The organism is Methylophilus sp. YYY-1 (assembly GCF_029132825.1).
In the GTDB taxonomy this organism is placed as follows: Bacteria; Pseudomonadota; Gammaproteobacteria; order Burkholderiales; family Methylophilaceae; genus Methylophilus; species Methylophilus glucosoxydans.
Map to the genome: position 1 here is coordinate 976391 of NZ_WOVG01000001.1, position 57671 is coordinate 1034061.

The 57671-nt window shown below is 50.9% G+C and carries 57 protein-coding genes and 2 tRNA genes (2 of these 59 running past the window's edge); 28 read left to right on the forward strand and 31 right to left on the reverse strand.

Features of this window, described 5'->3' with window-relative positions; all coding sequences use genetic code 11:
* The 9 genes from GOC95_RS04635 to GOC95_RS04675 all read right to left on the reverse strand — a co-directional run.
* Positions 1 to 744, reverse strand: partial view of an urease accessory protein UreD gene (locus GOC95_RS04635; protein WP_275356079.1) — the 5' portion only. It extends 123 nt beyond the left edge of the window; 744 of the gene's 867 nt are visible here — the first part of the coding sequence; its start codon is at positions 742 to 744; its stop codon lies off the left edge, out of view.
* 130 nt (positions 745 to 874) lie between these two features.
* The gene (urtE, locus tag GOC95_RS04640) at positions 875 to 1564 is read right to left on the reverse strand and encodes an urea ABC transporter ATP-binding subunit UrtE (protein WP_275356081.1); all 690 of its coding nucleotides are present in this window, start codon (positions 1562 to 1564) and stop codon (positions 875 to 877) included.
* Between the two features lie 28 nt (positions 1565 to 1592).
* Positions 1593 to 2336 carry an urea ABC transporter ATP-binding protein UrtD gene (urtD, locus tag GOC95_RS04645; protein ID WP_194748367.1) on the reverse strand — a complete coding sequence of 248 codons (744 nt, stop codon included), beginning with the start codon at positions 2334 to 2336 and terminating at the stop codon, positions 1593 to 1595.
* The gene (urtC, locus tag GOC95_RS04650) at positions 2333 to 3622 is read right to left on the reverse strand and encodes an urea ABC transporter permease subunit UrtC (RefSeq protein WP_194748368.1); all 1290 of its coding nucleotides are present in this window, start codon (positions 3620 to 3622) and stop codon (positions 2333 to 2335) included. Before urtC ends, urtD begins: the two co-directional genes overlap by 4 nt.
* A gap of 112 nt (positions 3623 to 3734) precedes the next feature.
* Positions 3735 to 4652 (reverse strand): urea ABC transporter permease subunit UrtB, encoded by a 918-nt coding sequence (gene urtB / locus GOC95_RS04655; RefSeq protein ID WP_194748369.1) that lies wholly within the window; start codon positions 4650 to 4652, stop codon positions 3735 to 3737.
* 130 nt (positions 4653 to 4782) lie between these two features.
* A complete protein-coding gene (gene urtA, locus GOC95_RS04660) occupies positions 4783 to 6021 on the reverse strand; it encodes an urea ABC transporter substrate-binding protein (protein WP_194748370.1) in 1239 nt (412 codons plus the stop codon).
* A 61-nt stretch (positions 6022 to 6082) separates the two neighbouring features.
* A complete protein-coding gene (locus GOC95_RS04665; RefSeq protein ID WP_275356083.1) occupies positions 6083 to 6421 on the reverse strand; it encodes a zinc ribbon domain-containing protein in 339 nt (112 codons plus the stop codon).
* Between the two features lie 54 nt (positions 6422 to 6475).
* The gene (fmdA, locus tag GOC95_RS04670; protein ID WP_194748372.1) at positions 6476 to 7699 is read right to left on the reverse strand and encodes a formamidase; all 1224 of its coding nucleotides are present in this window, start codon (positions 7697 to 7699) and stop codon (positions 6476 to 6478) included.
* Between the two features lie 41 nt (positions 7700 to 7740).
* Positions 7741 to 8925 (reverse strand): porin, encoded by a 1185-nt coding sequence (locus tag GOC95_RS04675; protein ID WP_194748373.1) that lies wholly within the window; start codon positions 8923 to 8925, stop codon positions 7741 to 7743.
* 158 nt (positions 8926 to 9083) lie between these two features.
* On the opposite strand from GOC95_RS04675, the gene GOC95_RS04680 reads away from it, so the two are divergent.
* From GOC95_RS04680 to rpoH, 3 genes are all read left to right on the forward strand, one after another.
* Positions 9084 to 9710 carry a hypothetical protein gene (locus GOC95_RS04680; RefSeq protein WP_275356085.1) on the forward strand — a complete coding sequence of 209 codons (627 nt, stop codon included), beginning with the start codon at positions 9084 to 9086 and terminating at the stop codon, positions 9708 to 9710.
* Between the two features lie 356 nt (positions 9711 to 10066).
* A complete protein-coding gene (locus GOC95_RS04685) occupies positions 10067 to 10516 on the forward strand; it encodes a hypothetical protein (RefSeq protein ID WP_194748375.1) in 450 nt (149 codons plus the stop codon).
* Between the two features lie 525 nt (positions 10517 to 11041).
* The gene (rpoH, locus tag GOC95_RS04690; RefSeq protein WP_275356087.1) at positions 11042 to 11917 is read left to right on the forward strand and encodes an RNA polymerase sigma factor RpoH; all 876 of its coding nucleotides are present in this window, start codon (positions 11042 to 11044) and stop codon (positions 11915 to 11917) included.
* Positions 11918 to 12004: 87 nt separating this feature from the next.
* Here rpoH and GOC95_RS04695 read toward each other — a convergent pair whose 3' ends face one another.
* A complete protein-coding gene (locus GOC95_RS04695) occupies positions 12005 to 13960 on the reverse strand; it encodes a dynamin family protein (RefSeq protein ID WP_194748376.1) in 1956 nt (651 codons plus the stop codon).
* A gap of 230 nt (positions 13961 to 14190) precedes the next feature.
* Between GOC95_RS04695 and GOC95_RS04700 the strand changes: the two genes are divergently transcribed.
* The 7 genes from GOC95_RS04700 (at position 14191) to GOC95_RS04730 (ending at position 21151) form a co-directional block, all read left to right on the forward strand.
* Positions 14191 to 14586: a DUF971 domain-containing protein gene (locus GOC95_RS04700; RefSeq protein WP_194748377.1), complete on the forward strand. Its 396-nt coding sequence runs from the start codon at positions 14191 to 14193 to the stop codon at positions 14584 to 14586.
* Positions 14570 to 15337: a bifunctional demethylmenaquinone methyltransferase/2-methoxy-6-polyprenyl-1,4-benzoquinol methylase UbiE gene (gene ubiE / locus GOC95_RS04705; RefSeq protein ID WP_194748378.1), complete on the forward strand. Its 768-nt coding sequence runs from the start codon at positions 14570 to 14572 to the stop codon at positions 15335 to 15337. The genes GOC95_RS04700 and ubiE overlap by 17 nt, the downstream gene beginning before the upstream one ends.
* Positions 15338 to 15341: 4 nt before the next feature.
* A complete protein-coding gene (locus tag GOC95_RS04710; protein WP_194748379.1) occupies positions 15342 to 15938 on the forward strand; it encodes a hypothetical protein in 597 nt (198 codons plus the stop codon).
* The gene (gene ubiB / locus GOC95_RS04715; protein WP_194748380.1) at positions 15938 to 17485 is read left to right on the forward strand and encodes a ubiquinone biosynthesis regulatory protein kinase UbiB; all 1548 of its coding nucleotides are present in this window, start codon (positions 15938 to 15940) and stop codon (positions 17483 to 17485) included. Before GOC95_RS04710 ends, ubiB begins: the two co-directional genes overlap by 1 nt.
* 11 nt (positions 17486 to 17496) lie before the next feature.
* Positions 17497 to 17940: a DUF2147 domain-containing protein gene (locus GOC95_RS04720; protein ID WP_275356091.1), complete on the forward strand. Its 444-nt coding sequence runs from the start codon at positions 17497 to 17499 to the stop codon at positions 17938 to 17940.
* 137 nt (positions 17941 to 18077) lie between these two features.
* Positions 18078 to 19544: a sodium:solute symporter family protein gene (locus GOC95_RS04725; protein ID WP_194748382.1), complete on the forward strand. Its 1467-nt coding sequence runs from the start codon at positions 18078 to 18080 to the stop codon at positions 19542 to 19544.
* 155 nt (positions 19545 to 19699) lie between these two features.
* Complete coding sequence (locus tag GOC95_RS04730) at positions 19700 to 21151, forward strand: sensor domain-containing diguanylate cyclase (protein ID WP_194748383.1); 1452 nt, start codon at positions 19700 to 19702, stop codon at positions 21149 to 21151.
* A gap of 10 nt (positions 21152 to 21161) precedes the next feature.
* Here GOC95_RS04730 and mutM read toward each other — a convergent pair whose 3' ends face one another.
* Genes mutM through GOC95_RS04755 form a run of 5 tightly spaced genes read right to left on the reverse strand, consistent with a single transcriptional unit; the run spans position 21162 to position 26080 of the window.
* The gene (mutM, locus tag GOC95_RS04735) at positions 21162 to 22016 is read right to left on the reverse strand and encodes a bifunctional DNA-formamidopyrimidine glycosylase/DNA-(apurinic or apyrimidinic site) lyase (RefSeq protein ID WP_275356094.1); all 855 of its coding nucleotides are present in this window, start codon (positions 22014 to 22016) and stop codon (positions 21162 to 21164) included.
* Between the two features lies 1 nt (position 22017).
* Entirely contained in the window at positions 22018 to 22914 is an 897-nt protein-coding gene (locus GOC95_RS04740) for a DUF4340 domain-containing protein (RefSeq protein WP_194748385.1), read from the reverse strand.
* A gap of 33 nt (positions 22915 to 22947) precedes the next feature.
* Positions 22948 to 24342 carry a GldG family protein gene (locus tag GOC95_RS04745; protein WP_194748386.1) on the reverse strand — a complete coding sequence of 465 codons (1395 nt, stop codon included), beginning with the start codon at positions 24340 to 24342 and terminating at the stop codon, positions 22948 to 22950.
* Between the two features lie 30 nt (positions 24343 to 24372).
* On the reverse strand, positions 24373 to 25116 hold the full coding sequence (locus GOC95_RS04750) for an ABC transporter permease subunit (RefSeq protein WP_194748387.1): 744 nt from the start codon (positions 25114 to 25116) through the stop codon (positions 24373 to 24375).
* Between the two features lie 22 nt (positions 25117 to 25138).
* Entirely contained in the window at positions 25139 to 26080 is a 942-nt protein-coding gene (locus tag GOC95_RS04755; RefSeq protein ID WP_275356099.1) for an ATP-binding cassette domain-containing protein, read from the reverse strand.
* 284 nt (positions 26081 to 26364) lie between these two features.
* Between GOC95_RS04755 and GOC95_RS04760 the strand changes: the two genes are divergently transcribed.
* The 8 genes from GOC95_RS04760 to pth all read left to right on the forward strand — a co-directional run bounded on the left by GOC95_RS04760 (position 26365) and on the right by pth (position 33738).
* On the forward strand, positions 26365 to 28071 hold the full coding sequence (locus GOC95_RS04760) for a tetratricopeptide repeat protein (protein ID WP_275356100.1): 1707 nt from the start codon (positions 26365 to 26367) through the stop codon (positions 28069 to 28071).
* A gap of 7 nt (positions 28072 to 28078) precedes the next feature.
* Positions 28079 to 28705: a lipoprotein insertase outer membrane protein LolB gene (gene lolB, locus GOC95_RS04765; RefSeq protein ID WP_275356101.1), complete on the forward strand. Its 627-nt coding sequence runs from the start codon at positions 28079 to 28081 to the stop codon at positions 28703 to 28705.
* A 116-nt stretch (positions 28706 to 28821) separates the two neighbouring features.
* A complete protein-coding gene (locus GOC95_RS04770; protein ID WP_275356102.1) occupies positions 28822 to 30255 on the forward strand; it encodes a carbonic anhydrase family protein in 1434 nt (477 codons plus the stop codon).
* Positions 30256 to 30293: 38 nt separating this feature from the next.
* Positions 30294 to 31196 carry a 4-(cytidine 5'-diphospho)-2-C-methyl-D-erythritol kinase gene (gene ispE, locus GOC95_RS04775; protein WP_275356103.1) on the forward strand — a complete coding sequence of 301 codons (903 nt, stop codon included), beginning with the start codon at positions 30294 to 30296 and terminating at the stop codon, positions 31194 to 31196.
* 12 nt (positions 31197 to 31208) lie between these two features.
* Positions 31209 to 31285 (forward strand) — tRNA-Gln (locus GOC95_RS04780).
* 124 nt (positions 31286 to 31409) lie between these two features.
* Complete coding sequence (locus GOC95_RS04785) at positions 31410 to 32345, forward strand: ribose-phosphate pyrophosphokinase (RefSeq protein WP_194748486.1); 936 nt, start codon at positions 31410 to 31412, stop codon at positions 32343 to 32345.
* Between the two features lie 112 nt (positions 32346 to 32457).
* Positions 32458 to 33066: a 50S ribosomal protein L25/general stress protein Ctc gene (locus GOC95_RS04790; protein ID WP_194748393.1), complete on the forward strand. Its 609-nt coding sequence runs from the start codon at positions 32458 to 32460 to the stop codon at positions 33064 to 33066.
* A gap of 99 nt (positions 33067 to 33165) precedes the next feature.
* Positions 33166 to 33738: an aminoacyl-tRNA hydrolase gene (gene pth / locus GOC95_RS04795; protein ID WP_275356104.1), complete on the forward strand. Its 573-nt coding sequence runs from the start codon at positions 33166 to 33168 to the stop codon at positions 33736 to 33738.
* 13 nt (positions 33739 to 33751) lie between these two features.
* On the opposite strand, the gene GOC95_RS04800 is transcribed toward pth, so the two are convergent.
* Entirely contained in the window at positions 33752 to 36526 is a 2775-nt protein-coding gene (locus GOC95_RS04800; protein WP_275356105.1) for an EAL domain-containing protein, read from the reverse strand.
* 217 nt (positions 36527 to 36743) lie between these two features.
* Here GOC95_RS04800 and ychF point away from each other — a divergent pair, with 217 nt between their 5' ends.
* The gene (gene ychF, locus GOC95_RS04805) at positions 36744 to 37829 is read left to right on the forward strand and encodes a redox-regulated ATPase YchF (RefSeq protein ID WP_194748399.1); all 1086 of its coding nucleotides are present in this window, start codon (positions 36744 to 36746) and stop codon (positions 37827 to 37829) included.
* A gap of 54 nt (positions 37830 to 37883) precedes the next feature.
* On the opposite strand, the gene GOC95_RS04810 is transcribed toward ychF, so the two are convergent.
* Positions 37884 to 38534, reverse strand: a complete 651-nt coding sequence (locus tag GOC95_RS04810; protein ID WP_228518773.1) for an HD domain-containing phosphohydrolase — start codon at positions 38532 to 38534, stop codon at positions 37884 to 37886.
* A 124-nt stretch (positions 38535 to 38658) separates the two neighbouring features.
* Here GOC95_RS04810 and GOC95_RS04815 point away from each other — a divergent pair.
* Both GOC95_RS04815 and GOC95_RS04820 read left to right on the forward strand, forming a co-directional pair.
* Positions 38659 to 38735, forward strand: a tRNA-Met gene (locus GOC95_RS04815).
* Between the two features lie 150 nt (positions 38736 to 38885).
* The gene (locus tag GOC95_RS04820) at positions 38886 to 39320 is read left to right on the forward strand and encodes a heme-binding protein (RefSeq protein WP_275356106.1); all 435 of its coding nucleotides are present in this window, start codon (positions 38886 to 38888) and stop codon (positions 39318 to 39320) included.
* Positions 39321 to 39758: 438 nt separating this feature from the next.
* Here the strand turns inward: GOC95_RS04820 and GOC95_RS04825 are convergent, their stop codons facing one another.
* From GOC95_RS04825 to GOC95_RS04835, 3 genes are all read right to left on the reverse strand, one after another.
* The gene (locus tag GOC95_RS04825; protein ID WP_275356107.1) at positions 39759 to 40682 is read right to left on the reverse strand and encodes a hypothetical protein; all 924 of its coding nucleotides are present in this window, start codon (positions 40680 to 40682) and stop codon (positions 39759 to 39761) included.
* Positions 40672 to 42630: a reverse transcriptase domain-containing protein gene (locus tag GOC95_RS04830; protein WP_275356108.1), complete on the reverse strand. Its 1959-nt coding sequence runs from the start codon at positions 42628 to 42630 to the stop codon at positions 40672 to 40674. Before GOC95_RS04830 ends, GOC95_RS04825 begins: the two co-directional genes overlap by 11 nt.
* 233 nt (positions 42631 to 42863) lie before the next feature.
* Positions 42864 to 43760 (reverse strand): LysR family transcriptional regulator, encoded by an 897-nt coding sequence (locus GOC95_RS04835; protein ID WP_275356109.1) that lies wholly within the window; start codon positions 43758 to 43760, stop codon positions 42864 to 42866.
* Between the two features lie 91 nt (positions 43761 to 43851).
* On the opposite strand from GOC95_RS04835, the gene GOC95_RS04840 reads away from it, so the two are divergent.
* Positions 43852 to 44865 (forward strand): MBL fold metallo-hydrolase, encoded by a 1014-nt coding sequence (locus GOC95_RS04840; RefSeq protein WP_275356110.1) that lies wholly within the window; start codon positions 43852 to 43854, stop codon positions 44863 to 44865.
* A gap of 60 nt (positions 44866 to 44925) precedes the next feature.
* Here GOC95_RS04840 and GOC95_RS04845 read toward each other — a convergent pair whose 3' ends face one another.
* The 6 genes from GOC95_RS04845 to pqqA (GOC95_RS04870) all read right to left on the reverse strand — a co-directional run bounded on the left by GOC95_RS04845 (position 44926) and on the right by pqqA (GOC95_RS04870) (position 47565).
* On the reverse strand, positions 44926 to 45102 hold the full coding sequence (locus GOC95_RS04845; protein ID WP_343223965.1) for an SDR family oxidoreductase: 177 nt from the start codon (positions 45100 to 45102) through the stop codon (positions 44926 to 44928).
* Complete coding sequence (locus tag GOC95_RS04850; protein WP_275356111.1) at positions 45099 to 46109, reverse strand: MalM family protein; 1011 nt, start codon at positions 46107 to 46109, stop codon at positions 45099 to 45101. Before GOC95_RS04850 ends, GOC95_RS04845 begins: the two co-directional genes overlap by 4 nt.
* A gap of 314 nt (positions 46110 to 46423) precedes the next feature.
* On the reverse strand, positions 46424 to 46495 hold the full coding sequence (pqqA, locus tag GOC95_RS04855) for a pyrroloquinoline quinone precursor peptide PqqA (RefSeq protein ID WP_081624291.1): 72 nt from the start codon (positions 46493 to 46495) through the stop codon (positions 46424 to 46426).
* Positions 46496 to 46627: 132 nt separating this feature from the next.
* On the reverse strand, positions 46628 to 46981 hold the full coding sequence (locus GOC95_RS04860; protein ID WP_275356112.1) for a MarR family transcriptional regulator: 354 nt from the start codon (positions 46979 to 46981) through the stop codon (positions 46628 to 46630).
* Positions 46978 to 47337 carry a DUF6516 family protein gene (locus GOC95_RS04865; RefSeq protein ID WP_275356113.1) on the reverse strand — a complete coding sequence of 120 codons (360 nt, stop codon included), beginning with the start codon at positions 47335 to 47337 and terminating at the stop codon, positions 46978 to 46980. Before GOC95_RS04865 ends, GOC95_RS04860 begins: the two co-directional genes overlap by 4 nt.
* Positions 47338 to 47493: 156 nt before the next feature.
* Positions 47494 to 47565, reverse strand: coding sequence for a pyrroloquinoline quinone precursor peptide PqqA (gene pqqA / locus GOC95_RS04870; protein WP_081624291.1), 72 nt, complete (start codon positions 47563 to 47565; stop codon positions 47494 to 47496).
* Positions 47566 to 47816: 251 nt separating this feature from the next.
* On the opposite strand from pqqA (GOC95_RS04870), the gene GOC95_RS04875 reads away from it, so the two are divergent.
* Positions 47817 to 49952, forward strand: coding sequence for a TonB-dependent siderophore receptor (locus GOC95_RS04875; protein WP_275356114.1), 2136 nt, complete (start codon positions 47817 to 47819; stop codon positions 49950 to 49952).
* Positions 49953 to 50018: 66 nt separating this feature from the next.
* Here GOC95_RS04875 and pqqA (GOC95_RS04880) read toward each other — a convergent pair whose 3' ends face one another.
* Entirely contained in the window at positions 50019 to 50090 is a 72-nt protein-coding gene (gene pqqA / locus GOC95_RS04880) for a pyrroloquinoline quinone precursor peptide PqqA (protein WP_081624291.1), read from the reverse strand.
* A 121-nt stretch (positions 50091 to 50211) separates the two neighbouring features.
* A complete protein-coding gene (locus GOC95_RS04885) occupies positions 50212 to 51006 on the reverse strand; it encodes an alpha/beta fold hydrolase (RefSeq protein ID WP_275356115.1) in 795 nt (264 codons plus the stop codon).
* Positions 51007 to 51167: 161 nt separating this feature from the next.
* On the opposite strand from GOC95_RS04885, the gene GOC95_RS04890 reads away from it, so the two are divergent.
* Entirely contained in the window at positions 51168 to 51476 is a 309-nt protein-coding gene (locus GOC95_RS04890; RefSeq protein ID WP_194748498.1) for a BON domain-containing protein, read from the forward strand.
* A gap of 159 nt (positions 51477 to 51635) precedes the next feature.
* Here GOC95_RS04890 and GOC95_RS04895 read toward each other — a convergent pair whose 3' ends face one another.
* Complete coding sequence (locus tag GOC95_RS04895) at positions 51636 to 51938, reverse strand: hypothetical protein (protein WP_275356116.1); 303 nt, start codon at positions 51936 to 51938, stop codon at positions 51636 to 51638.
* Positions 51939 to 52054: 116 nt separating this feature from the next.
* A complete protein-coding gene (locus tag GOC95_RS04900; protein ID WP_194749081.1) occupies positions 52055 to 52639 on the reverse strand; it encodes a cytochrome c in 585 nt (194 codons plus the stop codon).
* Positions 52640 to 53097: 458 nt separating this feature from the next.
* Between GOC95_RS04900 and GOC95_RS04905 the strand changes: the two genes are divergently transcribed.
* From GOC95_RS04905 to GOC95_RS04915, 3 genes are all read left to right on the forward strand, one after another.
* Positions 53098 to 54375 (forward strand): cyclopropane-fatty-acyl-phospholipid synthase family protein, encoded by a 1278-nt coding sequence (locus tag GOC95_RS04905; RefSeq protein ID WP_275356117.1) that lies wholly within the window; start codon positions 53098 to 53100, stop codon positions 54373 to 54375.
* Positions 54376 to 54449: 74 nt separating this feature from the next.
* A complete protein-coding gene (locus GOC95_RS04910) occupies positions 54450 to 55862 on the forward strand; it encodes a sorbosone dehydrogenase family protein (RefSeq protein ID WP_275356118.1) in 1413 nt (470 codons plus the stop codon).
* A gap of 93 nt (positions 55863 to 55955) precedes the next feature.
* Entirely contained in the window at positions 55956 to 56657 is a 702-nt protein-coding gene (locus GOC95_RS04915; RefSeq protein ID WP_275356119.1) for a response regulator transcription factor, read from the forward strand.
* Here GOC95_RS04915 and GOC95_RS04920 read toward each other — a convergent pair.
* Complete coding sequence (locus GOC95_RS04920; protein ID WP_275356120.1) at positions 56644 to 57249, reverse strand: Yip1 family protein; 606 nt, start codon at positions 57247 to 57249, stop codon at positions 56644 to 56646. The two genes, GOC95_RS04915 and GOC95_RS04920, sit on opposite strands and share 14 nt — an antisense overlap.
* A 282-nt stretch (positions 57250 to 57531) precedes the next feature.
* Between GOC95_RS04920 and GOC95_RS04925 the strand changes: the two genes are divergently transcribed.
* On the forward strand, positions 57532 to 57671 hold the start of the coding sequence (locus GOC95_RS04925) for a PA2169 family four-helix-bundle protein (protein ID WP_194748504.1). Its footprint extends 328 nt past the window's final position; the window shows 140 of its 468 coding nt (coding positions 1–140); it begins with the start codon at positions 57532 to 57534; its stop codon lies beyond the right edge, outside the window.

The window sequence follows — 57671 nt, forward strand, 5'->3', positions numbered from 1 at the left end:
TAACACCTCTGGCAAAGCGGTCACGCCAGTGTTGGCATCAGGCAAAGTAATCTCGCGACAAGCTTGCAGCACCTCTGCGGGCACGGCCCCGGCACACACCAGAAAAGTACCGAACACCACCGACCCAGCCAGGCCAACAGGGCTGCTTTTTAAGAAGTCGTTAGCGTGCATGCAGGCGCGTTCATTCCAGATCAAGCGGCCAGCGCGACGGATGCGCTGATTGAGCTGATAGGCGCCGGTCTGCCAGCGTTCCTGCTGCGCCTGACGGCCCAAACAGACGATGTCCCACGCCGCAAGGGTGGCATCGCCCGCCAGATCAATCTCGGCATGAAAACCAACTTCAGCGGCATCAAACAGGATATTTTCTTGCGGCAGCCACTCGAGGCCACTGCCGGACGCCAGCTGAAAATGCAGCGTTTGTGTAGCCATCGTGCCATTGGCCTTATACCACTTGCCAGCGCCGGGGGTGGTCAGCAAGGCGTTTGCGCCCTCCCCCACGTGCACTTGCAAATGCAGCGCATCGCCCCCAGCGACCCCGCCAGGCGGATGCACAATGACTGCATGACAGACAGCTTCGCCTTCAGGATGCAGGCTTTTTTGCACCACCAACGGGCCTTTATATAAGCGGTGTGCCAGGTAAGAACGTGCTTCACGCTTGGCAAAGCCAAGCTCTAATCGAGCTTGCCAGTGTTTTGTTGCGATCGTTTGCGCTAGCGATGGTGGCGTATGCTTTAAATCATCCATAACGGCATCATGCCACAGACAAATCAGGAATATTACTTTTTAATGCTTGCAACAGAGGACACAGCGCACAGAGGAACTGCAAATTCGTTTTGCTCTGTGGACGCCGTGTCCTCTGTGGCTAAAAAAGCACTTATACAGACAAATAACTTTTTACCTTAGCTGCATCCACGTTGTCGCGCGTATCCTCATGGATAAAACGGCCTTTATCAATGACGATAATGCGGTCTGCCACTTCCATGGTGAAGCTCAACACCTGCTCGGAGACGATGATGGTGATTTCACGCATTTTGCGGATTTCGTTGAGGACCTTGGCGATGTCCTTGATGATGGACGGTTGAATCCCTTCGGTCGGCTCATCCAGCAGTAATACTTTTGGATTGGTCACCAGCGCGCGGGCAATCGCCAATTGCTGTTGCTGACCACCAGACAGGTTACCGCCCTTGCGTTTACGCATTTCATGCAACACCGGGAACAGCGCAAAAATATCATCCGGGATCTCGCCTGAAGCTGACTTCTCGAGACCAGTTTCGATGTTTTCCTGCACGGTCATATTAGGAAAAATCCAGCGGCCTTGTGGCACATAGGCCAGACCCTTCATGACGCGTTCATGGGTGGCCGAGCCTTGCAGATCGATCCCATCGACGGTGGCTTTACTGGCTTTGCTTGGCAAAATGCCCATCAGCGATTTGAACAGCGTGGTTTTGCCCATGCCGTTGCGGCCCATGATGGCCAGTGTTTCGTTTTTGTTGGCTTTGAAATTCAGGCCATGAATGACCTGACTTTGGCCATAACTCACCTGCAAATTTTCAATTTCAAACATGCTGTGCTCCTTGAATGGCCTAATCCAATTAATGTCCTAAATACACTTCGATGACTTTTTCGTCTGCCTGGACTTTCTCCATCGGCCCTTCGGCGAGGATTTTGCCCTGATGCAGCACAGTCACCTTGTGCGCAATTTTCTTCACAAACTCCATATCGTGCTCGATCACAATCACCGAGCGGTTCTGGCAGATGCGGTTGAGCAAATCGGCGGTCTGGTCGCGCTCCTTGGCGCTCATGCCTGCCACAGGTTCATCCAGCATCAACAGCTCAGGCTCTTGCATGAGCAACATGCCGATTTCCAGCCATTGTTTCTGTCCGTGACTGAGCAAGGCAGATTCCATCTCAAGAAACTCGGTCAACATGATGTCTGCCGCCACTTTGCGCACGCGGTCTTCCACCTCTTGTGTCCGTTTGAAGGTCAGGCTGCCAAACACGCCGCGGCCTTTGGGGTAAGACACTTCCAGGTTTTGGTAAACCGTCAGGTTTTCATAAATGGATGGGTTCTGAAACTTGCGGCCGACGCCGGAGCGTACAATTTCGTGCTCGGACAGCTTGGTTAACTCAGTGTTTTTAAACTTGATTGAACCGGCTGTGGATTTGGTTTTACCGCAAATCAGGTCGAGCACCGTGGTCTTGCCGGCGCCGTTAGGCCCCACCAGCACACGCAGTTCGTTTTTGTCGATATACATGGTGAGACTATCCACCGCTTTAAAGCCATCGAAGGAGACGGTCAGGTCTTCTACTGCCAAGACGAAGTCGGTATTACTCATGCTTCTGCTCCTCTCATTTTATTGCTTTCGATCGCGGACGGCTGATCAGTGCTGGCCGCCGCTTTCTTACGTGATGTTTTCTTGACGCCCGCTTCGGTAGAGGTTACGGCGCCCGTGGTTGAAGATTCGGTAAGTACTGCTTGTGCTTCTACCTCAGAAGTACTTACCTCAGGCTTTTTTGCGTCAGCCTTGTCTTTGAACCAGCCATATTTGGTCGCCAGGTTGTCCCAGATACCAGCCAGGCCATTCGGGAAGAACATCACCACAGAGATAAACAGGCCACCCATGAGGAACAACCACAACTCTGGATAGGTTTCTGAAAACACGGTTTTACCGTAGTTAACCAGCAAGGTGCCATATACGGCGCCAATCAGCGAGGCACGCCCACCCACGGCACAGAAAATCACCATTTCAATCGAAGGCACAATGCCGACAAAGGACGGTGACATAAAGCCCACTTGCAAGGTAAACATTGCACCACCAACGGCAGACATCATCGCCGCCAGGCAGAAGATAAAGATTTTAAAGTTGGAAACGTCGTAACCAGAGAAACGCACCCGCTCTTCTTTGTCGCGCATGGCTAGCAACAACATACCGAACTTGCTGCTCATGATGTATTTGGACAGGAAGATCGCCCCGAACAGCAACAAACCATTCACGTAGTACAGGATATATTTCGCAGAATCGGTGCGAATATCCCAGCCTAACATGGTACGCAGGTCTGTCATGCCGTTCACACCACCGGTATAGCCTTGCTGACCAACAATCAGAATACTCAGGATCAGCGCAATCGCTTGCGTGATGATGGAGAAATACACCCCACCCACACGACGCTTGAACATGGCATAACCGATGATGTAGGCAAAGATGGCTGGCACGGTGAGTACGGCAATCAGCGTGAAGGGTAGGCTTTTGAACGGCTCCCAGAACCATGGCAAGGCCGTGAGCTGGTTCCAGTCCATAAAGTCAGGAATGCCTGGCGTAGACTGGATTTTAGTGGTTTCTGGATCGGACGCTTCCAGCTTGAGGAACATCGCCATCGCATAGCCCCCCAGACCGAAGAAGATGCCCTGGCCCAGACTCAAAATACCGCCATGCCCCCATAACATCACCAGGCCGACGGCGACAAAGGCGTAGGTCAGGTATTTACCAATCAGGTTGAGGCGGAAAATATCTACCCCCAGTGGCAACACGACGAAGATCAGGGCGGCCAGCGCAGCCAGGCCGATCACGCCTTCCTTACCACCCAGTACAGGACTGGCTTTCATTTTTTCCCATAATGTCATCAAAAATCTCCTCTATTGATGCGTTGATTCTAGTGCGACAGATATAAAGTACTAATACGTCTATTTACTTATGGCAACGCGTGAGAAGCATGCTCACACGTTGCCGTATCTGTTATTTACGCAGTTTGGAGGCAAACAAACCTTCAGGTTTCATCATCAAGATCGTGACGATGGCGAGCAGCGTGGACACTTTGCCCATGGAGCTGGTCATAAAGAACTGCAGGATAGATTGCGCCTGGGCAATGCCGAAGGCTGAGGCAATCGTCCCCACAATGCTGGCTGCACCGCCAAACACCACCACCATAAAGCTGTCTACGATGTAGAGCGTACCCGTGGTTGGGCCGGTAGAAGCAATCGTGGTAAACGCAGCGCCCGCGATCCCGGCAATGCCGCAACCCAAGGCAAAGGTCACACGGTCGACTTTTGCAGTGTTAATGCCCACTGCACCCGCCATGGTACGGTTCTGCACGGTGGCACGCACACGTAGGCCCCAGCGTGATTTATACATAAACATATAGACACCGAGGGTCACCAGCGCAGCCAGGGCCATCACAAAAACACCGTTGATCGGGATATCAATGTCTGGCGTCGGCTTGAAAGAGCCCAACATCCACTCAGGCAACTCGGCACTCACCTCTTTGGCGCCAAAGGTAGAGCGGAAGATCTGCTGCATGACCAGGCTTAGCCCCCAGGTCGCCAGCAAGGTATCCAGTGGCCTCTTGTACAGGTGCCGGATCATGCCGTATTCAACAACATAGCCGACCGCGAATGCCAGCCCGAACGCAATGAGGATGGCAAACAAAAAATAGTAATTGGTGAAGCCGTAAGTGGCAGCCACCTTGGATAGCATGACCGTGGTATAGGCACCGATGGTCATAAACTCACCATGCGCCATGTTAATCACACCCATCTGCCCGAAAATAATCGCGAGACCCAGTGCCATGAGTAGCAACACTGTAAACATGCTCAGGCCGGAAAAGCCTTGCATCACCACAATATTGCCTATATCTGCCATCGAATAACCAAACATATCGGTCTCCTTAAAATGCAACTTCTCAAAATTGCTGACTGCTTGAAATTTTTTACAACTTGAATGCTGTTTGCGCCAAACGGTAGCCGGATTGACCGGCTACCGCTTAAGCATTTACGACAGGACTAGCTTATTGATAGCCTTTTGGAAATGGATCAGGTTTGATGTAATCAGAGGTGTATACCACTTTGGCCTGGCCATCTTTACCCCACTGACCAATACGCAGCTTGGTGGTCAGGTGGTGGTTGGCTTCCACAGTGACAGGGCCTTCTGGTGCATCTTTGAAGGTGTAGCCTGGCAATGCTGCTTGCACTTTGTCTACATCGAAGCTACCTGCACGCTCAACGGCTGCCTTGTACAACCATGGACCCAGGTAAGCAGCTTGTGTCACGTCGCCGATCACAGACTTCTCACCCCAGCGTTTTTTGAATGCTTCTACAAATTTCTTGTTAGCCTCATTGTCTTGAGACTGGAAGTATTTCATCGCAGAGTAGAAACCAGCCAGGTTTTCACCACCGATACCCAACACTTCGTCTTCGGTCACGGAGATGGTCAACATGGTTTGTTTGCTGGAGTTCAAACCGGCAGCGTTCAATTGTTTGAACCATGCCACGTTACTACCGCCCACCACCGCTGCGTAGATCACGTCAGGTTTCTTCAGTTTGATTTTGTTGATCACAGAACCGAACTGGGTGTCACCCAAGGCGATGTATTCTTCACCCACCACAGTGCCATGCAAGTGTTGCTCGATGTGTTTACGGGCAATCTTCATGGAAGTACGTGGCCAGATGTAGTCAGAACCAATCAGGTAGAAAGTCTTGGCTTTTTTCTCTTTAGCGATCCAGTCCAACCCTGCCAGAATTTGTTGTGTCGCTTCTTGACCGGTGTAGAACACGTTTTTGGATTGCTCCAGACCTTCGTAGAAGGTTGGGTAGAACAACAAGCCATTGTCTTTTTCAAACACTGGCAAAGCCGCTTTACGTGAAGCAGACGTCCAGCAGCCCATCACAGCAGCCACTTTGTCTTTTTCCAGCAGTTTCTTCGCTTTTTCTGCGAAAGTTGGCCAGTCAGACGCACCGTCTTCCTGGATAATTTCAATCTTGCGGCCCAGAATACCGCCCATGGCGTTGATCTGTTCGATCGCCAGCTTTTCAGCCTGGATAGAACCGGTTTCACTAATCGCCATCGTGCCGGTGGCAGAGTGCAGAATACCTACTTTTACTGTGGAGTCAGTCACTGCCAAGCCAGTCGTATTCACTTTTGCAGTCGGATAATCCGCTGCAAATGCATGACCGCTGATAAGGCCTGCGGCCATCATGGCACCGACCAATGCGCCCTTCATAAAACCGCGTCTGTTTGAGGTACTCATTACTTCTTCTCCTTTATGGATAAATCAATAAAATCAATAATTAAGGGATTGATGTCGCTGATTAATGCCCGACCATCCACGGCCGTGCCGTTTTCTTGGTCTGCATTTGCAAGCCCGGTTTACCTGTATCCTGGTTGACCGGCGGCTTGGTTTTACACGTGTGTGATCCGGTACAGCCACAGCTGGAACGTCTGGCTGTACGCGGCTCGTTGGCAGATTTCTCGTTACGTTCATGCGCAGACCGTTGCATTTTGTCCATGATGGCCAGTTTGGGCACAGATAAAATCCGTGGACTCTCTGCCCCGCAACAATCGCAGTAGGCAGGCAAACTCGACTCACTCATTTTGCGTAGCGCAGTAAATACGCCACAACTGTCACATTCATATTCGTAAAGAGGCATCTTGGTTTCCTATCAAGTCTGATCAAATAAACTGCACGCGATCAACACTCATTGTTATGTGCAAGTGGACACATCTATGCCTGGCGGCACCATGATCTTCGGTCCATCCGCGTTAGGTCGGATATCAAACTCAAAGATCTCGGTCGGGACCCACAAGGTGGCACAAGCGTTAGGGATATCGACGATGCCACTGATATGCCCCTCTACCGGCGCAGTCCCCAGGATGGATACCGCTTGTTCGCCGCTGTAACCAAATTTTTTCAGGTACTCAATCGCGTTGAGGCAAGCCTGGCGGTAGGCAATATGCACATCCAGGTAATGTTGCTTGCCTGCTTCGTCAACCGAAATGCCTTCAAAAATCATGTAATCACGGTAAGTCGGTGTGATCGGGCTGGGCTGGAACACAGGGTTTTTAATCCCGTATTTCTTCACACCATCCTTGATCAGGCCAACCTTGATATCGAGGTAACCGGCCATTTCAATCGCACCGCAGAAAGTGATTTCACCGTCGCCTTGTGAGAAGTGCAGGTCACCCATGGAGAGACCGCCATCCTTCACATAGACCGGGAAGTACACCCTTGAGCCTTTGGTCAGGTTCTTGATATCGCAGTTACCGCCGTGATCACGTGGTGGCACGGTACGCGCGCCTTCAGCCGCTGCTTTTTTGGCAGCATCACCACTCAAACGGCCCATGACGGCAGATTGTGAAGTCGGAGGGCAAGCCAGTGGCGGGACACGATCCGGATCCGTTGCAATCAGGTCGCCTTCACGCTTGTTCCAGGTTTCGAGCAGTTCTTTGGATGGCAGGCAACCAATCAGACCCGGGTGCATAATGCCGGCATAACGCACCTTAGGCACATGACGGGAAGTGGTATACACGCCGTGGAAATCCCAGATGGTTTTGCTCGCTTCAGGGAAGTGGTCGGTCAGAAAGCCCCCACCATTTTCCTTGGCAAACAAACCGTTAAAGCCCCATTGATATTCATCAAAAGTACCCACATCCAGAATATCCACCACCATCAAGTCACCCGGCTCAGCACCTTCCACGCCAATCGGGCCACTCAGGTAGTGCACCTGTGTCAGATCAACGTCACGCACATCATTGGCGCTATCGTTATTACCGATCTGACCACCGGTCCAGTCCATACACTCAACACGGAACTCATCCCCTGGCTTGACCATGGCAATCATCGGCAGGTCGGGGTGCCAGCGGTTATGAATCTGACCATCCTGCTCCCATGGTTTTTTATCCAAATCCAACTTCACTATTGTTTTCATTACGCTCATCTCCTTTGTGGAAAAGGGTTATAAGGTGTTGATTAGAACTGCATCTGCAGGGCGACTCGGACGAAATCTTTATTAGAAGCCGTCGCGGTATCTTCTTTGCCGTAGGTGGCTGTCAAAGTCGCGTTGTAAGGTGCAATCACGTAATTGGTGCCCACTTCAAAGCGTTTGCTTGCGCCACCGCCGGTGGTATTGGTAAAAGCTGTCGTTGTCGAGTTGTAGCTTGTCACACCATCGGCGTTAAATTTCTGGTAACGAATGATAGGCATGAATTTGCCCCAGCCTACTTGTTCCTGGAACAGGTAGCCTAAGCCAGCGGAGTATGCATGACCTTGCTCACCTTTAAACACACCATCGGTGCCGTAGTAGTAATAAGCAGCTTCAGCAGAAAAGGTACCAGGACCCACATCTTTTTTCTCTAACAGGAAGTCCACGCTGTAAGCTTTGTAATCACCCACCACATTGGTAGGGCTGACAACACCATCTTTTTTGTAACGTCCAGCAACCCCGATGGCAAGAATGTCTTTAGCACCAAAGTAGTTGCCTGTACCGTAGTAGCCTGGTTCTGCATCCCAGAAATCGTATTGCACACGACCGGCATACATCAGGTTATCTTTATGTGTTGAAGATTGTGACTGCGCGCCAACCCCACTAAAACGGAAAATCTGGTTACCTTCAAAGGCACCGAATGAAACATTAAGATGATCCTCAAGAAAGCTGGTAACCATAGCCACACCGTCATCACGACCAATCACACCACCGTTCCAGCCATAACGTGAAGCAATGTTGGCCCAGTAGCCACCACCCATGGAGTAGTAAGGACCTGCCATGTTGGCACGGTCACTCGGAGACAGGAAACGACCTGCCCAGATGGCCACTTCAGGGGTTAACTGAAATTGCACGTTGGCATCAATCACTTCAACATTAGAGCCTGCAGAGCCGCCACCTGATTTTTCAGTGTTCAGCATGCCTTTGATATACTTGTTAAAAGAACCAGAGATATAAATACGAGCACTATCCAGAGCGAAGTCGTTTGAACGATCGCTGCCTTGATTCACAGCGTCCTCTTTTGAGTTATAGCTGCTGATAAAGCCAAACCCAAGGCCAATATATTTATCTTCGCCAAAGTTGATTGTTGCACCCGCATTTGCCAGTTGTGCACCCAGGCCACAAGCCATTGCTACCGCAGTATGCAAGGCACATTTTTTCAAGTTCATCATCTAAGTTCCCTTTCTCGTTAAATTCAAATCACAGTTGATCAAAACTTGCGCTCAGCTTAACGAGAGGGGGTTGTAGGACAAATACGTCAATTTGCGTAGTGGCGAGGGCGTGAAAAGCCCGCTAGACTGCGCATAACAAATCACGAACAGGACTCGCAATGCGTCTTTTAACTTACCTATTAACAACCGCCTTATTGGCAGGGTGTGGCCAGATTTCTTACAAGCAAGGCGGCAACCAGCAGGACATCGAAAGGGCGCATCAAGCCTGCCGTGGCAGCGGCGATCAGCTCTCGGCATGCCTGGCAGAGCATGGTTGGAAAAAACCCAAGCTAGATGCGTTTGACCCTTTATTTGCAACTATAGAGGCTTCGGATAACCGCGGTGGCATGCAAAGCAAGCCCAGTCCTTTTATAGACTTATCCAAAGAGAATGCAGCGAAAGTGCAAGCTGCAGCTGTTGCAAAAAAACCACAAGCAAGCCCGGCAGCAACCAGTGCCGCCTCCGACCCAGCCAGCTCGGCAGCCTTAACGCCAGCGAACGACGCACCTGAATCAGCCCCTGCTGCGCCACACAGCACAGTGAATGACGGTCCTGATGTAGCGTATTCGATCAATTCATGGTGGAAAATGGGGGCTTTCCCTAACCAGCTATCCCGTGACCAAGCCAGCTGCGAGAAAAAGCTGGGAGAAAACTACCTGCCTGATTACAAGACACAGACTTTTAAACGTGCGTTTGTCTCCTGTATGCATGACTTGGGCTGGATGGCCGTACGAAATGTGAAGTAAAAAATTGCTTGCCAGTCGCCGTCCGTCAATCGGATGGTGCCATTGGCAGGCACGCGAGGCTGTCAATGGAGACCACTTTACACTCGCGCCAAGACAGAAGCATCACAAGCCAGAAATTAACAAGCTATTGATTTAACCATCTCATCTGCCCAGGTGCCTTGACCTGAGCCTGTTGATCCGCCCCATGCGATTAGTTCTCTCAAAAATCATTCATCATAAAAACCAGGCAATGACTGTCAGCACCCTCTGACAACGCTATCAGAATAATCAGACTGCTCTGCGGGGCATAGCCTTTCTAAAATCCGCCTATGCAAATCAATCTGCATTTTTCTGAAACAGACAGAAAGAAGGTAACCATGCTCAGAATACTCATGGCAGGTGCATTATGTTGGACAATTGCCCTGGCCACGACCGCAGAAGCCGGTGTCGCGGTCAGCGTGGGACAACCCGGCTTTTACGGCCAGATAGTCCTCGGTGATGCTTATCCAGTGCCGCAAGTGGTCTACCCGCAACCCGTGATTATCCAGCCACCACCGGTGGCCGTGGTGCAGCCCCCCATGTATCTGCATGTACCGCCCGGCCATATGAAGCGCTGGGCACGCTATTGCGGCGGCTATGGCGCTTGTGGTCGTCAGGTCTATTTTGTACAGGATGGCTGGTATCAGAATGTTTATGTGCCACATTACCGGGCACATCCTGGTCCACCTGGGCCTGGTCCCGGTTGGGATCACTGGCATGATGGCCCACCAGGGCCAGGAGGCAGACCTGGCGGCCCGGGACGTGGCCATGGTCACGGCAGGGATTAATCTGAAACCATTCAATACCGTGAGCCTGATGACAGACCGGATACTGTAAGCACAGTGTCAGCCAAACCGATTATGATGCTTTATCCTTTATCAGGCTCAGCACATTGCTGTGCCGCGATGAAGGATAAAGCACGCATGCGTAACAAGCGGCGATGCCCCACCCAACATCACAACGGATTGCAGTGACTGGTTTCAAGCGTTAACTATTAAGGTTTAGCTTCATGCATCCGGTTCTGCGCGTTGTGTTGCATAGGATCCAATAAGTTGCACAACATATTTACCCCACTGCCCCATGCCCTTGCTAACGTCAGTATTGCCTGTCCGCCATATGAATATCCTCCCATTATCCCGATCTCCCTGCCAACGCCTTCCGGCAGTGATTGATCCTCCAAAAATGAGGTTGAATTCCGGGTTTTATTCTGATTTTCGAGCCGGATTTAGTTTATAAAATGCGATAGCCAGTTGGAACTTTGCCAGAGACTAGCACTCTCATACATTGAGTGCTAAAATTGTTTTAAATCTCTTTTGATACCTAAGGAGTTTGTTATCAACGCTTTTACATTACCTGTCGTTGCATCGGCAGACAGCCTGGATAAATACCTGCAGACTATCAAGCAGTTTCCGGTGCTGACCGCTGAAGAAGAATACGGTTATGCGACCCGCCTGAAACAAAGCGGGGACCTTGAGGCTGCGCGTGCGCTGATTGTGTCGCACTTGCGTCTGGTCGCCAGCATTGCTCGTGGTTACAGCGGTTATGGCCTGCCCCAATCAGACCTGATCCAAGAGGGTAATATTGGCTTGATGAAAGCAGTTAAACGCTTTGATCCCGATCGCGGTGTGCGTCTGGTTTCTTTTGCCATGCACTGGATCAAGGCTGAAATTCATGAGTATATTGTGCGGAACTGGCGTTTGGTCAAGACCGCCACCACCAAAGCGCAACGCAAGCTGTTCTTTAACTTGCGGAGCATGAAAAATGGGTTTGAGACCTTAAGCCAGGAAGATGTTCAACGCATTGCGACTGAACTCAATGTGAAACCAGAAGACGTGACCGAGATGGAATACCGCCTCAATGGTCAGGAAATCTCTCTGGATGCGCAAGTGGACGAGGATGGCGAAGAAGTGTACAGCCCAATCGCTTTTCTGGAGGATGAAGGTCCTGAACCTTCTACCTTGCTGGAAAACCTGCAGACTGAGCACATGCAGACAGAAGGCCTGAGCATGGCTTTGCAGCAGCTGGATGAGCGTAGTCGTCGTGTACTGCAAGCCCGCTGGCTGACCGAGGGCAATACGGCAACATTGCATGATCTGGCCGCAGAATTTAGTGTTTCGGCTGAACGTATCCGCCAGATTGAGCAAAAGGCGATGCAAAAGATCAAAACCTATATGCTGGAAAGCAAATAAAAAAACGGGTGCCAGTCACCCGTTTTTTTATGTTCGTGTTTCAGAGGTCTACCCTCTGCCCCCAAAAGTCTTGGCCTCAATCACCGCTTAGGCAGCTTTCACGACAACCTCTTCATGCATCAACGCCGTCATGGCTTTGGCATGCAAATGATCCAGATCTGCCAACTGCTGGCGAATAGAGAGTTCCACCTGCTCCAGGTCCGCAATACGCTCTTCCAGGGTATCGGTGGCCTGATAAATACGTTTGATACTTTCGACCCGGCGCTTGAGTTGCACATGATGCTCACGCATCTGGCTTTCCATAGGCGCCATCACGGCTTTAAGCCAGCTTTCTGTATCGCGGTTAGCGGCTTCATACTCGATAATGACATGGCTGGCCAGGGTCTCAAAGAATTTACTGGTCAGCGTCAGCTTTTCATGCGCAATCATGTTAAAGGTGGTATTGAACTGATCGCGGTAAATCGCTTCGAGTTTATTCAGGGCCTTAAGGTAACGTGAAGTGGAAAATGGGGGGGGCGACTTTTGCAACAGGCCATGTTCTTTGGAGAATTTTTCATACATGGCTTCCATCATTTTCTTGATCTCAAGCACATGCACGTCTGCATCCATCATCCGGCGCTTGAGGTCACTGAAAAAGTCATCCATGGCCTGACGCATGGTTTTGGTAAATGCGGCTTTCATCATGGTCTCACGCGTTTCACGCACCTTGTTCTTGAGTGCTGGCATGCCGAGATGGTGAAATAACTGGTTGGATTGCACGGAAAACACACTACGCAAAGCCTGGTAACGTTGCAAGCCGACTTCAAAATTGACCTTGTCCTGTTTCACCTTGCGCATCATCTGCGCAATCACGTCTTCATTTTTGCCTTGCAAGCAACGCAACTCGTCCGACTGGTCTAGCACACTTTGCAGTCGGGTTTCCAGGGTCACCCGCGTTTGCTGCATCATGTCGTCAATCTCACCCTGCAGGCTCTCGCGCACAATTTCCTGCTTGGCCGGGATCAACTCATCCGAGAGATTTTTCTCCAGCTGCAACAAGCGGCTCTTTTGCAGCAAGGCCACATCACCTTTGACCTTGGCCAGCAAGCCTTTTTGGGCAGAGGTTGGCAAGATCTGGTCGCGAGACAAGCCCAGTAACTCAGCAGTATGTTGCAATTGACGATAAAGCTCAGCCTCGACCTCATCATCTGTCTTGAGCGGATCCCACAAGCCATCAATCTTGTTGAGCACCGCCATGCGGCCTTTTTGCTTCCAGCGTGCGCCACTGATATAACGGCGCCAGACTTCCATCTCGGATTTGGTAACCCCGGTATCCGCGCCGAGAATAAACAGCACGGCATGCGCATTCGGCAGCATGCTCATGGTTAACTCAGGCTCGGCACCGATGGCATTGAGGCCGGGCGTATCAAGGATTACCAAGCCCTGCTTGAGCAAGGGATGCGGGAAATTAATCATGGCATACCGCCAGCATGGAATCTCCATCAGGCCATCTGCGCCGATCAACATGGCATCGTCAGAATTGTCAGGATGATACAAACCTAGCGACTGCGCCTCTTGCACTGTCACGCGACGGGTACGACTGACCTCCTTGAAGGCTTCAACCATGCTGTCGCGCGAATGGGCATCGAACTCCACCACAGACCAGGCTTGCGGCATGCGGCGATATTCAGTAATGGATATCTGGTGGGTATTGGTTTCAATCGGCAGCAGTGACAGGCTAACGGGTTTGCCGGTGTCATAACGCAGTTCGGTGGGACACATGGTGGTACGGCCTGCACCGGATGGCAACAACCGGTGACCATACCCTGAAAAGAAAATGGCATTGATGAGCTCTGACTTGCCGCGTGAGAACTCTGCAACAAAAGCGACATTGAGCTTGTCTTCACGCAAGCGGTTGAGTTGCTGCTGTATGCGCTCATCTAACTGCACATCACTGAGCTGCTTGTCCGCAATCCAGCGTCGATACTCTCCCAGTACATCAGCAATCGATTGACGCCAGCGTGTGTACAAATCAAATTGTTGTGCCAGTCGGTTATTTTCCATAGGACCTGCTGCAATTTTATTAAGGTGACCTACTTGTTGTTATTTTTCTATAATCTAACATGAATTGTTAAAAGATCAAATAAATCATGCAAGTACAGCTATTAATTCACAAATAAAATGAATTATCAACCCTAACATGAAACATTTGCTTGCCATGCGGTAGATGCGTGCATCTGCTATCATGCGCAATATTCAAGTTAACGGCCCCAAACACGGTTTTCTTCAATCATATGAGCGGTCTACATCCTGATTGCCCCATCCCTACCCTGATCCAACTGCATCAGGGCTCGCGCTTGCTGGAAATTCATTTCGATAACCAGACGGAATGCATGCTGTCATGCGAATTTTTACGTGTGTACTCGCCCTCTGCCGAGGTCCGCGGGCATGGCGCAGGCCAGGAAGTGCTGCAACTGGACAAGCAGGATGTGAACATCAGCGCCATTGAACCGGTTGGCCGCTATGCAATCAAACTGATCTTTGATGATGGTCATGATACCGGGCTGTATTCGTGGGATTATCTGTATTATCTGGCACAACATTATGAAAGCCTGTGGCAAGACTACATCGCCAAACTCACCATGGCAGGCCATACGCGCAAGGAACCCAAGCATGCAATCCAACACTGAGCAGCAAAAAACCACCCACTTTGGCTTTGAAACCGTCGATGAACGGGAAAAACAGAAAAAAGTGGGCGAAGTCTTTCATTCGGTGGCGCAAAAATACGACATCATGAATGACGTCATGTCTGCGGGCATGCATCGGCTGTGGAAACGCTTTGCCGTGGATGTCAGCGGCGTTGGGCAGGGTGACAAAGTACTCGATATTGCCGGCGGCAGTGGCGACCTGTCGCGCCTGTTTGCCAAAAAAGTGGCGACCCAGTCTCCCAGCAATCCCGGCACGGTCATTTTGACCGACATTAACGCCTCCATGCTGGGCGTGGGCCGAGACCGTATGATTGATGCCGGCCTGACCATTCCGGCCACGCAGTGTAATGCCGAAGGACTGCCGTTTGCTGATGAAACCTTTGACTGTGTCATTGTGGCGTTTGGCCTGCGCAACATGACACATAAAGACGTTGCGCTCAAAGAAATGCAACGTGTGCTCAAGCGTGGCGGACGCCTGCTGGTGCTTGAGTTTTCCAAGGTTTGGCAACCACTGGAGAAACTTTATGACACCTACTCTTTCAAACTGCTGCCTAAGTTTGGTAAATGGATCGCCAACGATGAGCCCAGCTATCGCTATCTGGCAGAAAGCATCCGCATGCACCCTGACCAGGAAACCTTGAAACAGATGATGCATGCAGCAGGCTTTGAAAAAGTCGATTACTACAACCTGACTGCAGGCGTGGTCGCGCTGCACAAAGGCATCAAACTCTAACCCCATGTTCAAGCCCTTGATTCAATTCGTGCTGCAGCACTTGATGCAGCAAAACCGCTGGACCGCTCCCAGGTTACAGCCGTATGCGCACAGTCATCTTTGTCTAGACTTTAAAGTGGCCCGTGTCATGCTGACAGTGTTAAGCAATGGTGAGCTGGCAGTTGCAGGCGATACCGCCATGGCAGATGCCACCATTCACTTGCCGCCCAGCCTGGCCATGCGGCTACTGAGGCAAGATCCGCAGGCGCATAGCCTGATTAAAATTGATGGCGACAGTGCGCTAGGCATGGAAGTCGGCAAGATTCTGGCGGCCATCCGCTGGGATGTCGAAGAAGACTTGAGTAAAGTGGTCGGCGATGTGGCGGCTTTTGAAGTCGTCCAACTCGGTCAGCAAACCATGCAGCGCTTGCAGGGCCAGGCCAAAAACCTGGGAGAAATGCTGGTGGAATACTGGCAAGAAGAGCAGCCGTTACTGGCAAAAAAAGCCCGCATCACGCAATTTAACCAGGCCGTCGACCAGCTCAGGGAAGACACAGACCGCTTGCAGCAACGCGTAGAAAAACTGTTAGCTGCCAACGCCACCGCAGAAAGTCAGCCCTGATGCACTGGATACGCTTTTTTCACATTATCGGCATGCTGATCTGGTATCGGCTGGATATTTTCTTTGTCCGTGACAATCAACCAGGCCTGGGCTCGCGACTACTCAACGGGTTGTTATTCTGGCGCCATGCGCCGGAGAAACGGGCCGTCCGCTTGCGGCTGGCGCTCGAAAAACTCGGCCCGATTTTTGTCAAGTTTGGCCAGATGCTGTCTACACGCCGCGACTTGCTGCCGCCGGATGTGGCCGATGAACTGACCAAACTGCAGGACCAGGTACCGCCATTTGCCTACGCTGAAGTGGAGCGTATTATTGAGCAGGCCTTTGACGCCCCGCTGACGACGGTCTACGCCGAGTTTAACGCGGTTCCAGTCGCGAGCGCTTCGGTGGCCCAGGTGCACTTTGCCAAACTGCATAGTGGCGAACAGGTAGCTGTTAAAGTGTTGCGTCCCAATATTGCCGCCATTATTCATAGAGACATCGCCTTACTCCGCACGCTGGCCTGGTGGGTCAAAAAACTCTCCCGTGAAGGGCGCCGTCTCAAGCCGGATGAAATGGTGGATGAATTTGCCCGCCACACCGAGCACGAACTGGACCTGACCCTGGAAGCTGCACAGTGCGCACAGCTTGGCCGCAACTTCAGTGACCGTCGCCTGCTGGTGCCTACGGTTTACTGGGACTATTCACGCAAGCAAGTGATGACCATGCAGCGTATGTTTGGCACGCCTGTCCGCGAAACCGCCACGTTGCAGGCCTATGGCATCAACCTGACCCAATTGGCTCACGAAGGCGTAGAGGTATTTTTTACGCAGGTATTCCGTGATGGTTTTTTTCATGCCGACATGCATCCGGGCAATATCCAGGTGGTGACAGAGGGGCCGGATAAAGGCAAATTCATTGCCCTGGATTTTGGCATCATGGGTAGCCTCACGCCTACCGACCAGTATTATCTGGCGCGGAACTTCCTCGCTTTTTTCAACCGTGACTACCGGGATGTGGCAGTGGCGCATATTGAGTCTGGCTGGGTGCCGGCAGATACCAATGTAGAAGCCCTCGAAACAGCCGTGCGCGCCATCTGCGAGCCGATCTTTGAAAAGCCGCTGAAGGAAATTTCATTTGGCCGCACCCTGCTCAGCCTGTTTCAGATGTCACGCCGCTTTGGCGTGAATATTCAGCCGCAACTGATTATGTTGCAAAAAACCCTGCTCAATATTGAAGGCCTGGGCCGTGAACTGGACCCGAATATCGACTTGTGGCAAAGCGCCAAACCATTTCTCAAGCGCTGGATGAGCGAGCAGATCGGCTGGCGCAGCCTGCTTAAATCTGCAAAACGTGAGCTCCCCTATGTACTTGCCCATGCTGCAGAAATGCCGCGCCTGCTGGAGCAATATCTGCGCAATCAAAGCGAGCTGGCCAAACAGCAAACCCATATTGATACCTTGCTAAACAGCCAGCACAAGCAGGCCACCTGGCAAAAATGGGCGACGATGGCCATTCTCGTGCTGGTATTGCTTCAATTTGCCAGCTTGTTTTTACTGTTCACTCACTAAAGGAGTACATGATGGCATCCCCCAAGAAGCTACTTGTTGCAGTATTGATGATGTTACCCATGGCCTTGCAGGCAGCCGACTTGAGCGGTCTATGGCAAACGACGGACGATAAAACCGGCAAACCTCGCTCACTGGTTCGCATTGCCGAATCCGGCGGGGAATACCATGCCGTTGTCGAAAAAGGCTTGCTAGCCACAGACACCGGCGATGCGGTGTGTGACAAATGTACCGACGAGCGTAGAGGGCAAAAAATCATAGGCATGACCATCGCCAAACACCTCAAAGCCGGTAGCAAGCCCCAAGTGTATGAAAATGGCGAGATTCTGGACCCGGAAAACGGCAAAACCTACCAATGTAAAATGACATTGAGCCCTAATGGCAACGAACTGGAGGTGCGTGGCTTTATCGGGATTTCACTGATTGGCCGTTCGCAAACCTGGAAACGGGTGGAGTAGTGGCTATCAAACGTGCAGATTTGTAAAAAAGGCCTGATTTTCGGGCCTTTTTTACTACAGCCAGATTGAGAACCCCTGTGTAGGCCAGGTTTTGTTTTAAAATCGGCGTTTTGCAACTGACTCAAGGGAAACGGACTGTGCTGATCTGGTTTGTGGTGGCGTACTTACTTGTCTCTATCGGGATAGGCCTGTTCGCTGCCAGGAATGTACATAGCACCAAGGATTATGCAGTCGCTGGCCGCCACTTACCCTTGCCGGTGGTGACCGCCACCGTATTTGCCACCTGGTTTGGCGCAGAAGCGGTCTTTGGCGTGTCCGCCACCTTTGTGCGTGAGGGCTTGACCGGGGTGGCCGCAGACCCGTTTGGCTCCAGCATGTGCCTGATTCTGGCCGGGATTTTTTTCTCCAGCCGCCTGTATAAACTCAACATTCTGACCTTGGGCGACTTTTACCGCATGCGCTACAACCGTAGCGTAGAGGTGCTGACCACCCTGGCCATCGTCGTCTCCTACATGGGCTGGGTAGCGGCACAGATCAAAGCCCTGGGCCTGATCTTTAACCTGATCAGTCATGGCGCCATTTCAGAGCAGGCAGGCATGATGCTGGGGACGGCCATTGTCCTCACCTACACCACGCTGGGCGGGATGTTATCTGTGGCTATCCTGGATTTTGTACAGATGATCGTGGTCATTGGCGGCCTGCTGTTTATCGCTTATCTGGTTTCCGGCCAGACCGGCGGCATTGCGCCAGTCATTGCCCATGCGCGTGACGCGGGCAAGCTGCACTTTTTCCCGCAAAGCACAGACTGGAGCGTATGGCTGACCTTTATGGGAGGCTGGCTGACCATGATGCTGGGCTCTATCCCGCAACAAGATGTGTTTCAACGCATCACCTCGGCAAAAACCGGGAAAATCGCCTTGTGGGGCTCGCTACTGGGTGCCAGCATTTACTTCTGTTTCACCTTTGTGCCCATGTTTATTGCCTATGCCGCAACACTCATAGACCCGGCGACTTTTGGCACCTTGGTCGCCACTGACTCGCAACGCGTGCTGCCGACGCTGGTGTTAACGCATACCCCCCTGCTGGCGCAGGCCATCTTCTTTGGGGCAGTGCTGTCTGCCATCATGAGCTGCTCGTCTGCCACCTTGCTCGCCCCCTCAGTCAGCTTTGCCGAAAACGTGGTCAAGGGCTTTATGCCACAGATGAGCGATCATCACTTCTTGCGCGTGATGCGCTTGTGCCTGGTCGGCTTTGCGGCCATGGTGCTGTTTTATGCCCTTAACTCTGAACTGTCTATTTTTGGCATGGTAGAAAGCGCGTACAAGGTGACGCTGGCCGGTGCCTTTGTACCACTGCTGTTTGGTGCGTTTTGGAAGCGTGCCACCAGCCAGGGGGCGCTGGCTGCCATTTTACTGGGCATTACCAGCTGGATCCTGATAGAGGTGATGGTCAAGGACAGCCTGATTCCGGCACAATTGATCGGTCTCATGGTCAGTACCGTCGCCATGGTCATCGGCTCCCTGTTACCACAAAAACTGGGCGGCACGCCTGCCCCTGCCGCTGGCTACTTACATGAACATGCTGCCAGATCCCATCCGCACTAGCCTCGCCATACACCATGGTGAATCATTCATGCCAATTGTATGAATACGGCATTAAAAAGCGGACTATTCAGCCGAACAGTAGAATGGGGATTTTGTGATAATCCACAGTTATCTCAGCCTTTGGCTGTTCAAGCATCTTCAGGTCATTGGTCGTTATGGTCGTAAACAAGCGTTTCTATACCGTTATTCTCAGCGCGATCGTGCTGGCGGGGTTTGTGGCGACCAGCCTGATCGGCTATTTCGTGGCCAAGGACTCGCTGACTGAGCGCTTGGAGCAGGAAATGCTGCCGCTGACCAGCGACAATATCTACTCTGAAATCCAGCGCGACCTGCTGCAACCCTTGCTGATCTCTTCGCTGATGGCGAATGACGTATTTGTGTTTGACTGGGTCAATGATGGTGAGCAGGATGCCAGCAAAATGACCAGTTATCTGGCACAAATCCAGAAAAAATATAACACCATCACGGCATTCTTTGTCTCTGACAGCTCGCTGAACTACTACCACCCCACCGGCGTGATCAAGCGGGTTTCACGAAGTAATCCGGACGACAGCTGGTATTTCACGGCCAAAGATTCACCGCATCCTTATGTCATCAATATTGACCGCGATACCGCTGACCACAAACGCCTCAGCATTTTCGTCAATTACCGTATCGAAGATAAATCCGGCAAATTTATTGGCGTGATCGGTGTCGGCCTGTCGTTGCAGACGGTAGTCGAACTGATAGAAAACTACCAGAAACGCTATGGGCGCGAAATTTATTTCGTCAATCGCCAGGGCGAGGTAATGCTGCAAAGCAGTCATTACCACTCCGAGTTACACTTGCAAAACAAGTCTGGCCTGGACAAAGCGTTTTTGAAAGTGCTGACCTCCCCCAGCGCATCATTCTCATTCAAAGCCAACAATGGCAGCATGCTTTATCTCAATAGCCGTCTGGTGCCGGAGTTTGACTGGTATCTGATTGTGGAGCAAGTGAACGACCCAAGCTCGGAGCGTATTGAAACCGCGTTTATGATTAACCTGGCCGTGGCACTGGTGATTAGTGCCATTGTGTTGTTCCTCGCGCATGTCGCAGTACGCGGTTACCACGACAAACTGGAGACCATGGCCACGCAGGATAAACTGACCGGGGTCACCAGTCGCCAGGTGTTTGAGTTTTACTTCAAGCAGGCCGTGGCCCGCCGCAAGCGCCGCGATGAAGCCTTGTCGCTGGTTCTGATTGATATTGACCTGTTCAAGCAGGTGAATGACACCTATGGCCACGAAGCGGGTGACCGTGTGCTGTCTCGCGTGGCACAACTGATCAAATCGCATGTGCGCGAAGAGGATGTGGTGTGCCGTTGGGGCGGTGAGGAATTTTTACTGTTGCTGTCGGGATGCAATATGCAGCATGCGCGCGACATCACCGAGTTGATCCGTTCCGCGGTAGCCGGATTGCAATTTCACTTTAGCAACCAGGTGGTACATATCACGGTGAGTGCTGGCGTGGCCGAGATGCACAATGATGAAACGCTGGGACAAGTGGTTGAACGGGCTGACCATCATTTGTATGCCGCCAAACGCGCCGGGCGCAACTGCATCCGGCCAGATACGGATGAAGCCTAAGGCTGCTTGATCAAGGCTTTATCAAGCCCAGCTCCGCTGGTCTGGGCTGACAATGCGCACAATAGAACGTTGAACGTTGCCCAAGGCGGATATTCTGAATCGGGCGGGCGCATATACGGCAGGGCTCTCCGGTGCGTCCATAGACCGTATAGGTCTGCTGGAAATAGCCTGGATTGCCGTCTGCGCCAAAAAAATCGCGCAAACTACTGCCCCCCGCCGCGAGTGCCGACTGCAACGTCGCCTTGATTTCTTGTACCAGCAAGGCACACTGCGCCTCGGTCAACGCCTTGGCAGGCGTTTCGGGATGAATCCGGGCTCGGAAGAGTGATTCACTCGCATAAATATTGCCGACCCCCACCACCAGATGTCCATCCATGATAGTGGTCTTGATCGGCGCATTGCGCGTGTGTAATTGCTGGTAGAGATATTGGGCGTTAAATCCAGCCTCAAGCGGCTCCGGTCCGAGACGATTCAGCAGCGCATGTTGCAGTGGATCCTGCCCCAGCCACAACACGGCACCAAATCGGCGCGGATCACGCAAACGGATCACCCGGCCATCGGTAAAACGGATATCAAAGTGATCATGTTTTTCTGCGGGGAAATCGCGCTCAAGCAAGCACAGGCGGCCAGACATGCCCAAGTGTAATAACAACACGCCCGCGGTCGCATCGGTGCCGATCTCGGCCAGAATATATTTTGCCCGGCGCGTCAGCTTGAGCAAGCGCTGCCCTTGCAGGTGCTGCGGCAAGTCGGCAGGAATCGGCCAGCGCAAGCCATGATGCCGTATGGTGACCTGTTCAATCAACGCGCCCTCTACCGGCAACAAGCCGCGGCGCGTGACCTCAACCTCGGGTAATTCAGGCATGCTACTTCTGGAGATTGATGGGCGGGTTCACCATGGTAAAGCCCGTGTCGTTACTAAAGTGATAAATAATGCCTTCATCTGGACGTGCCAGTTGGTACTCCGGCGATTCCTGCAATTTTTCAAAGTGGATTTTCTTGCCATCCCGCAGCAACACCTCAAAAGAAGGATAAGTTTGCTTGCGGTCTGGGGTGTAAAACTCTACCGAGACCGCCTGCGCCTGCACCCAGCTAAAATCCATCCACTCATTCAACTCATTTTGCGTAGGTTTAGCCTTGGGGTCATTCACCGCCCATTTGCCGTCAGTCGCCAACTGCACTTTCAAGGCATTTGCTTCCCACTGCTCCAGATGCGCCAGGTCAAAGCCAGCCAACTGTTTGCGCTCAGCGGGTGCCAAAGGCATTTTATCGACCATCTCAATCGGTTGGGTAGACGCGGCCTCGCTGTACTGGCCAGCCAGCAAATATACCTGTCCGGCATAGCCCACATACTGTTCCTCGGTTACCGGATTATAGGTGCCAAAACTAAAAACTTGGTCGCCTTTGGCGCCGGACAGCGTCAGCTTCAACACGGGCTGATCCAGACCATATTTAGACGCATCCTGTAGTGGCAATCTGGTGGCCGTGGTAGCGGCGATAATCGAAATGATGCGCTGCACCGAGGCCTGGTCGGCACGCGCCGCATAGGGTTTACGCATCATCCAGTAGCCATTCTGCTTTTCAAAGACCGTGGGCGCTTTGGCCGGAAACTCAGCTTTGACGGCATCAAAGTCTGCCATCTTGAGCGTGGAGACTTCAAACTTGGCCGCGGGCGCCTGCGCTTGCGGTTGCAAATGCAAAAACACCGCAATGCCCACTACCACCGCCAGTAACAACAGATTCAATAACCATCTTTTTTTCATGACTGACCTACTCCACCCTCAGCTCACCAGGCATTAAGCCTTGCGGCGTCTCCACCACAAGAACAAACCTGCCACAAACAACCCGACCGGAATGAAATACTGGAAGGCATGAAAGACGCTCCAGGCCACCAGCCGTCCCTGATCAGTGGCGGGAATCGTGACGTTGATATCCTTGAGCGGCATCGGCTGAATGGTGATCAAACGGTCATCGCCTGCCAGCCAGTTGATAATATTGATGCCCAAATCGAGATTGCCGCCGTTGGTGATAAAGGTATTGGCCAGGAAGTTGGCATTGCCTATCACCACGACGCGCTGGCCTTTTTTGCCATATTGGCGCTCTAACGCCACGCCCACATTGATCGGACCGGCTTTATCCTTGCCTTGATCAAAGCGCACCTTGAGGTTCTGTGCTCCGGCAGGAATCTTGTCTGACTCCAGCCAGCCATTCGGTGCCACATCAATCAGGCGCCCGACTTTCCAGCCCAGATCATCCGAGGCCTGGCCATCGACTTCATGCGCTTCCGGGAACACGGTGCGCAGCATAAAGTTGCGGGTGATCGGATGATCGCCATACAGACTGGCAAACGCCATTTTCGGATCGGCACCATACTGCTCGGCAGCGCGGTCAACCACAATACCCGCAGACACTTTGATGCCCAGATAGTCAGCCACTTCTTGCAAGCCATGCAGATTATCGTCATCCAGCAGCCACAACACGTTACCGCCTGCCTCAATATACGCCTTGATTTTTTTGGCCTCTACCGCAGAAATATCCACTTGCGGTGCCGCAATCACCAGCATGGCGCCATTTGCGGGCACGTCCTGGGCAATAGTCAGATCCGGGTTGGCAAACTTGAAGCCCTTGCTTTCCAGTTGCTTGCCAAACTCGCCCAGATCATGATTCTTGACGCCTTGCAACAGGCGCTCACCATGACCATCCAGATACATGACCGGCTGGTTGTTGGTACGCGACAGGCGCACCAGCAAATTGGTCATTTCCTGCTCGGCAAACGGTGGCGTGATATGTTCACTGCGCTTGTTGTATTCGACGATGGTTTCACCGTCAACTTTTACCCCGGCCTCCTGCGCCATCTTGGGCTCTTCAGACGGGTTGATAAACTTGATGAATACATTTTTCTTTTCGCGCTGGTAGCGTGCAACAAAATCCAGCATGCCTTTACGGAAAGTGTCGCCGTTATTGGCGTCATCATTGGTGGCAAACACGGTGATATTGATGTCGCCATCCATCTGCTTGAGCACATTGACACTGCCCTGGGTCAGGATGTTGCGGTTGGCCTGGGTAATATCCTTGGCCCAGCGGTATTGGCTGGACAAGTAGCCCAACATCACCACCAGCGCCAGAAACACCAGCACAAACATCCAGTTTTGCGCCAGCAGCTGCCATCTAAACTTACTGTTAATTTTCATAGTGCTTTCAAACTCGACAACAACGCGGGCTTAGCCGCGCAAACGATCTGCATCCAGACGACGAATCGTCAGGGTAATAAAGGTAAGGATAAACAAGCCAAAATAGGCCAGGTCAGCCGTATCAATCAAGCCACCGGCAAATGACTGAAAGTGACGCATCAACGAAAACTTGAGCATGGTGCTGGTCGGGTCGCCGGCAAAAAAGCGGTCCAGAATCATGAGCACAAACAAGGCAATAAAGCTCAAAATGCCGGCAATGATCGGCTGTGCCGTCAAGCTGGAAAAATACAGACCCAGCGCGGCAAAGCTGGAGACCAGCAGCAACAGGCCCAGCGAGTTGGCAAAAATATAGCCAAAATCAATATCTGACCAGATATTCAAGGTTGTCAGCATCACGCCGATGTAAACCACCAGAATGCTCAGGAAGACCACCAGGCCTAAAAACTTGCCCATCACAATTTCGCTGATGGACAACGGCGCACTGAACAAAAATGGCAGTGTCTGGCTGCGGCGCTCCTCTGAAATCAGGCGCATGGAAAGCAAAGGCACGGCAAATAACATAATGAAGGAGGCCAGGCCATAGACAGTTTGCCCGACAAACTGCGTGACCCCAATCCGCTCGGCCGGTCGGATGGAGCCGGACATGACTTCAAAGTAGTTATTCACGCCATTGAGGTAGTAAGTGCCAAACGAAAACGTCAGCAGGGCCAGAATAATCCACCCCATGGGCGAGGCGAACATACTCTTGAGTTCTTTTCTTGCAATATTCAACATACTTTATGCTCTCTAAATCGACTTAAGCTGCTTTTGCAACGTCTGCCTCGTGATAAGTCAATTGTACAAACACATCCTCAAGGCTGGTTTGATCGGGCGCAATGTGGAACAGGCCCCAGCCTTGCTGCACAGCCGCCTGCACAATCGCTTCGTGCGGCTGGCTGCCTTCATGAAAACGGATACGCCACATGCCCTCGGCAGGCTCAACTTCGGCCACGCCTGCAATTGCAGCCAATTGTGCTACTGGCGGCGGGTTACGCAGGCCAACCAGCAATTTGTTACCAATACGCTGCTGCTTGAGCACATCAATGCCGCCATTAAACACCAGCTTGCCCTTGTCAATAATTTGCACGTGGTCACAGACCATTTCCACTTCGGGCAAAATATGGGTAGAGACGATGACGCTGTGCGCCTGGCCGATTTCCTTGATCAAGGCGCGGATATCACGAATCTGGATCGGATCCAGGCCCACGGTCGGCTCGTCCAGAATCACTACCATAGGGTTATGAATAATGGCCTGGGCAATGCCTACGCGTTGCTGATAGCCGTTGGACAGGTTTTCGATCAAGCGTTTGCTCATGTGGGTCAGGCCACAACGCTCTTTGGCATGTTCCACCGCTTTTTTAATGTGTTTGCTAGAGACGTTGTGCAGTCTGGCTGCAATGGTCAGGTACTCGTCTACCGTAAATTCTTTGTATAAAGGGCGCATTTCCGGCAGGTACCCGATCAAGGCTTTTGCCTCTTTGGGCTGCTCTATCATGTCGATACCGCAGATTTTGACGCTGCCTGCACTCGGCGCGAGGTTGCCCGTCAACATTTTCATCGTGGTGGACTTGCCGGCGCCATTTGGCCCCAAAAAGCCCAGCACCTGGCCTTGCTGCAGGCTGAACGTCACATCACTGACGGCGGCACGTCCGCCATACAAACGGGTCAATTCAATTGCTTCAACTGTCAAATTTGCCATGATTTCTTCACATACCTCGCGACTGGGAAAGATGCTTTCAAGCCTGACTTTACAGCGCCAGACCGCAAATCCCTAGACAAATATTTCACCAAAAAGTTATAGTGCTGTAGACGACGCTTTCACCTGTGTTTAAACGCCGATTACAATTTAGTTACAAATCGCACATTATGGATGAACTTGCAGCAACTGTCACGGACTAAACTAAAATTCCAGACGGATTAAGCGCCCCTTCTGCCCCAGTGACGACATCATTCATGCAACCTCTTTTTAAACAGGAATCCAGTATGCCTCTTACCCGCCGCCTCAACTTGAAAACCCCGTCATTACGCCGTCCGACACTGGCATTATGGCTGGCGTTGATGAGCAGCCCGGCCTGGTCTGCCAGCGGCACCCCCACCATTACCACCCCCACCGCAGAGTTTGTCTACAAATACCTGCTAGGTGAAGTGGCCGCGCAACGTGGCGAATTTGTGTTGGCCGGGCAACTGTTTCTGGATTTGGCCAAACAAACGCGTGACCCTTTGCTCGCCGAGCGCGCCACACAGGCGGCAACCATTGCCCGCACACCACAGTTGGCACTGCCCTCTGCCGAATTATGGTCTGAGCTGGCCCCGGATTCTATCCCGGCAGCCCAAACCGCCAGCCAGTTGCTGATTGCCAATGGCAACCTCGAAAAAGCGATTCCACAGATCCAGAAAGTGCTGGCCAATGAAAACATTCGCGCCAATGCCTTTATGGAACTCAACAGCCTGATGGTACGTATCACCGACAAAACCAGCGTGCTCAAAACCATACAACAGCTTGCCAAGCCTTATCCCAAGCTGGCTGAAGCCCACTTTGCCATTTCGCAAGCCGCTTACTTTGCGCACGACGAGAGCCTCATGAAAGCGGAGCTCAAAGAAGCGTCCAAGCTGCGCCCAGGTTGGGAACCGCCCGCGCAGATTTACGGGCAAATGCTGATGGAAAAAGATGTCCAGAAAGGCATGGCATTTTACCGCGACTTTTTAAAGACCTATCCTGAGTCAGATCAGATCCGCCTATCGTTAGCGCGCGCCTTGCTCTTGCAAAAAAACACCACCGAAGCCAAGGTAGAGTTCACCAAGCTGCTCGAACGCCACCAGAACAATCCTGACATGAACGTGATTGTGGGCCTGCTGGCGCTGGACGCCAAAGAATACACTTTCGCCGATCGCTACCTGGAACACGCGCTCGAAGTCGGCTTCAAGGAGCCGAACAAGGTCTACTTCAACCTGGGCCGCTCAGCCATCGAGCAAAAAGACGATGCACGCGCTTTGCAATGGTTTGACAAAATCACCGATGGCGAACAATACCTGGCCGCACGGATGGCCGCCGCCGGCATTATTGCCCGCCGCGACGGTGTCGATGCTGCGATTACCATGCTGGACAATGTGGATGGCCTGACGCCCGAGCAACAGGCGCTGGTGATTCAAAACCAGGCACTCATGCTGAGCCAGGCCAAACGCGGCGATGAAGCCTACACCCTGCTTGAAAAAGCCGCCAAAACCTTCCCGGAAAGCCCCGAGTTGCAGTACGACTTCGCCCTAAGCGCCGAGCGCAAGGGTAAATATGACATCATGGAAGACACGCTGACCCGGGTCATTAAAATGAAGCCGGACTTTGCCGCTGCCTACAATGCGCTAGGCTATTCCTATGCAGACCGCAATATCAAGCTGATTGAAGCGAAGAGCCTGATTGAAACCGCCACCAAGCTCTCCCCGGAGGATCATTACATCATGGACAGTCTGGGCTGGGTCTATTTCCGTTTGGGCGACTTGTCGCGTGCCACCGAAGAGCTACGCCGCGCCTATGCCATTCAGCAAGATCCTGAAATTGCGGCCCACCTGGCCGAAGTACTTTGGAAACAAGGCCAACGTGAAGAAGCACAACGCATTCTGGATCAGGCCTTGTCGGCCAACCCCGGCAACGAGATTCTGGTCGCAGTCGCGCAAAAACTGAAATCCGCCCTGTAGTGTTTGTATGCCGTCCACACCTGCGCTAGCGAGGCTGGCCCAAGCTTTTGCCATCTGGTTATTACTGAGTCTGCTGGCAGGCTGCGCCAGCCAGGCCATCGCCCCTACTCAAACCAGCGTGCCGCCCGCGGCCCAGCACAGGTTTGCCACACTGCAAGCCGTGCAATCCTTTGACGTGGAGGCGAAGCTGGCCGTGCAATATGCGGGCAAGGGCTACACTGCCAGGCTGGAATGGCAACACAGCCCGGCACTGGATACCCTGCGTATTTTTAGCCCGCTCGGCCAGCAAGTAGCCCTCATCGAGCGCAGTGCGCACAGCGTCACCCTCACCGACCAAAGTGGCAACACGCACCAGGCGGCGGATGTTTCCAGCCTGACAGCGCAGTTGTTAGGCTGGCGCCTGCCTTTGACCGGGTTAAGCCAATGGATTTTGGGAGCTCCGCACATCAATAGCCCGTTCCAGGCCAGCTATCTTGCGCAGGGTGAGCCTGCCCGCCTCATGCAGGACCAATGGCAAATCGATTACGACGATTACCGTGAGGTTCAATTGCAAGGCGTGCAGTCATCCCTACCGCACATCACACGCTTGCAGCAGCAAGATGTCCGGCTAAAGCTGGTCATTCAACACTGGTAAGCTACGCCACGCAGCAATGACGGCGCGGATCCGCGCCGTCATTAACACGCAAAGCATACGGGCCCCTTAACAGCTTTCGCGTTAAAGATTCAGGCCATGCCGTCGATAATGCCAGTATGCGCTGCAATCTGTTTACCTCTCTCTCGTTTCGAATTTGGCTGCTGGCCTGCCTGTGGCTGGGCCTGAGTTTGCCTGGGTACAGCGTGGCCGCACAATGGCTGTCGATCAAAAAAACGGACGATAGCCAACTCATGATAGACAAGCAGTCGCTGCTCGAAGAAAAACCCTATGTCAAAGCCTGGATCAAGGTTGATTACCGCCAACCTCAAAAAAACATAGAGTCTGTAGACCGCGTTTACACCCATGCAAAAGCGCTCTGGTACTTTGATTGCGACAAGCGCAAGGCAGCCACTATTCAAGTGTTCCAGTACGAAGGGGAAGAGCTGGTCTACTCTGCGGGCATTACTGCAAAACAGGCAGATTTTATTGAGCCCCTACCGGATTCCGAGGTAGAGATCACGCAGCAGTACGTCTGCAAGTGGCAGAACAAAGAGAAGCAACGCGCTGAAGCGGCAGCCAAACGTGCCGCCAACCCGGTCATGCCTGCCGTTGCCAGCAGCAAAGACAAGCCCGCTGCACCAGACAGCGTGGCCGAGCCTGCCCCTGCAGCAGATGCAGCACCTGCCAAACCGGCCGACAAAAAGGCTGACGGCAAGCCGGCTAAAGACGTAACGGCTACAGAAGCCAGTGCGACTAAATCCAAGGAAACCACTGCCAAGTCCAAAGAGGACGCGGCGAAAACGGGCAAGCCTGAAAAAACAGAGGCAGCAGCTGATCATCAGAAACCTAAAGACAAGAACAAAACCGGTGCCGCGGATGACAAATCCTGGGCCTACAGTGGTGAGCACGGTCCAGACAAATGGGGTAGTCTGAATCCTGAATTTGCCGTCTGTAATGCAGGTAGCCAGCAATCGCCTATCCACGTGGATAATACGATCACAGCCGCCCTCAAACCGATCAAGCGACTGCAAAAATTCCCGATCAAGAATATTGCACTCAAGGACCACAGCCTGGTATTGGATGCGGGCAGCGGTAACATGATGGTGCTAGACCAGAAACCGTACCAGCTCAAATATATTAGTGTGCACATGCCTGGCGAACACCAGGTCAAACAGAAGTCCTATGCCGCCGAGATGCAAATGGTGCATGAAGACAAAGCCGGACACCGTGTGATTATTGCCATCATGATAGAAGAAGGGAACGCCCATGCTGGGATAGAGAAGCTGTTAGGCAGCATGCCCAAAGATAAAGAGCAAAGCAAACCGCTGACCATCCGTGTCACGCCGGCCGACCTGATGCCCGTCAAGCCTGCCTACTACCGCTACAGTGGCTCGCTGACAGCCCCGCCCTGTACCGAAGGCGTGCAATGGGTGATCATGAAAGAAGCGCTCAAGGTTTCCAAGTTCCAGTTGGCCAGCCTGCAACAAGCCATCGGTGCGCCCAACCAGCGCCCGCTGCAGGACAGCCAAGGCCGCATGGTCCTTGAATAAGCCTCACAAGCAGGCAGGCATGCTTTACAATAGCGGCCATGCATACCTTGAGCTACCCTGCCCCCTGCAAAATCAACCTGTTTTTGCACATTACTGGTCGCCTCAGCAATGGCTACCATACCCTGCAAAGCCTGTTTTTACTGCTAGACCACGGCGACACCTTGCACATCCGCCCACGTCAGGACGGGCAAATTCTCCACATGAATCCGCTGGATGGCGTCCCGGCCGAACAAGACCTTAGCATCCGTGCTGCCCGCCATTTACAGCAAGTCAGCGGCTGCACTCTGGGCGCCGACATTGGCTGTGATAAACGTACGCCCATGGGCGGTGGATTAGGCGGCGGCAGCTCGGATGCGGCCACCGTCCTCATGGCACTCAACCAGCAATGGCAGTTGGGCTACACCCGGCAGCAGTTGATGCAGATTGGCGTTAGCCTGGGTGCAGATGTGCCCGTCTTTATCTTTGGCCAGCCCGCCTGGGCCGAGGGTATCGGCGAACAATTATCTGCGGTTTCACTGCCACCCCCACTGCTCGATCAATATTACGTGGTACTCACGCCGCAGGTGGCCGTGCCCACCGCACAAATTTTTGCACATCAAGCATTGACAAGAGACTCGAAACCATTGAGAATAGCGGACTTTTCAAACGGCGCTAATTCCAGCGCGTTCTGGCAGCAAGCCAGAAACGATATGGAAGCGGTTGTTTGCATGCTTTATCCTCAAGTTGGCGAAACGCTGGCCTGGTTAAAACAATACGGCGATGCCCGTATGAGTGGTTCCGGCGCTTCAGTGTTTGTGGCCGTGGATAGTGCAGAAAAAGCGGAGCAGTTAATTGCAAATAGACCAGAAAACACTTCTGGTTTTTGGGCAAAAGGGTTAGAATACCATCCGCTTTTTGCTTCGGTCACTGACGGTGACCAAGCCACACAACAAGTGTGTTAAAGACAAGTTTTTTGGGGAGTCGCCAAGCTGGTTAAGGCACCGGATTTTGATTCCGGCATGCGAAGGTTCGAATCCTTCCTCCTCAGCCAAACATAAGCGTGTAGATTTTACGATTTACACGCTTAAATTTTTTATAGCGCCCAGCCAAGCGCATGGGCGCAGGTTTCAAGACATCGTCATCGCAAAAAGGGTACAACGTTGAGTAACGCCAACATGATGGTATTTACCGGCAACGCCAATCCGGTACTGGCACAAGAAGTGGCTCAGCATTTGGGCATTGAATTGGGGCGTGCCGATGTCGGCCGTTTTTCTGACGGTGAAATCATGCTGGAACTGCTGGAAAACGTGCGTGGCCGCGATGTGTTTGTGCTGCAATCCACGAGCTACCCGACCAATGACAGCCTGATGGAAGTCATGGTCATGGTTGATGCACTGCGCCGCTCATCCGCCGGCCGCATTACCGCTGCCATTCCTTATTTGGGTTATTCACGCCAGGACAGACGCCCACGCTCTGCCCGTGTTGCCATTACGGCCAAAGTAGTGGCCAACATGCTGACCAGTGTCGGCGTGAACCGTTTGCTGACGATGGATTTGCACTCCGATCAGATTCAGGGCTTCTTTGATATCCCGGTCGACAATATTTATGCCACGCCGATTTTGCTCGATGACCTGGTCACGCTGAATCACGAAAACCTGGTCGTGGTCTCGCCAGACGTGGGTGGTGTGGTGCGTGCGCGTGCTGCGGCCAAACAACTGAATGCGGATTTGGCAATTATCGACAAACGCCGCCCGAAGGCCAATGTGGCCAAGGTCATGAACATTATCGGCGAGGTTGAAGGCCGCACCTGCGTCATCATGGACGACATGGTGGACACCGCTAACACCTTGTGTGAAGCTGCCGCTGCCTTGAAAGATCGCGGTGCGACCAAGGTGGTGGCTTATGCCACCCACCCGGTCTTGTCCGGGGGCGCGGGTCAGCGCATTTCTGCTTCAGCACTGGATGAGCTGGTCGTTACCAACACCATCGCGCTGAATGCAGAGGCGCAAGCCTGCAGCAAAATCCGCCAACTGAGTGCGGCGCCATTGCTGGCAGAAACCATCAAACGGATTAGCCAGGAAGAATCTGTGTCTTCCCTGTTTATGGATTAACCGTCTATAAACTATTTTTCTTGATACATGAATTAAGTTTTTGTGCTGCAAGCTGGTCGCGGCTTGCAGTTTTTAGTGCAGTACCGCCTTCGGGCGTTTTTAGGAGTCTCATATGAGTATCGAAATTAAAGCCGTCAAACGTGACGTTAAAGGTACGGGTGCGAGCCGCCGCCTGCGTCGCGCTGGCAACGTGCCTGGTGTTGTTTATGGTGGCGATCAAGCTGCTGTGTCTATCGAGTTGGACCACAAAGAATTGTTCATGCAATTCCGTCACGAAGCGTTCCACGCTTCCATCCTGAGCCTGGTGCTGGATGGCAAGGCTGAAAGCGTTTTGTTGCGTGACTACCAACTGCACCCAGTACGCAATACCATTCAGCACATCGATTTCCAGCGCGTATCCGCGACTGAGAAAATCCACGTGAAAGTGCCATTCCACTTTGTGAACGAAGAAGTGGCTCCTGGTGTTAAAACAGGCGGCGGCAGCATTTCACACATCCAGACTGAAGCTGACGTTAGCTGCCTGGCTAAAGATTTGCCAGAGTTTATCGAAGTGGACCTGGGCAACCTGGAAGCGGGTCACGCCATCCACCTGTCAGAAATCAAACTGCCAAAAGGCATCGAGTTTGTACAACTGGCTCACGGTGATGACGCGGCTGTGGTTTCCATTGCCAAACCACGTGGTGGTAGCGACGAAGCAGCAGAAGAAACCCCTGCTGCTTAAGTGGCTCAGGCGGTTATCCGCTACAATGAACGCGCACAGTCATGTGCGCGTTTTTTTTGGTGCGTATCGCACCCTCCTACATTTGCTTAGCGTGTGAATATGAGTGGAATAAAACTGATTGCAGGCCTTGGTAACCCTGGCGATAAATACACCATGACCCGCCACAATGCGGGCTTCTGGTTTGTAGACCTGCTGGCACAACAATCCGGTAGCCGCCTGACGGCCGAGGCCAAACTGTTTGGTATCGCCGGCAAATGGCAACCGCATGGCGACAAATGGTTACTGAAGCCAACCACGTTTATGAACGCCAGCGGCAAAGCGGTCGCCGCCATCGCCCATTACTACAAGATTTCCCCGGCCGAAATTCTGATCGTGCATGACGAACTGGATTTGCCGCCTGGCCAGGCCAAGCTCAAGTTCGGCGGCGGTCATGGCGGTCACAATGGCTTGCGCGATATTCATGCCACACTTGGCACGCCGGATTACTGGCGTTTGCGTATCGGTATCGGCCATCCGGGCAACAAGGCCGAAGTCGTCAATTTTGTATTAAAAGCCGCCGGCAAGGATGAGCAGCAAGCCATCGATGACAGCCTGATTAAAGCCAGTGGCATCAGCGAATTATTGGCGCAAGGCCAGTTTGAAAAAGCCATGCTGCAGTTGCACAGCAAATAACTCTGACGCCAATCTATGGATGGCGTGTAGAAATGACGGTTTGGCGTTGCCAAGACTGATACCAGGCCACAAAATCCTCAGTACGCAATGGCGGTGAGAAATAATAGCCCTGGCCAAAATCACAGCCCATCTCCTGCAAGATGCGTAACTGGCGCAGGTTTTCGATGCCCTCGGCAATCACCTGCATGCCCAGGCTGTGGGCCATGACGATAATGGCCTGGCACAAGGCACCATCTTGACTGGAAACCCCCAATTCACGCACAAAGGAACGGTCAATCTTGACGTAATCAATCGAGAATTTTTTCAGGTAGGACAACGCAGAATAGCCGGTACCAAAATCATCGAGAGCCACTTGCACCCCCGCTTGCCGGTATTGCGCCAACCGCTCACTGACGTGCGTGTTGGCATCCAACAGCAAGCGCTCGGTAATCTCAATCACCACCATGCCATTGAATTCAGGGTGCTGCCCCATCTCTGACAACCAGTCCTCCTGCTTGCGATGATCCGGCGCAAATTGCACAGGCGACTTGTTAATCGCCATCTGAAACTGCGGATGCAAGGACAGTCGCCAGGATTTGCATTGCGCAATGGCGGTTTTAAATACCCACTCCCCAATCGGCGCAATCAGCAGGTTATCTTCGGCAATGCCAATAAACTCCATGGGCGGAATCAGTCCCTTGACCGGATGCTGCCAGCGCAACAACGCCTCCGCCTTGACCACCTGGTTGGTTTGCAAATTCACCACAGGCTGGTACTCAAGAAAAAACTCCTGGTTGGTGATCGCCTGGCGCAAGTCGTGCGACAAGCGCATGCGGTTTTCAGCGTGCTGCTGCATGCGTGGCGTAAAGTAGGTAAAGCAGTTGCCGCCTTTTTGCTTGGAGGCATACATGGCCTGATCCACCCGCTTCATCAGATCCTCTTTATTGCTGGCATCATCCGGAAAAATGGCAATCCCCAGACTGGAAGACACATAAGCCAGCGTATCATCCAGCTGAAACGGTTGCGACAAGGTCTGCAATACACGCTGCGCCAGGGCCTCAACATAGCCCGCAGTAGCATCGCCGAGCATGAGCACAAACTCATCGCCGCCCAGGCGAGCGACCAGATCCTTGTTGCCGACGCAGGCCGACAAGCGTTTACCCGCCTGCATCAGCAAACGGTCGCCCTGATCATGCCCCTGTGTATCATTGACCTCTTTGAACCGGTCCAAATCGAGAAAGATAATGGCCAACTTCTGGCTGCTGCTTTTAATCGTTAACAGCGCCTGCTCCAGGCGCTCGAAAAACATGCGCCGATTAGGCAAGCCAGTCAGCGTATCCACATTGGCAAACTGCCAGACCACCTCTTCTGATTGCTTGATCTTGGAGATATCGGCCAGCGTGCCCAGAATCCGTGTCGGCTTGCCCGCCTCGTCACGCATCAATACCATGCCCCGGTCAAACACCCACTTCCAACTGCCATCCTTGCAGAGCATGCGGTATTCAATCGCATACTGCTCACGTTCGCCATCCAGCACCTGTTGTTGCAGGGCTTGTACTGACTCGATATCTTCCGGATGAATCCGCTGTTGCCAAGTGGCCGGGTTATGCGCCAGTTCATGCGGCGCAAAACCAAACATTCTTTTCCAGTGATCAGAAAACACCACGCGCGAGTCAGTCACATTCCAGTCCCAGACACCATCGCCGGTGCTTTCCATCGCAAACTTCCAGCGCTGCTCACTACTGGTCAAGGCCTGGCTATATTTCTCAACGGTTTCACGTGCACGGCTGCGCACCATGGATAAATAGGCGAGCCCCGCCAGCAACACGCTGGTCAGCACGCCCATCACGGCGACCTGATTGGCCTCGCGCAAATCAGTGACCGCCTCAAAGGCCGGGGTAGACCGCGCGCGCATACTCCACAAATGGCCATGCATATTCATGGTTTGTGCGGCGCTAAAGCGGGCGGCATGCTCATGGGGATGTGCCTCCTCCCCGCTCGGGCTATGGTAAAGCGGTGTCTGCCCCTCTTTGCCATTCAAATCAAACACATCAAAATGCACTTGCCGCAGCTCGACCACCTGCAAGGCCTCCGCCAAAAAGGCATGAACATCAAAGCGCAAAAACACCCAGCCGTTCAACATGCGACGGCGATCCGTCTCAGAAATCTCATCCGGCCGCCCGTGGTACACCGGCGCATGCAAGAAATACGGATGCCCCATCTGCGGACTACCGGTAGACTGGCCCGACATCACGATTTGCTGGGTTTCGCTGGCTTGCAGCAAATCAGCACGCAGCCGCGCATCCAGAAAGGTATTCTTAAGCAAACTTTCCTGATTCTGGTCATTCCGCGGCTCAATATACAGCACCGGCGCCAGCTCATCATCGCCCTGTACAAACTCAAGCCTGGCGAGCAGACTTTTCACTGGCGTTTCCAGGTCTTTAAACGTCTCTGGATAATTGAGGTGGATGTACTTGATAAAGCCTATTGCATTCAAGCTGCCGTACTGGTCACTTTGCGTGTAATCATTGACATACTCGCGGAATTCTTTGGAAGAAACAAACTGCGAAGAAAGATAAAGATGCTCAACCCCGGTCAACACCTCGCGGTAAGCGTCCATACGGTGCTGGACAGCCTCAGTCGCTGACAACACCGCCTGCCGGAACTTGACCGCCTGCAAGGCTTCCGCATGTTCACGAGCATTCATCCACAGCAAAACAGTCAGCTGCAAGCCACAGGCCAAAATCACCAGGGCCAGCCAGCGCGAGGTCAGCAGTTGCTGCCATGATGCAATCCGAATACGAAACATCTATCCTCCTTCGTCAGGAAGTCGCATGACACACACCAGCATCCCCCGGTCATGCGATGAATTTATTTTTGAGTTTAAAAGTTAATCCTGTTCAGGATTTAAGTCAAATCAAGATTGTTTCTAGCTCTATCTTGTGACTAACGGTAAAATATTGGTTTTATTGACTCTTTGCCGCAACTTCACACTGCGGCAATTCTCACGCTAAGGTTCATCCATTATGAAATGCGGTATTGTCGGCCTGCCTAATGTAGGCAAATCCACCCTGTTTAACGCCATCACCAAAGCGGGCATCGCCGCAGAGAACTATCCTTTCTGCACGATTGAGCCGAATGTCGGCATCGTAGAAGTCCCCGACCAGCGCATGCAACCACTGATCGACATCGTCAAACCACAAAAAACACAACCAGCCATCGTCGAGTTTGTGGACATTGCCGGCTTGGTGGCAGGTGCCTCCAAAGGCGAAGGCCTGGGCAACAAGTTTCTTGCCAATATCCGTGAAACCGACGCCATTGCCCACGTGGTGCGTTGCTTTGAAGACGGCAACGTGATTCACGTCGCAGGCAAGGTAGACCCACTCGCCGACATTGAAGTGATCAACACCGAGCTGGCGCTGGCCGACATGGAAACCGTTGAAAAAACCATGCAGCGCGAAGGCAAAAAAGCCAAGAGCGGCGACAAAGACGCCATTGCCCTGATCAAAGTGCTGGATAAAGTGCTGCCCTGCCTCAACGAAGCCAAAGCCGTGCGCACCCTCAATCTGGATGCCGAAGAACTCAACTTGCTCAAGCCGCTGTGCCTGATTACCGTCAAACCCGTGATGTACATCACCAACGTGACCGAAGACGGCTTTGAAAACAACCCGCATTTAGACAAAGTGCTTGCCTTGGCCAAAACCGAAAAAGCCCCCGTCGTCACCATCTGCGCCAAAATTGAAGGCGAAATCGCGGAGCTGGACGATGCCGATAAACTCGAATTTTTACAAGAACTCGGCCAGGAAGAGCCCGGCCTCAACCGCGTCATTCGCGCCGCCTATGACCTGCTGGGCCTGCAAACCTACTTCACCGCCGGCGTACAAGAAGTGCGCGCCTGGACCGTGAAAAAAGGTGCCACTGCACCACAAGCCGCTGGCGTCATCCACACCGATTTTGAGCGTGGCTTTATCCGTGCCGAAGTGATTGCCTACAACGATTACGTGCAATACAAAGGCGAAAAAGGCGCGCAAGAAGCCGGTAAAATGCGCCTCGAAGGCAAAGAGTACATTGTGCAAGACGGCGACGTCATGCACTTCAGATTCAACGTCTAACCACGTATCAAGCTAGAAAATCAAAGGCTGGAGATTTCCAGCCTTTTTTATGCCTCACGACGCCTTGAACTCGGCATAGCGTGGATCATGAATCACCTTAACAAACCGCTGGAACAACTCGGGATCCAGCTTGCTGCCAGACTCACTCTCCATAATGCGCAAAATTTCATCGTGTGGCCGCGCCTCCTGATACACGCGCCGCACCGCCATCGCATCATAGTTATCCACCACCGTCACAATGCGTGACAACAACGGGATCGCTTCGCCAACCAAATGGCCAGGATAGCCACTGCCATCAAACCACTCATGATGATAACGCACGATGTCCGCAATCCGCTGTGCATCCTTATGCTCATACACCTCAATCAAATTCGCCCCCACCGACGGGTGCGTCTGCATGATGGCAAACTCTTCCGCATTCAACTTGCTCGGCTTCATTAATACAGCATCCGGCACCACAATTTTGCCAATGTCATGCAAACAAGCGCCCAACTCCAAGGCATCCAGCTCATGGCGGCTCAAACCAATATCCAGCCCAATCCCATGAGAAAGCGCCATCACACGGTCGCTATGCAAGCGCGTATACGCATCCCGCATCCGCAAAGCATCGGCAAAAACCTTGCCCAAATGCAATACCCCGCTGTGATTGCTGACAGCCTCGCTCATCGCATCCCCGAGTTTTAATTGATTTATACGGTTTAGCATACTCCCAAAATGAATCCCCTGAAAACCCTCTCCACAAAATTCAAGAAAATGCGTAGTAAAAAAGGTCACAAAGGGTTGTTGTCGTGCCCTGATACAACTGCTATAATCGCGGTCTTTCAAATCTGGTGATGTAGCTCAGCTGGTTAGAGCACAGGATTCATAATCCTGGGGTCGAGGGTTCAAGTCCCTCTTTCACCACCAAATACAAAAACGGCTTCCAGCAATGGGAGCCGTTTTTATTTATCGCTACCTTCTGCAAAGCACCTTATTTCAAGCGCATGCAAAGTTAAATGAATTTAAACCTGTGGGCATAGTCACATTGATACCAATCAATTAACCATAAGGAATCACATGCACGTAAGCTTTGAAGTCGCACAAGAAATCATTGAAAAAGCAGTTGAGAAATCCAAACAAATCGGCGTCAAGATGTGTATCGCCGTACTGGACTCTGGTGGCAACCTGAAAAGTTTCACTCGAATGGATGATGCCTGGGTCGGCAGTATTGATATCGCCATCAAAAAAGCAAAAACCGCCTGCTACTTTGCCATGCCCTCAGGCGAAATCGGCAAGCTTTCAGTCCCTGGTTCGCCTTTATACGGCATTGAACACTCCAACGATGGCTTGATTACTTTCCCAGGTGGGTTACCCATTGTGGATGAAGAAGGTATGTTGATCGGTGCAATTGGCGTCAGTGGAGATACGGTTGAGAATGATCACTTAGTTGCGCAAGCTGGTGTAAATGTGGCTGGTGTCTGTGATGTGCCTAAGCATCCTTGGCGGACATAGTTTCGTATATCAATAGAAATTAAATAAAATCTTTGAAATCTAGTCGGATGGTTAAATCACAAGGCATTTAATCCGGAGTCTAGGTTTCAAGCCCCCCTTTCACCACCAATACCTAAAAGGCTTCCAGCGATGGATGCCGATTTCTTTTTGGGCCATGGCCCATTCATAGCTCACATTTAGCCCATCAATAAATATGATTGAATTCTGACTCTTGGAATGTAACTCAAAACTAATCCAGTGGTACACCATAACTCAACAACGTTTCCGGATTTAAATACTTGAACAGCTTTGGTTTAAATGTGTTTGTATAAGTGATTAATTGCAAATCATCCACAATAGTGGCTCATTCCTAATATATGCAAGGTCTAACTAACTTTTGTTCATCGCCTTTAAGTTTCACAATGCTATCGGAGAATGGGTAAGAGATTATAAAGTTCTTTATTTGCCTAAATTGATTCTTGCTTTCACGTCTTTAATATCCAATCCAGGTGGTGTAGGTTTAAAGTCATCAGAATCTTTTTGAAGACCGTAGCCCTTTCTTTGATGATTGCGCAATGATTTAAGATTTAGACTCATAGTCAAAAAAGTAAGATTGTCGCCACCTTTTATTCCAAGTGGATTCATCTTCTCCGAACTGGATGGACTTACCACCCTAGAATCACCATATTGTGATCCATTAACCTGAACAACAAAACAATGCAAGTCTCTAGACACTGACTCTACAATATTAGAAAAGTATGAAACGTCCCTGTTATATTCAGACCCCACAATAAAGTCAACCTTGCCTTTAAATATCGTCCTATCTTCGATACTGGCAAGTTCATAGCAGTTGTAGATTGCAAAGCTAGCACCGCGCCATTGGAACAGATGATATTTATCCTTGGTTGATGGAACTTGTAAACCTTCGTTTTCAAGAACAAAAGTCTCATTAGGCGAGTAAATTCTTTTCGTACGTCTAATGGGTACACATGCCCAATGTTTACTTGTGGTTTTAAATGGCAAGGCGGCTAATATATCGTTGTAGGCAATTCCAGCCACCACATTGTGCTCTAAACCACAAATCACACCAATGTGATGCTTTCTTGCCCATGCAACGATCATACTTTCCCATGCATGAGGAATACTCACCTCTGGAAATATTAATAAATCAATCTTTTCACCGTTTGAACCATGCCACCTTGATACGCTATTCAAAAGCTCCGATATTGGCTTTAGCCTTTCCTTCGTATGATTTGGCTTTTCTAAATAACTAGATTCAATGTTTGATATCCATACTGGAATATTTGCTAAAGCAATTTGAATTTTTTTATGTAAGTCTGGTGACTCAAAACCTACTTTGACTGTATCAAACTTAATCGTCATGACCGGGCCCCTTATTAAATTCAAGTTGCCATTCGATGCCTTCTGGGTCTCTTCTATTTGCTATTTCATATATGTATGATGCCCAACGAAAAGGGGGCATACCCTTCAACTCAACATCTCTACTGCATGCAAGTAGCATGCATTCGTCAAAATTTATATATCTTGGAGACAATTCAAGTTTGCGTTTATCAATATCAACTGGTTTGTCAATTTTCCATGTAGTTATTGGCCCTGAGTAATTTGTATAATTCAGCAGAGGCTTTCTAATAAAATGATGTCGGATGAGATTTGAGTTTCTTAAAACTTCAATTTCATAACCTGGTATTAACTCAACAAAACCCCAATCAGATTCACACAATGCCTGAGACATTGATTTTGCTAGTTCAAGATGAGCTAATAGTCCATCAATTAATAATGTTTTGATTTCAACTCCACTGTTAGTACTTACTTTTTTTATTTCAGATGTTAAATGACTGTCAAAAGCTTTAGCAGCCTTTGGGTCATCCGAAATTGCAAAGAAAGTGAAAACACGCTCCCATAAATCAAAAAACTCAATCGCGTTTTTACCTTTAAAAAATCTTCTTAATCCTAAACTGATTGTGGCATCAGGTCTGTCATCAGTTAGCAAATGCAGTATCGTCTGTCTTGCCAAATGCTTAGCCAACTCATAACGGTTTTCCGCCATCCCCTTGACACTTCTAAACTTATTGACGGAGCCTTCATACATGATTTCATATGCAACATCCTCAATCGAGTTATCTGCTTCATCCACGGGCATTAATAAAAAATCACTACCGTTTTGTTCCAATTTTTTCTGAAACTTCTCTAACCCAGCAATTGAATGATTTCTGTCAAAGTATTGAAGGATGCATTTACCTTGTTGCAAATATAATCCAGGCCGACTTAATAATTGGTAGCGTTGATTGATTGGGTTTGTAAGCAACCCATGCTTTATTAAATGTTCTTCGATAAAAGCAGAAACAGGATTCGTATCCTGTTTCTGTGGATTCTTTGTGGCAGGTAAAACAATTAAAATATCATCAACATAACGCCCATAATAAGCAGGTCGTAACTCTTGAATGATAACGTCATCGAAGCACTTCAAGTACCAGTTAGCTAGAATCACTGAGGGACAAAATCCGATCGGAAGGCCTGTGTCAATATCCTCTATGTCCTTGTGCGAGTTTTGCAAGAATGGCGAGATAATTTGTCGATAAACTAAACAAATTTCTCTAATACAATCAGTTAAAGGCAAGGCTGAGTTAAAACTCGTGTTAACTTCATCTGCCAGTTTAAATTCCAAAATTGATTTTTTTATAGAATCAAAATCAAGTCGGATGCGATAGAAATACTCTTGTATATCAAGTCCAAGTATTGCGACGTTTACTTTATCTTCGGTAAGTAATTGCTTTGCTTTTTTTATGCCATTATCACGCCATCTTGAATATTGCTCATGGTACTTTTGAAACAACCCAAGAGAATCATCATCGTTTTTGAATACCGAAGTGTTTAATCTTGAGCCACAACATTCATTTCCAAGTTGCTTATCAAGTAGCAGGCCTTCTTGCATAATCCATATCACTGCAATTAAATGCAGTTCTATAGGGCCATCGAAGAAATAATTGACCTTCTCAACTTCAATTTTGTCTGTTGAAGTTACATTAGTAATGAATTTACCAGTTGTTAATTCACACTCATTTCCATCCCAATTGATTTTTTTAGGAACAACTCTAAAGGTGATTTTCTGAAGCCAATCCTGAAATTGTGGATGACTTGAGGGGGTTAAACTGTTGACGACGAATAAAACTGCTTGTAATTTTTCATCAAACTCATTAGAACACTCGAACGCTGCAAGCCTTTGTCTAAGCTTAAGGTCTGTTTTATCGTAATAAACATAACTCTTGAGCTTTCGATAAGCTGTATTAAGTTGATCAGCTGTGATTGACATTTAACTCACCTTGGATAAGTAGATTACAACTTAACTCCACTTTCATCATCATTACCCGAAATTCTCTTTATTTAGCGTAAGAATACAGCCAGTTAAGAGGGCAATCAACAGCCTAAAAAGTCCGTGGGAATCGGCTATGCGAATGACTTATTTCTAATTGGAAAATTTATTAGCAAATAGTCCACGCAAACCCTTTTTAGACTGCTCTGATTGCAGGTGAGTCAATATCACAATTACGCATTCACAAACTGCTGCCTCAACCAAATCATCGCTTCATCATCCTGAGACTTCACATGCCACGCCATGCCTAGCTCGAAAGGCGGGATTGCAAATGACAGCTCGATCAAATCCAATGCATCTTGATACTTCTCAAGTAGCTGCTTAGGTAAGGTGGCAACACAATCGCTATTGGTAAGGACCAAAGCAATCTGGTTGTAACTGGGCACAGACGCCACGATGTTCCGGGTTTGTGACTGCTCGGATAACAAGTGATCAATTGAGCTGGATAGGTCACCCTTTGCAGAGACGATCACATGCGAGAGTTGGCAATATTCATTGAGTGTCGGTTTTTTTGTGCCTCTCGCATGCCCTTTTTTCTGCGCCATGATAAAGCTGTCTTTCATTAAATACCTGACTTTGAGGCTGTCTGGCATTTTGTTGATATCGCCAATATAGAGATCAATATGGCCTTTCTCCAGGTCTTCTTTCACATTGACGCCAAACACTGACACGAATGAAATTTGCAGCCCTGGGTTATTAAAGGAAAGTACCTTTTTTAGGACTGGCAGGCCGAGAATCGTGAACACGCTATCGTTAGTTGCAATGGTGAATTTGCGGCGGGAGGTGAGCGGATCAAAACTGGATTTGAAATTGACGGCAAACTTAAGCTCGTTAATGGATGCCCGTAATTTATGCTGAAGGTTTAGAGCCCGCTCAGTCAGCACCATACCGCGCCCTACTTCAGCCGGAACAAGCAATGGATCCTCAAACAGCACCCGCAGCCTGGCTAATTGCGTAGAGAGTGCTGGCTGGCTGATATTCAGTCTCTGCGCCGCCTTGGTGACGTTTTTTTCTTCCAGCAGGATATCCAGCGAAATCAATAAAGGCAGGTCTGCTCTTTTTATATCCATAATATTTATACATCCAATACAAATATTCAATTTTAAATAATCATTAATTATACGTATTCTGATGGCAATTTAAATGAACCGGAGAATATGGATGAGCAATGTGCAAGGCAGAAAAAGAGTGGCATTCAAGAAGACGGTGTTAGCCATTGGCTTGTTGTTACAGTGCCTGGCTTATGCCAACACATCTGTTGCCGGGGCTGAATTGCCCTCGAGTTCAGTGGTTAACTACCAGGCTGAAACTGGTTACTACACTTTCAAATTAGGCACGTATGAAATCACGGTGATTTCAGATGGTACGGTGCCGCAAGACTTACATGTATTGCTAAAAGGCGCATCCCAAAAAACGGTCGATGGTTTGTTGAGCCAGGTGCATTTACATAACCCTGTTGAGGCATCCATCAATGTGTTTTTAATCAACACAGGCAAGAAATTAATCCTGGTGGATACGGGTGCGGGCGATTTTTTTGGCAAGGGTTTTGGTGGCAAGTTTAGTGAGCGTTTAAACAAGCTAGGCGTGAAGCCGGAAGATATTTCAGACATATTGATTACCCATATCCATACCGATCATACAGGCGGCCTGGTGCATGAGGGCAAAGCGGTTTTCCCCAATGCGAATATCTATGTGGGTAAAGCCGATATAGCCTTTTTTCTGGATGCTAAAAATAAAAACGGGGTGAATGGCTATGACAAAGCCTATTTTCAGCAGGCGCAGACTGCGATGCAGCCTTATGTAGCTCTGGACCACGTAAAACCGCTTGGAGGCGAACAAAAGATCCTTGCTGATTTTACTGCTTACCCGACACCCGGCCATACGCCAGGGCATTACTACTACCGGCTGGAAAGCCAGGGCCAGTCCATCACGTTTATTGGCGACTCCGTGCATGTGGAAGCAGTACAGTTCCCTCATCCTGACATCACCATTACTTACGATGTTGACCAAGCCAGTGCCGCAAAACAGCGGCAGGCTCAATTCGCGCAGCTAGCTAAAAGTAGCGCCATGATTGCTGCACCACACTTGCCTTATCCAGGGATTGGCTACATTAATGCTCAAAAGACAGGATTTACATTTATTCGTGCCGAATACCATGATAGACAGGGGCTGTGATTAAACATATTTAGACGGTGAAAGGCCCTCTAAACAGAGGGCCTTTACTTCTGGTCAAACTTAAATCTGCGCCTGGCTACCATCCACAAAGAACTCAATGCCATTAATGAAACTGGCATCTGGTGATAATAAAAATGCCACGGCTTTCGTCACTTCATCTGGGTCACCCACTCGGCCCATATGTACTTGAGCACCTAAATAATCGAGCAGGCCTTGTTTGGGCAGGTCAAATCCTATTTGCCATTCCCTTGTATTTTTTTATCAATCACTTGATGAGTTTCTTCATCTTCTAACCATACTGATGATGCGCCTGCACCCAACTCACCTTTTACAATATATTTTTTACCCTTTTCAGGCGTGAATGTGATTTCTCCCTTCACCTGATACACCTTGCCAAATAGCTCCTGAATGGGTGCACCATATTGTGTTTTTGCCGCCAGAGTTAACTTCACCGGTTTGTTTGCTGGCACTTGTCTGTCAATTAAATATGGGTTGAGGCGAAAGCCTTTTCCGCGATTTAATTCAACAGAACGCTGCAAACTGTTTTTGACATATTTCCCATCGATGCTTTCCACATAAAAAAAGTCAGACTTTTCTGCATCATAGGCTTGATATGAGTCTTTAATCGTGACTTTAGAAAAGTCGGTTTCTAATGGTAGTAACTGACCTGCTGTGATGTGGAGCTTTCCTGCGGGCGCTAATGGCAATACATATTCAGTACCATTCTCAGAGTACACATAGATATTCTCGGAATGTGTTGGTGCCGCGTACACGACCAGATAGGCTGCGTTTGCTTGCAATGGCAGGTCAGCGTAGTAAGTCATGCCCGTAAAGAAATTCGAATCACTTTCAATACGGTAGTTTTCGATCTTCCCTATCTGTTGTTTATCTTTATCCAAAACCAATAAATTTGGTACCAGAATTGAAGCTGACGGCAAATAACTGGCGCTTAGGTAAGTTTTAACTGTGACCAGCCTGGGCTGACCTGTTTCTGTTAATTCAAAAGCAGCATAGTAGCCTTTGCCATGTGGAAACTGGAATGTCGGTGTTTTGTCACCAAACAAAATAGATTGCTCTACACCCGTTTTCAACGGCGTATAGGCCATATCATTAATGCTTGAAGCTTGAGGTGCTTTGGATTGCGATAATTGTTGATGCATTTGATCTACAGATGCACAACTGGTCAGTATAGAGGCTGCCAGTACAACGATAAAATAGTTAAATTGGGAGATGAGGCCAGACATTATTGTTATCCTTATTATTAAATTTGTTATCAAATCACTAAGTGATCTAACGATTTTTATCACCAAAGAATACAACTAGTTTAACGTACAATCAATCGTGCTCTCTCTGTTTGAGGGGCTACTGCTTTGGCTTACCACCTGGTGGTGAACTCTGTTATCGATCTTAAAATCATGATGGAGAACTCTCATGTCTTACAGTAAAACCAATGTGGTCAGCTCTTCTAAATCTACATTTAACCTCCAGAGTTACAGCCTCCTCAAAACAAAAAACCCGACACTTGGTCGGGTTTTTGTCATTTTAGCCTCAGCTAAAATTATTTGTTCATGACGTACATGGTTACTTCAAAGCCAAAACGCATTTCGGTAGCTGCTGGTTTAGTCCACATGGTGTTTCTCCTGAGTTTGTTGGGGGGGGTAATCTGTACAACGTGTGCACAGTATGCGCTGCGTTTTGATGTTTGTTCAGGGCTGTTTTACTTGAACCTGGCTCATGATTTTCACCAGCGCAGGGTAAAATTTCAGGCAGCTAATATTTGAAATTCTGTTGCTTTTACAACAGGTTTTACCTGACGGTTTTCGCGTAACATTTCCACCAGTCCATAACGGGACATGGTTTTTAAAGTGCGCGATAAATTACTTTGTTTTCGGCCCGTAATGATGGCGAGCTCGGTAATGGATGCAGGCTGTGACTCTTGGATGACTCTCAATAATGCACGGTTCTCGTCACTCAATACTTCAGCCAGCGACTTCATGGATGAAAACCAGATTTTGGGTTCATCTGCGGCGGGCTGGTATTCACCACGCGCTATCGCCAGCATGCGCTCACGAAACTGTACTTCAGGCATGATACCAATGGTGATTCGATGATTCATTTCAGTTCCTTTAACAGGCGCTCAACTTCCGCAAAAAAATCAGTGAGCAATTGCCCGGCATCTTTGAATGCATAAGGCACACCTTGATCAGTGGCGTGTCTGTGCTGATGGTCATAAGGCAGGCGTTGCCCCGCATATTTAAATTTTTTGGGCGGTTTGACGGCATGACTATTGTCATAACCCATGAGCCGCTTTCCGTGCTTATCATGCAATGTGAGTGAATAGCGGATGCCGTGGGGAATGGCATCAGATACACGCACTTGCCATACTTCAAACTTGAGCCAGTATCCCCCTTCTAAGACATAGAGGGTGTCATGCATTTCCAGCAATGTATTTAATGTATGATCGTCTTGCATTTATATATCATCAGATGATAAATGTAAAGTTACCCAACTGTCACTCTCTAATGTTTCAGGCAAATCAGCCATACAAAATTAACATAAGTTATCAAATTAGAATACAAAAAAGCCCGACATCAAGTCGGGCTTTTGTCATTTTAGCCTCAGCTAAAATTATTTGTTCATTACGTACATAGTCACTTCAAAGCCAAAACGCATTTCAGTCGCTGCTGGTTTAGTCCACATGGTAGATCTCCTAAAAAGTTAACACTCAAACGTGTGACTAGTATGAGCGCCTGCTTGAAAATTGTTGAGCGCAGTTTTACGCGAATTCGGCTCATGATTTTCACCAGCCTGATGTTAACAGAAGCAAATTCTTTGCTGCATCCTTCAAATTATTAATGAAAATCGTTATCATTAACATTAACAGAAGTTGAGCCTAGACTCAACCGCACGCCTCTCTGCCTAGCAGAGCTTTTTATCCAATGGGAGTTTTCATGTATTACCACTCATCGACGTTACGGCCGATTGCGCTGGCTTTGCTTTTGGCCAGTGCAACCCAGGCGACATACGCGCAAGCAGCCGACGCTGCAAAAAATGATACCGAGTCTGACACTTTGCCAGAGGTCTCGGTCAAGGAAAAGAAAACCAGCCGAACTGACTACCAGCCGCTGGTGAATAGCACGGCAACCAAGATTGCTGCGCCACTGCGGGATATTCCGCAAACGGTGGATGTGGTCCCTGCGCAAATCATTCAGGACCAGGGCGCGCACTCGTTACAGGATGTATTGAAGAACGTGCCTGGCGTCTCGCTGAACCTGGGGGACGGCCAGCGTGATCAGTTTGTGATTCGTGGTTTTGATGCGATGGGTGACATGTATATTGATGGCATGCGTGATGACGCGCTGTATTACCGCGACCTCTCTAACATTGAGCGCGTGGAAGTGCTCAAGGGGCCAGCCGCGGTATTGTATGGACGTGGCTCTTCTGGCGGCTTGATTAACCGTATCACCAAAAAACCTGGCGAGACCATCCGCACCATTAAACTCAACGGCGGCTCTTACAAACAGCGCCGCGGTGAGTTTGATGTCGGTGACAAACTGGGGGATTCAGCGGCCTTCAGGATCAACGGCGCCGTTGAGGATTCTGGCAGTTTTAGAAGCCAGGGCTTTCTGGAACGGCAAAACCTTGCCCCTTCGTTGCACTTGCAACTGGGAGAAGATACCAGCTTGTTGTTGCAGGTAGAAAAACTGCATGACCGCCGAGTGACCGACTTCGGGATCCCGGCTTATCGGGGCAAGCCACTCAACATTGATCCAGACACCTACTATGGCTCACGCAATGCCCGCGATGATGATTACACCGACTCAGATGTGTTGTCTGGCCGCGCGGTGTTGAAACACCAGATTAACGACCAATGGTCCGTGCGCAATATGGTGGGTGCCTATCATTACGAAATGGATCGCAACAACACACTGGTTTCAGGGGTGAATGATAATTTGCGCACAGCGACCCTGACACATAACCAGCTATGGCGCCAGGATGATGGCTGGTTCAACCAGTTTGAAGTACTGCAAAAAGCCGAATGGGCTGGCATGCAGCATCAATTACTCTACGGCCTGGAGGTGGGCGAGCAACGCAAAACCATGAAACGCTGGGCCTGGAGCAATCCGACGGTGACCGTCTCCCTGTTTGATCCGGTATTACCCAGCCTGTCACAGTTTGGCGTGCGCGGCAGCAATCCCAACCTCAGTAACCAGACCATCCTGCAAGTGACTGGCGTCTATGTGCAGGACATGATTACGCTTTCCGAGCATTGGAAAGCCCTGGTCGGCAGCCGCCATGACCGCTTCGCGCAAAAGGTTGAAGACCGCTTGTCTACGGTGAGCCCCGAGCGCACAGATCATACCTGGAGCCCGCGTGCTGGCCTGGTCTACCAACCCACGGATTGGCAGTCTTACTATATTTCATTGAGTCGCTCTTTCCAGCCCTCTGGCGAAACCTTGAGCTTCTCGCAGCAGCAAAGCCAGCTAGCCCCGGAAGAGACAAATAATATTGAAATCGGCAGCAAAACCGATTTTTTCAATGGCAAATTGTCTACCACCGCCGCCCTGTTTCATCTTGAGCGCGAAAACATCAAAGGGACTAATCCAGTCAACAATGCTTTGATAGGCGTGGGGACACAATTAACAGAAGGGCTGGAGTTGACCATGACGGGTGAAATTGCGCCACGCTGGCAAGTGTTTGCTGGCTACGCCTATTTGGATGCGCGCATCACTGACTCAGTAGCGATACAAAACGGTGTGGCCTTGCAAGGCAAACGGGCAGCCCTCACCCCAAAAAACAGCGCCAACTTATGGGTAATGCATCAACTCAATGAAGGCTGGAGTGTGGGCGGTGGCTTGAATTATGTGGGGAATCGATATGCGTCTAATGACAATCTGGTGGCCCTCGGTAGTTATATGACGGCAGATGCAGCAGCCATTTATCATCACCCACGTTACGACCTCGCGTTCAATCTGAAAAACCTGTCCGATAAGCGTTACTATGCTTCTGGCCACGGTACCAACAATAACCTCAATGGTCCTGGCGCGCCGCGCCGCGCAGAAGTCACACTGACCATGCATTTCTAATGCCTGTGCCCCAAACAAAAAGCCCGACAGCGAGTCGGGCTTTTGTCATTTTAGCCTCAGCTAAAATTATTTGTTCATTACGTACATAGTCACTTCAAAGCCAAAACGCATTTCAGTCGCTGCTGGTTTAGTCCACATGGTAGATCTCCTAAAAAGTTAACACTCAAACGTGTGGCTAGTATGAGCGCCTGCTTGAAAATTGTTGAGCGCAGTTTTACCTGAATCAGACTCATGATTTTCACCAGTAGAGACTAAAGCATTATTCCGCCAGAAACGCTTCTACTGTTTGCATAAATAATTGCGGCTGTTCTGCATGCACCCAATGATCGGTGGGCAGGCTGACAAAGCTGGCTTGAGTAAAGTGCTGGCTAATTGTGTGCATGTCTTGCGCATTGACATAATCACTCCGCTCCCCGCGAATAAACAGACTAGGCATCGTCAGGCCAGTGGCCACTGGCGGCAAAAGTGCTGACTGCAGTTGCCCATAATTGGCTTTGAGGGCCGCGAGATTGAGCCGCCACTGCAAGCGACCATCCACCTTATGCAGATTGGTGAGCAAGAACTGGCGCACCATCAGGTTGGGGATAGCAGGAGCGAGCGCTTTATCCACGTCACCGCGGGACGCACACTGGTGCAAGTCTACCGCCAGCATGGGGTCTATGAGCGGCGTGTGCACATCGGCATAAGCGCGCATGGCCATATCCACCACCATCAGCTTGCTCACGCGTTGCGGCCATTGCATGGCAAACTGCATGGCCACCTTGCCGCCCAGCGAATGGCCTAATACATGCACTTGCGTCAGCTTCAAATGCTCACACACGGCCAGCACATCCGCCGCCATTTCGGAATAGGTTTGCGACTCATGGTGCGGTGAGCGGCCATGGTTACGCAAATCGACACTGATCACCGAGCGCTTCTGGGCGAAATACCTGGCAATACTGCCCCAATTGTCGGCGGAGCCAAACAGACCATGGAGCAATAACAAAGGCGTGCCACTGGGTTCAGTGGACGCGTTCAAGACTTGATGATGTAGCAACGGAAAAGTGGTAGTCATGGTAAAAAAGATTTCAACGGTGAGTGAAGCGCTAAAGCGCTATCTTATCGTACTTACAAACTTCGTCAGTCAACTCCTACGGCAGGATCAGAATCCGGTGTATGGCTGGCCCTGCGCATTTTTTGAATAATGAGAGCTCGATGATTTTGAAAGGACTGCACATGAAAACGACATTGAAATCCATTTTGCTGGTAAGTGCTTTATTGTTGCCGATGGCAAGTTTTGCCGCGGATGGCGACTCCATTGGTACCAAGGTAGAAGACACCGTGATCACGGCCAAAGTAAAGGCGGCCTTGGCCAAGGACAAAGCCGTGAGTGCCACCGATATCAAAGTTGAAACCGACAGCAATGGCCTGGTGCAATTATCTGGCGTGGCTAAAACTAAGGCCGAAGCAGATAAAGCAGTGCAATTGGCTAAAAATGTCAAAGGTGTGACTGCTGTGAAAGACGATATTGTGGTCGCACAGTAAGTCCCCACGCTACGATCTTCTCTCCGTTGCCCCTGTGCCAGCCATGGCCAGGGGCATTTTTTTATGCCGCGTAACCCATGGATGAAGATAGGTTCGGGGCCGCACGGGTCTGTTGCTACCGCCACTCAGTATGCAGCAAGGGGCTTAAGCTCGTGATCGTTACTTGACGTCGGTGCCACCCTGTTTCGGATCCTGCTGAAAGCGTTTGCTTTTTTCCATATTGCCAGGCTTGGAAGACTGGGCATTTTGCGGCTGGCTGGCGGTGTCTTTGGTGTTGGGCGGCAGATTATTATTATCTTGCTGCGGCTCCAGATAGTGACCGTTTTTGGTGGTATCCGGCACCTGGTTTTTTTGTTTTTGCGCCGGAGGCGTGGCATCGGGAGAGACATGATCCGCAGCCAGGCTGGGCACACTGCTAGCCACCAACAGGGCTGCGATCAAAAAAGAAAGGGGATTGTTCATAGGGGCATCCTTATCAAATAAGAAGAAAACCTGTCTGGTCAGACAGGCATGCTTCTATGCTAAGGATGCAAGGGCAGGCTGTATGTCAGCCTAGCGACCTCAAATTTGTAGGATTATCACGAAGCGGCGTCTTCATTGCCGGTCAGTTGGCCGTGGCTACGGATCCAGGCAATGACTTTGAGTAACTCATCCGGGGTGATGCCGTTATTCGGGTCTGAAGGGTCCATCAAGCCTTTGCCTTTGGCCCCCATGCCGCCATTGGTGCCATGCCACACGGTTTCAAACATGCCTTTATTGGTGGCGTCTTTGGCATAGTTATAGTTGGGGCCGGTGAGCGCAGGGCCCACTTGCCCACCCGCTTCCGGGCCATGGCATTGGGTGCAAGAATACAGCTGGAAGATTTTTTTACCTGCTGCAATCGCATCTTCTTTACCGACATAAGGGTTCTTACCTGTCGCTAAAAATTCTTTGGCGGCTGGCGTATCAAACAATTCAGGCTTGATTTCCAATGGCGAGCCATCCTGGGTGGTGACAAACTTGATCGTTTCAGTGCTTGCAGCCGCCTCGGTTTTAGCAGAGGGATCGCCGGAAGCCGTGGTTTGCTTGTCGCAGGCAGCCAGGCCGGTGACTAACACCAGCAAGGCCAGACTTGTTTTAGCACGCAATGTTGCATTCGGGCTTGCTTGAGGCAAGGTAGCCATTAGACGATTTTCCAGGCCAGTTTTTAATCTCATGATGGTCTCCTCAATGGTAAGGGTGATTGGAAAAATGAATGTGTAAACGATTATGGAGAAAAGCGAAACCAGTGCCCATGTCACAACGGCGCAATTTATTGTAGGAGTTGTCGGACAGGGAAACGGGCAACATTCATGGGTGTCACGGTCTTGAGACAAGCATGACGGGACGAGGCATTCCGCCCGCAAAAGACACCCCGCCTACACTGTCAGACAGGTCTGACATGACAATCAGTCATCTGCCTATATTGGCTTCTTGGGCGCTTTTCTTACACTTCAGGCCTGAAGACACATTCAAACCACCTGCTTTTTTTACTGCGCCGGCGACGCGAAAGTTCATCGACATCTTCATTTGACGCAACGCAGCAGTCAAAGCGGGGCTTTATTTTTTTGACGGAAACACGGACAACTGTGAGGAGTCACCCATGTACAACCGCCCTATTAATGTGCTGCCTCTGGAGGCACGCCCACTGGATGCCCTGACGCTGGAGCAGTTTTGGCATTGGCATCAGACCAAGCAACAAGAACAACAACAGGCCTTGACCCAGGCCCAATTACTGCTGAATCAGCTATTTGAAGACTATACAGATGCGTTTGCCCTGCGTTTATGGAATGACCAGTTGATTTATGTGGGCGAGCAATCACCGGCATTTACGCTGTCACTGTCTGCAGAACTGGTACGTGATCCTCACTTGTTGACCACACCCGTCCCCTGGATGACTGCGTATATAGACGGTCACATCCAGGTCGTGGGCGACTTTCACGCTGCGCTGCAATGCCTGGAATACTTCCAGTCTCTGCCTATCCCCTTGGCCACCACACTTGCGCGTGCATTACGTGCGCTGGCACCATTACCACCTAGCCACGACGCCGCACCAAAGTCTGGTCTGTTGCCACTCAACTACGATGTGCCGGCTGAGTTTTATCGCCATTGGCTGGATGAACGTATGCTGCATTCCTGCGCCTATTTTTGTGGCCAAACGCGTGAGCTCGGGCAGGCGCAACAAAACCAGCTGGAACTGATTTGCCTGAAGCTGCGTTTGCAACACGGTGACCATTTGCTCGACCTTAGTGGCGGCTGGGGTGGACTGGCCTGCTGGGCCGCCAAGCATTACGGGGTCTTTGTGCATGCTTATATCCAGAACCCTGCCCAATATGCCTATGCCAGCCAGCTGATCCAAAGCGAACAACTCACCCATCTGGTGACACTGATCCCTGGCGACTATCGCGCTGTGGCGGCACAAGGCCAGTACGACAAAGCCGTGTGTATCGGGGTCGCCGAACACGTAGGTGAACCGCATTTGCCGGCGTTCTTGAATAAAGTCCATGCCGCGCTGACACCGGGCGGCTTGTTTTTGAGCCATGGCATGACCAACGAGCGCGCAGCCTGGCAGCCTGAGGACCCAGCCCATACGCTGGTAAATCAGCAGTTGTTCCCGCAAGGCGGGCTGGCCACCTTTCCACAGCTGCTGCAGTGTATGGATGCCGCCCAGTTTGAGGTGTTTAACATTGAGGGGCTGCGCCAGCATTTTGTTCAGACCCTGCGCCACTGGCTGAGTGGACTGGCGTCGCAACACCAGGACATCACCCGCACCCTGGGCGAACGCAGTTACCGTGCCTGGCGACTGTATCTGACCGCCAGCCTGATCCAGTTTGAACAGGGACTCACCGGCATTCACCAGATTGTGGCGACCCGGCGCTAGCTGCCATCTGGCAGACCATGCCATGAAAACCAGTCTGGCAAAGACCAGACACAGATGATAGAGAGGAGTACACGATGCATACCGCCACAGACCGTCCGCCCCGTTTTCAACTGTCCCTGATCAGCGGTTGCCTGCTGGGACTGAGTGCCTGTTCGCCACCGGCCCAACTGCCTGAGTCGGCCAGCTATGGGCCAGCACCAGACCTGTCCTCCTATCATGCCAGCTGGCTTCCCACCGTCCATGTGGCAAAAGCGGTTGGCTGGCCGCAAGGTGAAAAACCAGCCTCTGCGCCAGGCACCCATGTAGTCGCGTTTGCCAGCGACCTGCATCACCCGCGCTGGCTGTATGAGTTGCCTAATGGCGATATTCTGGTGGCAGAAACCAATCACCCGCCTAACAATGAAGGGTTCAGTCTCAAAAGCTGGATTGCCAGCCTGTTTATGAAAGACGGCGGCGCAGGGGCTGAGAGCATGAACCGCATCATGCTGCTGCGCGACAATGACAGCGATGGCGTCGCAGAAGAACGACATGTCTTTATCAAAGACCTGCATTCGCCGTTTGGCATGGCCCTGATCGGGGACACCTTTTATGTGGCCAACGCTGATGCCTTGATCAAATTCCCTTACCAGCCAGGCCAGACTGAAATCACCGCCGCCCCTACCAAAGTCACCGACCTGCCCGCAGAACGCAATCATCATTGGACCAAGAATATTTTGCCCGCGCCAGATGGCAGCAAACTCTATGTTAGCGTCGGCTCCAACAGCAATGTCGGTGAAAACGGCATGGATGAAGAAAAAGAGCGGGCGGCTATTTGGGAGGTCGATGCAGTCTCTGGCCAGCATCACATCTATGCTTCCGGCTTGCGCAATCCGAATGGCATGGTCTGGGAACCGCATACAGGCGACTTGTGGGTCGTGGTCAATGAGCGAGACGAACTCGGCAGTGACCTGGTGCCGGATTACATGACCTCGGTCAAACAGAATGGCTTTTATGGCTGGCCCTACAGCTACTACGGCCAACATGTAGATGAGCGGGTACAACCGCCCCGCCCTGAGCTGGTTGCCACAGCGATCCCTCCTGATTATGCACTGGGCACACACACGGCTTCACTGGGCCTATTCCCGGCCAAAGGCAATCAGCTGCCCGAGCAATTTCAAAACGGCATGTTTGTCGGCCAGCACGGCTCCTGGAACCGTCAGCCTTACAACGGCTATAAAGTCATTTTTGTGCCGTTTGAAGCGGGCAAGCCCGCCGGGCAACCCATTGACGTACTGACCGAGTTTTTGAATGCAGACGGGCAGGCACGGGGGCGTCCCGTCGGTGTGATTGTTGATAAAAAAGGGCAGTTGCTGGTGGCAGATGATGTCGGCAATGTGATCTGGAATGTCAAAGGCAGCCACAAAACTGCCCGACATACCGACTCGAACGCCTCTGAGAATAGGGAAGCAACCAGCGGTGTGCATGCGACCGTAGCCGCACACGATTAAAAATTAAAAACATTAAAAAATAACTAGAAGGCGTTTTAAGCCCCGGTATTCGCGTGCCGGTTTTTGATCACACATAAACGAGACGAGACCGCCATGAAAAAATTATTACTGGTTTATGGTCATGCCCTGAGCCATCACGCATTACACACCCTGTTACAAAATGATCTGCGCCTGCAGCTGCTTTACGAAGTGCCCACGGTGCGCGAAGCGATTCGCCTGATCCATCAGCAACCGCTGGATGCGATTATTCTGGACATTTCGGCCCCCAACCAAAATGGTCTTGAAGTTTTGTGCGATCTCAAACATGCTGCACCGGGGCTGCCGATTCTGGTGATCAATGGCAGTGAGCGGCCTGACCGCATGATTCATTTCATCCGTCTGGGCTGTCAGGGCTATCTGCCTTACACCACGCAAAGTTCGCAGGTGATACCAGCCATCCGCAGCATTGCGCGCGGAAAATCCTGCCTGATGCCGCGCCACCACCAACTGTTGACGGAGTCACAACCCATGCGGCATGAGCAGTTATCGTTGCGGGAGTTACAGGTCTTGTTCAAACTGATCAAAGGCCAACCGGTTAATGCCGTGGCAGATGAGCTTGACATCGCCCCGGGCTCTGTCAGTGTCTTCCGCGCCAAAATCTTGCGCAAAATGGGGGTGACCAATAATGCGGCGTTGATCCGCTATGCCCTGACACATGGCCTGATCCCAGCCCCAACCACATTGAGCCGTCAGACCCGGCAGAACCCTGACCAGACGGATTCAAATAACACCGGCAGCCTGGCTAAGGTTTTTTGACGGCAAATTGGAGTTGTTCAATGGTTTCCCACGAAATCAACGAGCCGATCAGAATCACGCCAAAGCCCAGCCCGGCGGTGCAGATAATGGCCAGGGTGAGTGAGAACAGTGCCCCGCGCTCACGGATACCAAACACATAGCGCACACCGCGGTAGACCAGCGCAACGGCAATCAGCGCCGCCACCCCATGCACCAGCACATTAACGCTCAGGCTGGGGACCAGGTAAAACAGCGAAGTCAGCCACAGCGGGGTTGTCGCCAGCGTGATTAACAACAGCGCATCCCGGAAGCCAGGCTTCACACCCACCATCTGCGCCAGATGCTGTGTAATCCATGCCATCACCAGCACCAGCAGCAATTGCAGAAACAACAACTCGACGCTCACCATCAGCAAGCGGTTACCTGGTAATTGGTCAAAAAACAATTTGGGCACCTGATGATCCAGCCGCAAGTACATCGTGATACAAGGGATCAAGGACAGTGGCAATATATAAAATATCAGCAACTGCGTGACACCGGGTTTGGGCATCGCGAGCACCTTGGGCTGCTCACTACGCGGTGTCACATAGTCGAATAAACGGATGGGATTCATCATCATCTCCTGTAAAGAACGATGCGCCATTATGCAAGCAGGACAGCCGCATCCATACCCGCAACAGGCTGATCTGACTGTCAGAATTTACGTTGGCCGACGGAAACATAAGCAGCCCCTTGGCGTGGCCAGGTGGGAGAAAGGGGCCTATCTGCCCAGATAAGCGGGCCTATAGATAGCCATTCTTACACCAGCTTGCGCATTCATCCGATGGGGGACCAGGCTGTGCTATCGCATACTCAGATCTTCTCACCATCAACAACCGCTTTTGGAGACTGAGACATGACAGACAGAGACGATTTCATTGCTACCCTGAACGATTTGATTGAGGTATCCCGCGATGGCGAAGAAGGGTTTCGCGCATCGGCTGAGAATGTAGATCATCCCCAACTCAAGGCTTTTTTCATGCGGCGCTCGCAAGA

Bases quoted from the DNA above. Each gene is read 5' to 3' on its own strand.
- ubiE (WP_194748378.1), top strand. From the start codon at position 14,570: ATGCAATCCAACACTGAGCAGCAAAAAACCACCCACTTTGGCTTTGAA.
- GOC95_RS04830 (WP_275356108.1), bottom strand. From the start codon at position 42,630: ATGTCAATCACAGCTGATCAACTTAATACAGCTTATCGAAAGCTCAAG.
- GOC95_RS04840 (WP_275356110.1), top strand. From the start codon at position 43,852: ATGAGCAATGTGCAAGGCAGAAAAAGAGTGGCATTCAAGAAGACGGTG.
- GOC95_RS04740 (WP_194748385.1), bottom strand. From the start codon at position 22,914: ATGAAAAAAAGATGGTTATTGAATCTGTTGTTACTGGCGGTGGTAGTG.
- GOC95_RS04755 (WP_275356099.1), bottom strand. From the start codon at position 26,080: ATGGCAAATTTGACAGTTGAAGCAATTGAATTGACCCGTTTGTATGGC.
- urtD (WP_194748367.1), bottom strand. From the start codon at position 2,336: ATGAGTAATACCGACTTCGTCTTGGCAGTAGAAGACCTGACCGTCTCC.
- GOC95_RS04875 (WP_275356114.1), top strand. From the start codon at position 47,817: ATGTATTACCACTCATCGACGTTACGGCCGATTGCGCTGGCTTTGCTT.
- GOC95_RS04750 (WP_194748387.1), bottom strand. From the start codon at position 25,116: ATGTTGAATATTGCAAGAAAAGAACTCAAGAGTATGTTCGCCTCGCCC.
- ubiB (WP_194748380.1), top strand. From the start codon at position 15,938: ATGCACTGGATACGCTTTTTTCACATTATCGGCATGCTGATCTGGTAT.
- GOC95_RS04760 (WP_275356100.1), top strand. From the start codon at position 26,365: ATGCCTCTTACCCGCCGCCTCAACTTGAAAACCCCGTCATTACGCCGT.
- GOC95_RS04685 (WP_194748375.1), top strand. From the start codon at position 10,067: ATGCTCAGAATACTCATGGCAGGTGCATTATGTTGGACAATTGCCCTG.
- pth (WP_275356104.1), top strand. From the start codon at position 33,166: ATGAGTGGAATAAAACTGATTGCAGGCCTTGGTAACCCTGGCGATAAA.
- GOC95_RS04900 (WP_194749081.1), bottom strand. From the start codon at position 52,639: ATGGCTACCTTGCCTCAAGCAAGCCCGAATGCAACATTGCGTGCTAAA.
- GOC95_RS04860 (WP_275356112.1), bottom strand. From the start codon at position 46,981: ATGAATCATCGAATCACCATTGGTATCATGCCTGAAGTACAGTTTCGT.
- GOC95_RS04745 (WP_194748386.1), bottom strand. From the start codon at position 24,342: ATGAAAATTAACAGTAAGTTTAGATGGCAGCTGCTGGCGCAAAACTGG.
- GOC95_RS04770 (WP_275356102.1), top strand. From the start codon at position 28,822: ATGCGCTGCAATCTGTTTACCTCTCTCTCGTTTCGAATTTGGCTGCTG.
- GOC95_RS04720 (WP_275356091.1), top strand. From the start codon at position 17,497: ATGGCATCCCCCAAGAAGCTACTTGTTGCAGTATTGATGATGTTACCC.
- GOC95_RS04915 (WP_275356119.1), top strand. From the start codon at position 55,956: ATGAAAAAATTATTACTGGTTTATGGTCATGCCCTGAGCCATCACGCA.
- fmdA (WP_194748372.1), bottom strand. From the start codon at position 7,699: ATGAAAACAATAGTGAAGTTGGATTTGGATAAAAAACCATGGGAGCAG.
- GOC95_RS04710 (WP_194748379.1), top strand. From the start codon at position 15,342: ATGTTCAAGCCCTTGATTCAATTCGTGCTGCAGCACTTGATGCAGCAA.
- GOC95_RS04850 (WP_275356111.1), bottom strand. From the start codon at position 46,109: ATGTCTGGCCTCATCTCCCAATTTAACTATTTTATCGTTGTACTGGCA.
- GOC95_RS04800 (WP_275356105.1), bottom strand. From the start codon at position 36,526: ATGTTTCGTATTCGGATTGCATCATGGCAGCAACTGCTGACCTCGCGC.
- GOC95_RS04890 (WP_194748498.1), top strand. From the start codon at position 51,168: ATGAAAACGACATTGAAATCCATTTTGCTGGTAAGTGCTTTATTGTTG.
- GOC95_RS04695 (WP_194748376.1), bottom strand. From the start codon at position 13,960: ATGGAAAATAACCGACTGGCACAACAATTTGATTTGTACACACGCTGG.
- urtB (WP_194748369.1), bottom strand. From the start codon at position 4,652: ATGTTTGGTTATTCGATGGCAGATATAGGCAATATTGTGGTGATGCAA.
- GOC95_RS04785 (WP_194748486.1), top strand. From the start codon at position 31,410: ATGATGGTATTTACCGGCAACGCCAATCCGGTACTGGCACAAGAAGTG.
- GOC95_RS04910 (WP_275356118.1), top strand. From the start codon at position 54,450: ATGCATACCGCCACAGACCGTCCGCCCCGTTTTCAACTGTCCCTGATC.
- GOC95_RS04730 (WP_194748383.1), top strand. From the start codon at position 19,700: ATGGTCGTAAACAAGCGTTTCTATACCGTTATTCTCAGCGCGATCGTG.
- GOC95_RS04680 (WP_275356085.1), top strand. From the start codon at position 9,084: ATGCGTCTTTTAACTTACCTATTAACAACCGCCTTATTGGCAGGGTGT.
- GOC95_RS04865 (WP_275356113.1), bottom strand. From the start codon at position 47,337: ATGCAAGACGATCATACATTAAATACATTGCTGGAAATGCATGACACC.
- GOC95_RS04665 (WP_275356083.1), bottom strand. From the start codon at position 6,421: ATGCCTCTTTACGAATATGAATGTGACAGTTGTGGCGTATTTACTGCG.
- GOC95_RS04825 (WP_275356107.1), bottom strand. From the start codon at position 40,682: ATGACGATTAAGTTTGATACAGTCAAAGTAGGTTTTGAGTCACCAGAC.
- urtC (WP_194748368.1), bottom strand. From the start codon at position 3,622: ATGACATTATGGGAAAAAATGAAAGCCAGTCCTGTACTGGGTGGTAAG.
- GOC95_RS04885 (WP_275356115.1), bottom strand. From the start codon at position 51,006: ATGACTACCACTTTTCCGTTGCTACATCATCAAGTCTTGAACGCGTCC.
- GOC95_RS04810 (WP_228518773.1), bottom strand. From the start codon at position 38,534: ATGCTAAACCGTATAAATCAATTAAAACTCGGGGATGCGATGAGCGAG.
- mutM (WP_275356094.1), bottom strand. From the start codon at position 22,016: ATGCCTGAATTACCCGAGGTTGAGGTCACGCGCCGCGGCTTGTTGCCG.
- GOC95_RS04920 (WP_275356120.1), bottom strand. From the start codon at position 57,249: ATGAATCCCATCCGTTTATTCGACTATGTGACACCGCGTAGTGAGCAG.
- GOC95_RS04835 (WP_275356109.1), bottom strand. From the start codon at position 43,760: ATGGATATAAAAAGAGCAGACCTGCCTTTATTGATTTCGCTGGATATC.
- GOC95_RS04790 (WP_194748393.1), top strand. From the start codon at position 32,458: ATGAGTATCGAAATTAAAGCCGTCAAACGTGACGTTAAAGGTACGGGT.
- lolB (WP_275356101.1), top strand. From the start codon at position 28,079: ATGCCGTCCACACCTGCGCTAGCGAGGCTGGCCCAAGCTTTTGCCATC.
- urtA (WP_194748370.1), bottom strand. From the start codon at position 6,021: ATGAGTACCTCAAACAGACGCGGTTTTATGAAGGGCGCATTGGTCGGT.
- GOC95_RS04905 (WP_275356117.1), top strand. From the start codon at position 53,098: ATGTACAACCGCCCTATTAATGTGCTGCCTCTGGAGGCACGCCCACTG.
- urtE (WP_275356081.1), bottom strand. From the start codon at position 1,564: ATGTTTGAAATTGAAAATTTGCAGGTGAGTTATGGCCAAAGTCAGGTC.
- GOC95_RS04895 (WP_275356116.1), bottom strand. From the start codon at position 51,938: ATGAACAATCCCCTTTCTTTTTTGATCGCAGCCCTGTTGGTGGCTAGC.
- ychF (WP_194748399.1), top strand. From the start codon at position 36,744: ATGAAATGCGGTATTGTCGGCCTGCCTAATGTAGGCAAATCCACCCTG.
- ispE (WP_275356103.1), top strand. From the start codon at position 30,294: ATGCATACCTTGAGCTACCCTGCCCCCTGCAAAATCAACCTGTTTTTG.
- GOC95_RS04700 (WP_194748377.1), top strand. From the start codon at position 14,191: ATGAGCGGTCTACATCCTGATTGCCCCATCCCTACCCTGATCCAACTG.
- GOC95_RS04675 (WP_194748373.1), bottom strand. From the start codon at position 8,925: ATGATGAACTTGAAAAAATGTGCCTTGCATACTGCGGTAGCAATGGCT.
- GOC95_RS04820 (WP_275356106.1), top strand. From the start codon at position 38,886: ATGCACGTAAGCTTTGAAGTCGCACAAGAAATCATTGAAAAAGCAGTT.